The organism is Mesorhizobium sp. M0037, from assembly GCF_040323635.1.
GTDB lineage: Bacteria > Pseudomonadota > Alphaproteobacteria > Rhizobiales > Rhizobiaceae > Mesorhizobium.
In genome coordinates, this window is record NZ_JAMYVB010000023.1 from 1 (window position 1) to 54,113 (window position 54,113).

The window sequence follows — 54,113 nt, forward strand, 5'->3', positions numbered from 1 at the left end:
TTGGCGCTGCGGCGGACGCATAGGGGGAGAGAAGTGTCACCTATGTATCCGGTTCAAAGTGTTACCCATCTATCGGCTGGACACGTCGGCGTTCGCCTTCCACGTCTTGCCCCATCAACAGTCTGCCCGTGCCACACGACAGCCAGGCCTATTATCCATATCTCGGGCCAACGCTGCGGCGCACCGCGGGGGGGACTGGAATTGACGTCGACGCCGATTGCCGTAGCTGAAGCGAAGGCCTTGCCGATCGGCGCGTTGCTTGGCGCAATGGTGTCGATCCAGATCGGCGCCACCTTCGCCAAGGGCGTGTTTCCACTGATTGGCGCCAACGGCACCACGGCGCTGCGGCTGGTCGTGGGCGCGCTGATGCTGGCGGCGGTGCTGAGGCCGTGGCGGGTGCGGCCGTCGCGCGCCGTGCTGCCCTGGCTCATCGCCTATGGCGTCAACCTCGCGGCGCTGAACCTTTTGTTTTACGCAGCGCTCGCCAGAATTCCGCTCGGCGTCGCGGTGGCGCTCGAATTCTCCGGCCCGCTGCTCGTGGCGACGCTGTCGTCGCGGCGCGCCACCGACTTCGTCTGGGTGGTGCTGGCCGTTGCCGGCATATTGCTGTTGTCGCCCTTCATCCACTCCGGCAGTTCACTCGACCCGGTCGGCGTGATGCTGGCGCTGGCCGCCGGCGGCTGCTGGGCGCTCTACAACGTCTTTGCACAAAAGGCCGGCGCGGAGCTTGGCAGCCAGACCACGGCTTACGGGCTGGTCATTGCCGCTGCCGTCGGCCTGCCGTTCGGCCTCGCCGAGGCGGGTACCGGCCTGATCGCACCCGCGATCCTGGTCAGCGCGCTGCTGGTCGGGCTGTTCTCCAGCGCCTTGCCGTTCTGGCTGGAGATGGTGGCGCTGACCCGGATGCCGGCCAGGCTCTACGGCACGCTGACTTGTCTGGAGCCGGCGCTGGGCGCGCTGGCCGGCTTCCTGTTCCTGCACGAAATCCTGAGCCCGCTGCAATGCGCGGGCATCGCCGCCGTGGTCGTCGCCGCCTTCGGCGCGGCGCTGACGACGAAGCCGCCGGTACCGTCGCCGGAATAGTTGCCTGAAATGGATATGTGACGCCGATGCCGTGGTCCGCCGGTCCCGTGTCCGGTTGCTCAAGCGCCTGCAGCATCGATATATGGATCGATGTATGCGCAGGAGATCCAGATGAGCAGGGCCGACAGCATTGCTTGAGCCGTCCGTGATCAAGGCAATACTCCTTGTCGGGTTCGCTGCTGTCGTTGCGGCTCTCGCCTGGCGGCTGGCGCGGTCTCGTCGCAGAGCCCGGCTTCGTGAAGATCCGGCCAACGACTACGCCGTGCGCCGCGACTGGTCGGGCAACCACGGCAAGCTCAATCATTCGTCCTTTGTCTATTTCGATGCCGATCGCGACGGCCGCTACGGGCTCGGCGACCGCCCGATGGCCGGCATCATGGTCAGACTGCATGATGGCGACGGCCGCTTCGTCGCCGCGGCGCGGAGCAATCGCGGCGGCTTTGCCAATTTCCTGGCGTCGACGAAACGTCGCGCCGCGCCCATCCATGTGCCGGGCAGCTACCGCTTCACCGTGTCGGTTCCGCCCGGCTGGCGCGCGAGCAGCGCCAACGAGGTCCAGTCGCAGCACCTCCGGCCGCTGCCGGGCTCGCCCACCGGGCTGGCCTCGGAAGCAATGCTGCAGCCGGTCGGCCTGTTTGCGATACGCCGGCTCAGCGGCCGCGTAGCGGACGGTGCTTCGGCGAGCATCTCGGTGATGGCGAAAGGGCAAAAGGTGGCAGTGCATCCGCTAAGTGCTGGGGCTGGCTTCCGTCTCGATCTGCCCGATGACGCCGACGCGATCGAAGTCACCGGCGATGGCATGGAACGACGACTGGCCTTGTCCGCCTACCCGACCGAGCTCGGCCTGCTGTCGCCCGAGAACGCGGCTGTCGACAGCGCCGCGTCCTTGCAGGCCATCGGTTTCGACGATGTCACGACGCGCGGCCTGCGCAAGGTGCCGTCCGGTTATGCCGGGTTGACCTGGTTCAACCTGAACGCACTGGCGCGCGATCATACCGAAGGCAGCGAAGGCTACGTCAACGGCAATATCTCGGGAGACCATGTCTGCTATACGAGCAGCGGACACCCGGCCGAATTCTCGAGCGACAAACCGTTCGGGTTCCATTCCGTGATGCTGACAGCGGCATGGTTGAAGTCCGAAGGCGAAACCGCACTGGTCGAGAGCTGGCTTGGCGACCGGCTGATCGCCAGCGACACGATCGTCCTGTCGGCACTGGCGCCCGTCCACTATGCGCCGATGCTGGCGGCGGTGACGCGCGTGCGCCTCTCCACGAGCCACTATTGGCAGCTCGTGCTCGACGATCTGGTGGTTGTGCGCTGAACGGTCCCGCCGCCTGCGGGAGATCATGCTCCGGAAACGATCAAGCCGCCCGACTCTGCCAGGAGGATCTCGATCTACCGGGGAACGAGTTTAGCCCGGAATAGGAGCAGAAGCGCCGTTCGCGGTGATCTGCGAGAGCTTGCCCTTTTTTACCAGCACTGGCTTGGAATAGGTCTTCCTCATTTTCCACTCTCCACGTCGGGCACCCAAAGCCCTGTTCCCGGCCAGACGGCACGAGGCGTCGGATAATCGGCTGCTAGACGGCGACCGGCCCGGAGCCGTTACCATTGTCGGCTGTAACCTGCGAGAGCTTGCCCTTCTTGACCAGCGCCGGCTTCGAATAGGTCTTCTTCATGCCGCATCTCCAGTGTCAGGCGAGGCCGCCAGATCAGGCGACAGCCGACTCAACGACTTCACTCGATCGGGCCGGAACCCGCTCCATTGGCGAGCGCCGTAACCTGCGAAAGCTTGCCTTTTTTGACCAGAACAGGCTTCGAATAGGTTTTCTTCATAGTGAATCCTCCAACCTTACGCGATAATGCCAGACGGATCGGCACTGTCAACCTTCGCGGCGCCGTCGTCCCGTCCCGGGTTTTCTTGGTCCCGATGCACTAACTGCAAGTCCACCTTCATCGACAAAGCGTTGTTCTTGGGCGTGCATGGCGTGGCCGGGTTGCGGTGCGAAAAATGTCCGAAACTGCGGCGGGTCTGGCCTGGCTGGTCGGCCTGCTCAGGCAGACCGGAAATGCAGCGCTATCTTCGGGTGCCGCGTAAGCATTGGCCTGGCCGTCGCGGCGGTCCTCAAAGCTCCTTTTCCGCCAGTTCGCGGAAGGCATCGGGAACCGAGCGCCGGGCTTCCAGCGCCACGGCGCCATAGCCGACAGCCTCTCTGCCAAAGCGCTGGCGGATCTTGTCGATGGCGCGGTCGGCGCCAAAGCGCGCTAGGCCTTGCCTGCTGCCGGGCCGCTGCTTTTCATCGGCAAGCCCGAGCGGCAGCTCCAGCTGCAGCTCGGCACTTTCTTCCATCTGCGACACCGAGACCGCCAGCAGCGAGATGGTCTTCTCTCGAGGGTTGGCGGCCAGCACGCCGCGCACCAGCTCCTCGGCGATTTCGGCCAGCATCGCGGTTGCCGAAATCGGCTGATCGAGCGTCAGCGAGCGTGTGACCGCGCGCAGATCGGCGAAACGCACGCGCACCGTCACCGTGCGCCCGGGCCGTGATTTCGCCCTGAGCCGGCTGGCGACCCGGTCTGCCAGATGCAGCAGGACGGGTCCGAAGATACGCGCCTCGGCCGGCCGTCTGCCAAGCGCCGACTGCGCGCCGGCGGAATGCGACCGCCTGTGGGTTTCGAGCTTTCGCGGGTCGCGGTTCCATGCCAGCGACGCCAGCTTTTCGCCGGCGGCGGGCCCGAGCAATCTTCGCAGCGCCCCACCATGCGTCTTTGCCAACTGGCCGATGGTCTCGATGCCGATCTCGGCCAGCCGCGCTCTGGTCGCCGGGCCGACGCCCCACATCAGCCCGACCGGCAGATCATGCAGGAAGGCAAGTTCGGTGTCCGGATCGACCACCACCAGCCCGTCGGGCTTGGCCACCTGCGAGGCGATCTTGGCCAGATGCTTGGTGCGCGCCACGCCGATCGAGATCGGCAGGCCGAGCTCTGCCCGGACGCGCTGACGCACCGTGGCGGCGATCTCGGCCGGCGGCCCGAACAGATGCGTGCAGCCGGCGACGTCGGCAAAGGCTTCATCGATGGAAATCCGCTCGACCAGCGGCGTGAAATCGTCGAGCACCTTGATGGCGGCGTCGCCCAGCCGCTGATAGTCGGCGAAATGGCCGCCGACGAAGATCAGTCCGGGGCAAAGCTCGCGCGCGCGTCGTCCGGGCATGCCGCCGCGCACGCCGAAAGCCCTGGCTTCGTAGGAAGCGGCAAGCACGACGCCGCCGCCGACGGCGATCGGCTTGCCCCTGAGCGCCGGGTCGAGCAGCTGCTCGACCGAGGCGTAGAAGGCGTCGAGATCCGCATGCAGGATGGTGGGCTCCATCCCGACCGTTCCCTTTGCGGCGTTGCAGCATTAGCCGCGTCTGTTGTGAGAGGCGTTTTTGCCGAACAAATAGAGAACAAACAGGGCCTATTGTCAAGCGAAGCGGTTGTCGCCGGCCGGCCCGTTCCAGGTCGGGCTGTCGAGTGCTCCGCCTGGGCATCGGACCTGCGGAACATTGCCTCTCGCCTCGGCGTTCATATCCGCGACGGGACGCTGTTTTTTTGGAGGCCGGTATGGGCCAGTTCGAGATGATCGACCTCGTCAGCGTCATTGACGCCTGCACGAGCGATCGCGTTGCCGGGCACTGCGTGTCAATGGCCAGGGCGGTGGAGGAGTTGCGAGTGCTGACCGGTGATTTCGTATCGCCGGACGAGACGGTGGCCAACGCGCTGTCGGCAGTGGCGCTGGGGCGCGGCTGCGCGGTGGTGTTCGACGAGCGAGCGGGCGCCGACATCTTGCTGACGCCGTAGCGCGGCGGCGCCGGGTTGTGGCAGCCAGAAAAGTCGAACAGCGTGCAAAAAGCTGTGCAGGCATGGCCCCATAACCGGGGCGTGGAAAAGTTCTGCGCGTGGGTGTATTCTCCAGGTCGCAAGCGGTCGCAGACCGCATAGGGGGAGAAATGACATGCCGAGGGTTTCAGAACTCTTTTTCAAAACTGCCATCTTGTTCCTGATGTTGGGGATTGCGGCCGGCCTGCAGATGGCGATCTCTGGTGACCACGCCGCTTTTCCGGCGCACGCGCATATCAATCTGCTCGGTTGGGTGACGAGCGCCATCTTCGGCGGCTACTACGCGCTCAATCCGCAAAAGGCGGCGCGTCGCATCGCCATGATCCACTACGGGCTCTACACACTCGGCCTGGTGATCATGCTGCCGGCGCTGTATGTGATGCTGCAGGGAAACCCGGCGCTTGAACCGATCGTCGCCGGCGGCTCGGTCATTATCGCCGCTGCCGTTCTGGTTTTTGCTTTCGTGGTGTTTTCGCCCGAAACGGCGCGCTCGGTGTCCGGCGTGGTTCCGGCCTCTCGCTGACTGTTCGCGCGCGGCGATCAAAGTCCGACCCGCATTCGCGACCCGCGACACGGGTTGGCCAGGCCGATGGCCGCAGCCGCTGGCTGCGGTGTCTATCGCCGCGTCGGCGCTTAACATACCCGAGTCCCACCACGTATTATTTCGTGACTATTTGGCGCCGGAACCTTCCCAGATATCGCGCGTTGCGGCGACTGTATTCGCGCTGCCTTATATATAGGCAGACTTGAGTACGTCCACAGCATGGGTTGGGGGAGGAGCAGGCCACCATGTCGAACAGAGAAATCGGAACGTCGGCCTCACTGGGCCGACGCATCGCCGATCTGAAAGCCAGGATGCGAGACGCCAGCGTTACTGAACACGAGATGCAGACCTTCCAGAAGGTCGCGGCCATCATGGGGGGTGTCGAAGGCTCCCTACGCCTCGACGCCGACGACCTGATCGCGGCGTCCTTCGTCACCGAGGCGCTCGGCGATCCCGGGTCGAACTGAAGGTCAGAGCCCGTCGGCACTCAAGTGCCGGCGGGCGATGGCCCGGTTCGCAGCGTTGCGATGCTGGAGCGTGTCTGCGCCGCCCGCGGCGGGGATATCTTGCGCACTTTGAAGATTTCAGGCGAGCGGCCTCGACGGCGCTTGAGATATTGGGCTTCGCGTTCGTGCTTCTCGGCTGCCTCGCGGCTGTCGAACGTGCCGAGATTGCGTCGCCGCCGGCCCTTGACCACAAGGGCTAAATTTAACCAAACCGCCAAGGCGCCTTAAACGAAGGATCAGACCAGCCGGATCCTTCGAAATATCAATCGCGATGCTCCGGCATCGCCTTCAGCTCATCCTTGGTCCAACTGGTGACGGCGTGGACGTCCCGGGAAACCTCTCGAAAGTCCGCGGTCGCTGCCCTTACACCTCGTCGAACGGGCCGCCGCGCCTCGCCAGGTCGTGACCAATGGCGGCTTCCTCGGCGTCGTCGGGCAAGGCATCGTCACTGTCCTGGTAGGGGTTGTCGTCATCCTCCTCGGGCAGTTCGCCTTCCTTCTCGACTCCGGTGGTGTCCGGCAGGCTTTCCTCATCTGCTCCGTCGGGCAGGACCGTTGCGCCACGCAGCGCATCCCAATCCTGCCGGCGCGGCGTCGGCGCCTCCACCTCGTCATTGGCGATCGTGTCGCGGGCATCGTTTTTGCTCGGTGGCGCCTCGACCTCGTCATTGGGTTTTCTGTTTCGTTCTTCCATGATTGCCTCCTCTGGGCGGCTTTGCGTCGAGAAGGTGGAACTCACTTCCGGCTGTCAGGTTCCGGCAACCACTCCATCTCCGTGGAACCAATTGCCGCCAGTCTGCTTTGCCAAGGACTAGTCTGTTTTGCCAAGGAGATGAATCCAGAGGAGCTGGACCATGAAGACTTTCCCCCTCATCCCATGCGTGCTGCTCTTGGCGCTGGCCGACCCGGCGGCTGCGCAGGACAATGGCGACCGGAACGGCCCTGCCGCGCCTTGCCAGGCGCAGCCTCAGGACGATGCTCGGGAGCCGCCGGTCGCCAATGGCGGTGGCGAATCGACCAGCACGCTCGGTCCCTGCGGCGGCGTGCTGCAGCCGCCGCCCAGTGGTGACCAGGGTATGACGCAGCCGCCGCCGGACCAGGGCAAGACGCCGGTGATCAAGCCTGGCGAGGTGCCTGCGCAGCCGCCGAAGCAATGACCTTTGCTTGAAACTTCACGGCGTGGCACGAAGGCGGTAGGTTCCGGTCTTGGCCGGGCGACGCGGTCACCGGATCAATGCCGGCGCCGGCCGCGATCGCCACCGGAATTTGGAGCCGTGCATCGTCCACGTCGAAGGTCTCCTGAGGGATTGTGCTTCAATGCGAATCTTGCGGGTGCGGGTTCTGCTGGCATGACCGGGAAGCCGATCAATTTAGTCTCCGCTTGCGGAACAAGACCGTACCGGCTGCGTTTGCCTCCAGGAGCCCGCCACCTCGATCTGCGCTGTTTTCGCCTCATGCGGGAACACGGCGGAGCTCGCCAACAACGACAGGAGACGAAGATGAAAACCATCCTTATTCCCGCCGTCGCCGGGCTCGCCATGATCGCTGGTATCGGCATTGCCGCCGCCGACGAGGTCATCGTCACGCAGCCGGCACAGCAGCAGGTGATCATCACCCCGGAACAGCGCACGGTCGTGCACCAGTACGTAAAGAAACATCCGCTTGCCTCGGTCAATCTGCTCGGCGTCGAATTGAATGTCGGCACTGCCTTGCCTGACACTGTCGAGCTGCAGGAGGTTCCCGACGTTCAGTACAGATACGCCGTCGTCGACAACCATACCGTGTTGGTCGACCCCAGCACGCGCAGGATTGTCGAGGTGGTCGAGTAACGCTCGACAACCTAACCATTCATCGGTGATACGGCCCTGTCGTTCTTCCCAAAAGGGCGGCAGGGCCGAATGAACATGATGAAAGGAGAATTGCCATGTTGCCGCATGTCGAGACCCCGAACTCCGCCAATGTTGCGGCGTGTTGCGACAAGTTGCTGGCCGAGCGCAACACGGCGCTGTTATCGATGAAGGAAGCGATCGCGCTCCTGCGGGAGCGCACCGGCACCGATCGTTCGGATGCCGACCTCGCGGGGCTGATCGTCAAGAAAGCGGCGCTGCTCGGCGTTGCGGTGATTTCCGACCCGCGCTGAGATGTCTCGTCACTCAAGACGCCGGCCGAATTTTCGGCTAATGTTTTCGTGGAATCTGGACCAACCGACCGGACCCAACCACGGAGGCTTAAGTGACGGACGACAAACAGGACCGCATTCGCCAGCGCGCGCACGAGATTTGGGAAAAGGCCGGCCGGCCTGAAGGCGCGCATCAGGAACACTGGGAGCAGGCCACGGCTGAAGTCGATGGCGCGGTCGCCAAGCCAAAAAAGGCGGCGAAGAAAGCTGACGCCAAGCCCGCCAAGGCAGCCGCCAAGTCAAAGGCAGCGAAGCCTGCCGCCGCAAAGTCCGGCAAAGCCAAATCGAAATAAGGCCAAGTTGAAACAAGGCCAGTCGAAATAAAGCAAGGCCGGAATTAGCTGGCCGGGCCATCCTTGGCGCCCGCCGTTCAGGCGCGCCCGAGCCTCTCAACCTGACGAATTGCGCCTGCGACGGGCAGCGCAATTCCTTGTGTTTGGCGACAGGCGCCCTCATGCCTCCCAGGCATAACTCGACAGCGCAAAGCGAATCCCGGCAGCTGTCATGGCCAGTTCGCATTCGGTGATCTGGCGCAGGTGGCGCAGATAGCGCGCTACAGTCTGTGGCAGCCAGCCGGCGCAGGCCTCGACATAGGCGCGGCTGTGAACAAGGGTGCCGGTCGACAGCCTCTTGTCCTTCTCGGCAACGACTTTCAGATATTGGCGGATGAAGCGGATGTCGTCGGCGATGTCCTGGCTGGCCATTCGCCAGGCCCCGGCGAGGCGTTCGCACTGATCGAATGACAAGGGCAACAAAGGGGGCGGCAATAAAGGCGGCGGCAACAAGGGCGGCGGCAATGACGGGGGTGACAGCAAAGGACGAGAGAGATCGGCGAAGGCAACATGGTTCGCTGTGCTCAAGGACATTCCTCTCTGCGAAAAGAGATATCGTACTTTATGTACGAACGAGCGTCAAGCCAATTTCGTACAGTTGGGACGATGACAATGAATATAGCAGCGGTCGCTTCAGCTAATCACGCATCGTGAATCCTTCAGGACTCGCACCAATTTCGCGGAGGGATTTTCCCAGGATGGTGTTGACTGTTTCCCTCGTGTCGGCGTCGAACAGGTTCAGGCCGCGCCGGATCGTCTCGCGCCAGTTTTCGCCCTTGTCCCACGCGTCCATGAAGGCGAAGGCAAGGTCGTCCTGGCGACGCGTGGCTTCGAGCGCTTGGGTCAGCAGGCGCGCTTGATGGAGATCCTTCTCCCGCTTGGCCCCAGCGCTCGGCCCGAGTCGCGAGGCGACGATCAGCTTGTGGATGGCGTAGCGCTGGGGCGAGGGGACCAGCACAGGCAAGCCCTAGCGACGCAGCAGCACAGTTCGGATGGGGTCGCGGATAAGGAAATGCAGAAACCGTAAGGGCTGCGCGGAGGCTCTGCCGTTTTCTTGTAATTACGTTTATCAGCTTGAATTTCAACGCAGTTATAAGAAATTCGTGGAAATCTCATAACGCAACGAACTGACGAGTCGCTCTGAACGCCCGGGCGCCCGGCCCGTCTGGCCCAAAACACTTTGCCGCAGTGCCTTCAACAAACGGCTTCCCCAATGTCGCGAACAATGCTTTAACCCGCTCATCCACAGGGGTGCTCCGTATGGTCGGGGCTGAGATGAGGGCGGCAAGCCTTCGGACCCTAAAGCTGATCTGGATAATACCAGCGGAGCGAGGCGGGCGATGTTTTCAGGCGCACAGATTTCCCTTTATCCCATGACCGACGATTTCGTCGGCGTCATCCTTGGCGCGCTCGGCGCGCTCGATCCGTGGCGCGACCGGCTGCGGATCGAAACCGACGACATCTCGACGCTTATGGTCGGGCCGCCCGAGGTGCTGTTTCCCGCCATGCGCGACCTGTTCGTCGCGGCGGCCAGAAGCGGCAAGCACTGCGTGCTTTCGGCAGCGGTCTCGCGCGGCTGTCCGGGCGAGCCCGACGATCCGATCTGCCGCTCCGACGAGACCGGCGGCCCCGCCATTCCGCTGGACGAGCGCAAGATCGCCGCGATCCGCGCTGTCCAGGCCACGCCGTCGACCGGCCAGCCGGTGGCGGCGCAGTTCTCGCTCTATGTGATGGGCACAGGCGACCATATGGACGAGATCTATGGCTGCATCGATTTCCTGAAACAGTCCGGCGTCTTTGAACGCTCAAAGAACTTCTGCACCAAACTGCGCGGCGATGCCGGTGCGGTGTTTGCCACGCTCAACGAGGCCTTCTGCCGCTTCGGCCCCGGCGCCGGCCACGTCACCCTCGACATCACGATTTCGGCGAACAGCCCGAGCGGGGTCTGAGCCGCGGCTCAAGCGTCGTTCCTCGAGGATGTTGCCGTGGCTGGTTTATCTGACCCATTGCGTGGAGGAGATGCCTCTGACCCCTCAGCACAAAGAGGAGGGGAGCCATTGGCGATTGGCGAAGACCGCGATGCCCACGAATCTCCCCCCTTGAGCGGGAGATGGCCGGCAGGCCAGAGCGGGTCCCACCGCGTGGAGCGCCGACGCCCTTTTTGCATCGGCAAGGCGTGGGCGCCCTATGCGAGACGACCCCCTCTGTCGCCTTCGGCGACATCTCTCCCTCGAGGGGGGAGATTAGCCGCAGCCATCGCCAAGACCATCCCTGCCGCCATCGCCTTCGCCTTGCTCCTCGCGGCCTGGGAACTCTACGCCCGCTATGGCGGCGCTGCCCCCATCATGCTGCCGCCGCCGTCGCGCGTGCTGCAGCAGGCCTGGGAGCATCGCGCCGCACTCGCCGACAACACCATGCCCACCGTCCGCGCCACATCAGCCGGCTTCGCCTGCTCGTTGGTCGCTGCCTTCGTGCTTTCGGCGCTGGTCGATTTCTTGGCCCCGCTGCGCCGCGCGCTGTTTCCGCTGCTGATCGTCAGCCAGACCTTGCCGCTGGTCGCGATCGCGCCGCTCATCGTGCTGTGGTTCGGCTTCGGGCTGATGCCAAAAATCCTGCTTGTGGCGCTCGTCACCTTCTTCCCGATGATGGTCGCGCTGGTCGAAGGTTTTGCTGCGACCAGCAAGGAGATTTCGCAGATGCTCGCCGCCATGGGGGCAGGGCGCTGGCGTATCTTCTGGCTGGCGCGCCTGCCTTCGGCGCTGCCCTATTTCTTCGCCGGGCTGCGCATCTCCGTCACCTACGCCGTGGTCGGCGCGATCTTCGCCGAATATGCGGGGGCGGCGAAGGGGCTGGGCATCTACATGCTCAATGCCAAGAACAACTTTCGGCCCGATCTGGTGCTCGCTGCCGTCGCCGTCAGCGCCGCGCTCACGCTGATCCTGTTCGGCATTGTCGTGCTCGTCCAGCGTTTCGCCATGCCTTGGGAGAATGCAGGGAGCGAAAGCCGCGACGGCAAGGTTGAAGCTGCAGAAGAGAACCGTCAATGACGCGGCTCGAACTCCGGGACATCAGGAAGAACTTCGGCGCGCTTGAGGTGCTCGCCGGCATTTCGCTTCATGTCGCGGCCGGCGAGTTCGTCTCCATCCTCGGCCCTTCCGGCGCCGGCAAGTCGACGCTGTTCCAGTTGCTGACCGGCGCGCTGAAAGGTGAGGGCGACATGCGCTTCGACGGCGCGCCATTGCAGGGCAGCCCCTTCGCCTTCATGCCGCAGCGCGACGCGCTGATGCCGTGGCGGCGCGTCATCGACAATGTGACGCTGGGGCTGGAAGTTCAGGGTCTTGGCCGCAAGGCGGCACGCGAGCACGTCGCGCCGCTGTTTGCCGAGTTCGGCCTTGCCGGCTTTGAGCGCGCCTGGCCGGCGGAACTTTCCGGCGGCATGCGCCAGCGCGCGGCGCTTTTGCGCACCGTGGTGCAGCAGCGCGACATGCTGCTGCTCGACGAGCCCTTTGGCGCGCTGGATGCACTGACCCGCGCGGGTGTGCAGCGCTGGCTGGAAGGCATGTGGCAGCGCCACCGCTGGACCGCGCTGCTGATCACCCATGACGTGCGCGAAGCCGTCTACCTCTCGGATCGAATCTATCTGATGTCGGCGCGGCCGGCCCGCATCATCGGCGAGATTGCCGTGCCGCTGCCGCGCCCGCGCACCACCGGCGGCGATGCCGCGCGCCAGGCCGCCGCGCTCGAAGCCGACATCCTCGACACGCTGCTCAATCCCGGGACTGACCGGGGCTTGTTTCCGCAGACCGCTCAAAGGAGTTTTTCATGACCGAATTCACACGCCGGCAGGCTTTGCTGCTGACGCTGGCCGCCGGATTGCCGCTGGCCTCTCGCGCTCATGCGGCTACGCAAAAAATCACCGTCGCGCTCGACTGGACGGTCAACACCAACCATGTCGGCCTGTTCGTTGCCCGCGACAAAGGGTTTTACGGCGAGGCTGGGCTCGATGTTGAGATCCTGCCCTATGGCGATACCGGCGCCGGCACGCTGGTCGCCAACCGCATCGCCGATTTCGGCATTGCCGGCGTCGGCCTGTTTACCCAGCGGGCTGCCGGCGCCGATCTTAAGGCGGTCTACGCCGTGGTCCAGCAGGAGACCGGCCGGTTGGTCTTCAACGCGGATCGCGGCGAGATCAAGAGTCCCAGGAATCTCGACGGTCTGACCTATGGCGGCTTCGGCAGCGCCTGGGAAAACACGCTGATCTCGACCATCATCCGCCACGATGGCGGCAAGGGCGTTTTCGAGACGGTGACATTAGGCACCTCGGCCTATGAGGCGCTGGCCAACGGCTCGGTCGACTTCACGCTGGAGGTCTCGACCTGGGAAGGCGTCGATGCGGAGCTGAAAGGCGTCAGGCAGCGCGGCTTCCGCTACGCCGACTACGGCGTGCCCGACGAGCACACCACCTTGATCGCCTCCAGCAATGCATATCTCCAGGCAAACCCGAAGGCCGCATCGGCCTTCGTCGAAGCAACGCGGCGCGGCTACCAGTTTGCCTGCGATCACCCGCAGGAGGCTGGCGACCTGCTGATCGCGTCCAACAAGGACGCGCTGACCGACCCGGCGCTGATCCACGCTTCGCTGAAGATGCTCGTCGACGGGCACTTCTTGCGCAGCCAGGACGGCGTCATCGGCACCATCGCCAGGGCCAAGATCGAGGCGATCGGAACCTACCTCTTCAGGGCCGGCATATTGCTCGATGGCGATGGCAAGGTTCTGAAGGAGAAGCCGGATTTCGGGGGGTATTTTACGAACGAGTTTTTGGGCGCGTAATCTCCCCCCTCGAGGGGGAGATGTCGCCGAAGGCGACAGAGGGGGTCGGTACGTCCTGACGCGACTTCCTATCGCGGACAGAGGACGTCAGCGCCTTACGCGCGGCGACCCCCTCTGGCCTGCCGGCCATCTCCCCTTCGAGGGGGGAGATTGCGCCTCACCGCCTTCTCCCTCACATATCGATCATCGAGCGCTTCACCCGGCCGATGATGGTGATGGCGCCTTCCAGCGCCGGCGGCGGGATGTCCATGTAGGAGGCCGGCTGGAAGGGCGGGTTCTCGTTGGGGCGGTAACGCTTGTAGGTGGCCTGGCCGGATTCGTCCGAAATGACGTAGCAGCCATTGGTCACCAGCCGCTTGTCCCTGAGGTTGACGAAGATGATCGAATCCGGTGGCGAGATCTTGTTCATCGACGGGCCGTCGACGCGCAGAGCAATCCATTGGCCCTGCTCCAGATCGGTGGTGGGGATGGTCGGATAGTCGCTGAGATTGACCACCATGTCCTGGCTGCCGAGTTCGCCGGCGCTGATCCATGAGACGATGGGCACATCGACGGTGGCCAGCGACGGCATCGGGATCTGCCGGCCCGACTCGTCAAAGCCGAAATGGCCCCCCGCAAGGCTGCCGCCGTCACCGTTGAACAAGAGCCAGCCGGGATCGACGCCGAACAGGCGGCCGTATTTCTCCGCCGCCTTGCGCGACAGCGGCCGGTTACCATTCTCGTGACTGATCAGCGTGTTCTTGTTGATGTCGCGCAATGCCCGCGCCGCGTCGCTCGGCGAGGCATAACCCGCCTCCGCCCGCGCCTGCTGCAATCTGTGCCTCGGTTCCTGCATCGTACAAATTGCCTGAAATTTATCGTCCAATATGTACGATTTCGCTTGCGTACGTTTCGTACATATCGTACGCTTAGCGCATGATCGAACAAACCGCAAGCGTTTCCGCAGACATCGTCAGCTTTCTCCCATCGTCCGGGCTGTCCTCCTCCCCGGTCCGGACGCAAACCGGGGCTCTTGCCCCGGATCCGGTCGAACCGTCGTCCCCCCGATCGACCGGAACGGCCGGAGCCGCTCCTCTCCCGGCTCCGGCCACCTCTTCAGCCCATGGCGCCGCCGGTGCGCCAAGGGCTGTCTCCGGCGGGCAGGGTATTTCCTGCATCCGCACGGAAGATGGCACCGTCATCCTGTTCGACCGGCTGACGGGCAGGGCGGTTTCCGCCCTCACCAAAGCGGCCGCCGAAGCCGCCTTGCGGCATCTCGCCGGCTCGCTGCCGGCCGCCAGTATCGGCTGACCGCACCGACCATCCGCTCTGATTTTTTCCCGTGGGCCCTCGGGGCCGGCGCTCGGCCTTTGCGCGCGCAATCAATGGATACCGACATGACTGCCTATACCGACACCGAATTGCAGGAGATCGCCGTCTGGCTGAGGGATGGCCTGTCGGCCACAGGGATCGCCGTCCGCTTCACGGCGCTGCGCGGCAGTCCGGTCTCGCGCAATGCCATCATCGGCATCGTCCACCGCAACAGCGCGTTGAAGACCATCGGCTTCGCCAACCCCAGAGGCGGCAGGTCCGGCGGCCGACCGAGGAAGAATGCGACGGGGAAGACTGCGGCAAACGAGAATACCGCCAAGAGGAATCCGCCGGCGCAGCCAAGCAAGCTCGTAAGGGAAGTAGGAGTTTCGAAGCAGGCCGCGCCGGTCAAACCGGCCGCCAAACCGAGCCGTCAGCCATCGGCCAGGCCTCTGTTGCCAGCCCGTCCGGCGCCCTCGATCCCGGGCGAAGGACGGCTGGTGGTGGACGGCGAAATCTACCGCTTCAATGTGCCGGCGCCGCGCCCTGCCTCGCTCGGGCGTCAGCCGCATGTCGCCGCCATGCGCTTCATCGACTGCCTGTTCGACCGCTGCCGCGCGCCGCTCGACCTGACGCTGGAGGAAGACCCCGACAACGATGCTCCCGGCAGTCGGCCGGGGCTCGAGATGCTGTGCTGCGGCCTGCGCACAAGGGCGCTGAAAAGCTACTGCGAATATCATCAGACGCGTTTCCACCGACCTGTGGCGGAGGTGGTGTGAGCGGCTGGGCTCCGTTCCTCGCCTCCGGACGACCCCACCAATGATCGAAAGCCGGCGGGACAGCGCCCCCCTCTGTCCTGGCGGACATCTCCCCCACGCGGGGGGAAATTGGCAGCTCGCTCGCACTGCCTTCCAACGGCGGTGGTGATTGGCGAAAGCCGACGCGACATCCGATCTCCCCCCTCGTGGGGGAGATGCCCGGCAGGGCAGAGGGGGGCGCGAAGGAACGCCAACCTCCCGGCTCAACAACCCAATCCCACAAGGATCCCCCGATGAGCAAAAAAACCGCGCAGAAAGCCAAACCGCCGAAAGTGCCTGCGGGCGAAGCCGAGCAGGTGCGCATCCGCCGCGAGATCGGCCATGATTTCGCGCTGAAGGACGATCGCTTCGGCCGCAAGCGGTTGAGCGTCGGCACCGAAGAGGCGCGGCGCGTCTACGAGGTCTCCAATGACGGCTACACCGCGACCGGCGGCATCGTGCGGGTGCGCAATGTCGATCCGCTGGTCGGCATCACCTCGCTGACCCGCCAGCAGCGTGAGGCCGGCCAGCGGTTTCGCGACGATTTCGAGCGCGCCTCGCGTGACGGGCTGCGGCCGATGCCGTGGGAAGAGCGCATTGACGGCGGCCGCATCAATGGCGGCATCCCCGACCGCGTGCTCAACGCCGGCCGCGCCCACACCCATGCCATCGCCGCCATGGCCCACTGGGAAGTGGCGGAGGTGGTTCGCAAAATCTGCCTCGAAGGCCAGTCGGTGAAGGCGCTCGCCGAACGCACCGGCGAGGGACGAGATGTGGTGGTGAAGCTGTTGAAGGTCGGGCTCGACCTTTTGGCCGTGGGTTACGGGATGATGCTGATGCGGAAGCCGCGATAAGGCCGGCAGCCGCGCAGGAAGCGGCCGGCCGGCAGATGCCGGCCGACCGGTTTCACCCTATCGGATCACCGTTCGCAAACGCGAATTTCCTCGACGATCCTGTGATGATGGCGCCAATGCTTGACCAACTCTATACGGCAATGGCGATGGTGCCTGTGATACCTGTGGTACCTGAAGCCGTTATCGTAGGCATCATACTGGTAGTAGGGGCGAGGAGCGTAGCGATCGTAATAGTCGCCATAGCTGTCATTGTAGTCATCGTCATAGTAGCCGTTGCCGATGCCGATCACGACGCGCCCGCCGGCATTCGCCGGGGCGATCATCGCCGCCGCCGCAGTGATAGCGATAGCCGAAGCAAGCAGGAGCTTTCTCATAGCTGCCTCCTATTCAAGGTTGCGCTAATATAACTCGCTGGGCACGACCTCGTTCCATAATTTTGCAAGATGCGAACGACCCCTGCGCCGTGCATTGCGAGGAAGTTCAGCGTCACCTCCTGTCAGCATCGTCCCCCGATTTTTGAACCCTTCGCCGCCCCAGCCATTAATCCGGCATGAATCGGCAAGGGAAGGACGAGACCATGCATGTCATTCTTGGAGGTACCGGCCATGTCGGCTCGGCGGCGGCAATGGCGCTGTTGCGGCAGGGCGAGGATGTCACGGTGGTGACGCGCGACGAGTCGAAGGCCGCATGGTTGGTTGAACAGGGCGCGGAGGCCGCGGTTGCCGATGTGCTCGATGTCGAGGCGCTGCGTGAAGTCTTGCGGCGCGGCAAGCGGGCGTTTCTGCTCAACCCGCCGGCCGATCCATCGACCGACACCGACGCCGAGGAGCGCAAGACGGTTGGCGCCATTGCGGCGGCGCTGGAGGGCTCCGGCCTCGAAAAGCTGGTGGCGGAATCGACCTACGGCGCGCAGGCCGGCGAGGGTGTCGGCGATCTCACCGTCCTTTACGGCCTCGAGCAGAAGCTGAAGGCCCAGGCCATTCCGGCAAGCGTCAACCGCGCCGCCTATTACATGAGCAACTGGGATCAGGCCCTGGAGACGGCGCGGCGCGACGGCGTCATCACCTCCTTCTTCCCGGCGGATTTCGAGCTGCCGATGGTGGCGCCGCAGGATCTCGGCGAGGCCGCGGCGAGACGTCTGCTGGAGCCGACGGACAAGACCGGCACGCACTATATCGAGGGCCCTCGGCGCTACTCAGCCGCCGATGTCGCCGCAGCCTTCAGTGCGGCGTTGCGCAAAAACGTGCGCGTGGTCACGGTGCCGCGCGAGCGCTGGACAGAAACCTACGAAAAACTCGGCTTCTCCAAAGCGGCGGCCGAGTCCTACACCCGCATGACCGGGGCCACGCTGGACAAGCCGGCGGAGCCGGAAAACCCGGAGCGCGGCACGACCAGCCTGGAAAGCTATATTGCTGCGCTCGTCGAGGGGCGGCCGGAAGACCTGTTGAAGGGTGCCGCGTAAAGTGAAGGGTTGCTGTTGAGAAACAGGCGCTTCGACGACCTACGTGGCCCGCTATTACTATTGCCTGACCGTTCGGCAGTTGCCCGCCGGCGGCGTGGTCTTGCAGATATCGATGGAGGTGCGCGTGTCGCCGTGACCGGTTTCGGTTATCAGATTCAGGTCCAAAAGTTCGTATGTCACGAGGTATCGTATGCTGTCGTCGGGTATTTTTTGCATGGCCGATACGATCCACGAACCTGCTTTCATCTCGGTGAAATAGCTGTCGACCTTGCGTTCATACCATTTGGGTATCGGAACGAGGACGATGGTCTTCTTGCCGTGGATTTTCTTGGCGGCCGGCAGCATGATCCGGTGAATGCCGACAAAGGCGCGGCTGTCTGCCAGGCGCCGTACGCCGCCCGCAAGAACCATCGTACAAGCTGACGAACAGACTGCGCCGACGGGGTTGGCGACGCCGAAGCGGAGGTCGCCCGGCCCGCAGGCTTTCGTGTCTGGCGCGCATTCGGAGAACTCCGTCTTGCCAACCATCGTGTCGAGCCCGCTGGCGCGGATCATATGGCCAAGCGCCATCGCCGCATCGGTCTCGCCGCCCGGGGAATTCAACGCCAAAGGCAATTTGCGGGGGCCGAGTTTTTTCAGCAAAGCCTTCAGCAAAGCTGGCGTGCCGGCCACGATGTGACCTTCCGCCGAAATCCATTCCGGGCATGTCGGCTCGCATCCTGGCGTGCTGTTGCGTACAACGACGAAGTGCATCGGCGGTGTATATGCCAGTATGACAGGCTCAGGCGTCGTTTGGGCGATCGCGCCGCCAATCGCCAGCAGCACGAAAACCAACGTCCATGCGAATGTCTTCATGCCGAGCCTCGCCTGGCAGAGCATCACTTGAGAAATGGGTCTTTGCAAGCATTATCAAAACAGCCGAGCACGTGTTTCTATGGGCCGCGCACTATCTCTGCATGATGGACAGGCCGCTACTGGCGGCCCCTGTCTGAACCGTCGTCGCTTTCCGCCGCCTTCTCCCACCCGAACACACTGCGCCCTCCCAGCAGATGCGACTGGTCGAACTCGCCGGCGACGATCTCCTTAAGGCTCGGCCCGGTGACGTAGCGCTCCAGCCGGCGCGCCTCGCCATCCAGGCGCTTCAGCGCGCCAAGCTCTTCCTCGCGGCCGAGCTTGGCCTTGCCGACGGCCGATTTCAGCACCGCGATCGTCTCGTCATAGACTTTCAGCGGCACCGGGAAGGGATGGCGGTCCTTGCCGCCATGGGCAAGCGAAAAGCGCGCCGGGTCGGAGAACCGGCAAGGCGCGCCATGCACCACTTCCGCCACCATGGCCAGCGCCCGCACTGTGCGCGCGCCGACGCCGGGCACCAGCAGCAGTTCGGGAAAATTGGCCGGCCCGCTTTCGATGGCCGCCGAGATGTTGCCGTGCAGCCGGTGCATGACGATGTCGCTCTCGCGCACGTCGTGATGCGCCGGCATCACCAGATTGGGCAGCATCGGCTGCGCCGCCGGTTTCGCAGGCGCTGCTTTCGGCGGCGGCTCCAGCACGGCAAGCTCGTCGAGGATCCGTTCCGGGCTCATGGTCTTCAACAGGTCGATCTGGCCGCTACGTGACGGCGCGGCGCGATGGTCGGTCAGGTTGACGATCTCGCCCTGCCGCTCGCCCTCGATCGCCGCATGCGGCTGGTCGACGAAACTGGTCAGCCCTTCCGACAGCCAGTGGTAGCGGCGCGCCTGCCTGCTGTCGCCGTTCATGCCTTGCTGCACCACCACCCAGCGGCTGTCGTCGGTGACGATGAAGCCGTGCAGATAGAGGTCGAAACCGTCCTGCACGGCGGCACTGTCGACCTTGGCGACCAGGCGGCTGGCGGTCGCAAGGGCCGCGCCATCGATGCCGACGCGCTCGCCGATCGCCGCCAGCTCCTGCGGCGTCTTGCGTGAATGCGCGCCGCGCCCGCCGCAGACATGGATGCCGAGCTCGCGCGACATCGGATTGAGCCCGCGCTTCAGCGCGCCGACGACCGAAGTGGTGATGCCCGAGGAGTGCCAGTCCATGCCCATGACGGCGCCGAAAGACTGGAACCAGAACGGATGCGCCAGCCGCCGCAACAGCTCGTCGCGGCCATAATGATGGATGATCGCCTCGCACAGCACCGCGCCCAGCCGCGTCATGCGGTCACCCAGCCATTTCGGAACCCGCCCGCCATGCAGCGGCAAGTCCGCACTGCCGCTTCGCTGCGTCAAGTGAATGCTCCGTGGCTAAGGCGCACCGGCGGTGCGCCTGTGATCTAGATGGCATTTGGGGGGCGATTTGCAAGCGGGGTGGGGGCGGCGACTATCGTCGCCCTACGCTCTTCTTGGCGTCTCGCCGAAAGATGCAGTTACGCCGCCTGTCGCACCTGGCAATAAGGTCGGCTCCCTGCTTGTAGGCGAGACAGGTCTCGAATAGAGCTTACCCCCGACGGCAACTATTAAAATCAAAAACGATGTCGCAATTCTGGTGGGTAAATCACAGTCAGACCGCCCGCCAAGAGATCGACGGGCAATATCTCTGGTCGCCCAAAACTCAGAAGAATGGGGCACGCAGCGAGTTCTACAAAAATATGCGTCGGGCGACACCTGGTGACCTCGTGTTGTCTTTTTTCGGTCAAGCCGTGCGCTATATTGGTCGGGTAGCGGAGTTTGCATTCACAGCACCGAAACCACCGGAGTTCAAGAACACTGGAGCCAATTGGAACGAGGAAGGTTGGCTTCTCCCGGTGTATTGGGCGCCGCTCCTGCCGACGGTGCGCCCGTCGGACATAATTGGCGAATTGGGTCCGCTTCTGCCTGCCCGATACTCGCCCATCGACCCAAACTCCGGATCAGGCCGTCAAAACGCCTATCTCGCGAGCGTATCGCAAGAGGTGTTTCACACAATTGTCGCGGGTACAGCTTTCGACCGCGAAGCTTTGAGGCGTGGTGGCGCAAACAGTCTCACTTTCGAAGTCGTCAATGAAATTTTAGAGGACGTCGTTGAGCGCCGTATCCGAGACGACCTCCAACTCGAGGACACTGTAAAGACGAGCGTCATTCAAGCTCGTCGCGGCCAAGGTAAATTTCGTTCCAATGTCGAAGCCATGGAGCGCTCGTGCCGACTCACAGGGGTCACCAATCCCTCGTTGCTGATTGCAAGCCACATCAAACCTTGGCGCCTATGCGCTTCCGCGCAGGAGCGCTTGGACGGCATGAACGGGCTGCTCCTCACGCCTGATGCCGACCACCTCTTTGACCGTGGCTTCATCAGTTTTGAAGATAGCGGGCAGGTCCTCATATCCCAGCGCGTCGACAAGACTGATTTGCGGCGGCTCGGATTCGAGCAATTGGTGATGCAGAGTTTCGGCTTTGCCGAAGCCCCCGCCGTCTGGCGCACTAGCACCTTCACCCCGCCGCAGCAGGCTTACCTCGCTCACCATCGAGAGGATGTGTTTGTGGCATAGCTCGCATCAACTGAGCGTCAGCCGTCAGGTCCCCCTACCTCGCCGCCCCTAAAACACCGCCTTCTCCAAGAGCGGCTCCAGTGATTCAGCAAATGGCGTCGCCAGGTGGTGCCGGTCGCGGAAGGCGAGTTGGCCGTTGATGAACACGTGGCAGGTTTGGGCGTCGCAGAACTGGCTGGTCAGGTCGACATAGGTGGCGCCGGGCACGCTGCGCACGACGTCGCGCTCGGCCGCGGCGATGTCGTCGTTCGCCGCCGCGTCCCTCGGCGTGTCGCAGACTTCAGGCACCTGCCCGCGCCACAGCGCCCGCGCCACGCATTTGTCGGCATAGCTTCCATTGTAGGGAACGTCCCGGATTACCGCGACCTTGATCCCGGCCCCGCTGAATGCCGCCAGCGTCCAGCGCAGGCCGGCCTTCCACTCCTCGTTCCAATCGGCGTGCTTCAGTTCCTCGGGCGATTCCTTCATCACATTGCCGATCGAAAATTCCGAGATCACCACCATGTGCGGGTGCAACGCGATAATGTCCTTGACCGATTGCTCCCGCCACTGGTTGCATTCGGTGTAGTCGCGCTTCAGCCGCCAGTTCCAGGTCGTCACCCGCGAGGCACGGCAGGACGATTTGAGATAGGTGACGAGGCGATAGTTGTTCTTGGCCGCCGCCTCGATCAGCGGCGTCGACCAGTGGTCGGCATGCGAATCGCCGAAAAGCGCAATCGAGCGCCCGGCGTCCTTGTTGCCGAACACGCAGGCCTTCGGCGGCACTGTCTCGAAGGAGAGAATACAGCCGGCCGCGCGCGCCGTGGAAGGCTGCGCGGCGCTGGCGGCAATGCTGCGCTGCGCAGGATCGAGATCGTGGACGGCGAGCCTGGCATTGGCATAAGCGGCGACGACGCCGGTACCGGTCAGGAGGACGGCCGGCACCAGCGCCCGCGCCGCACTGGCCATCAGCCAGCCATTGCGGCGGATCGGGTTTTCGATGACATGATAGGTGAACCCCGACAGCGCCAGCGTCAGCGCAAAGCAGCCGAGCCGCTGCAGCGGCGAAAGTTCCGGCGTCAGCATCGTGGCATACACGATCACCGGCCAGTGCCAGAGATAGAGCGAGTAGGAGAGTTTGCCGACCCATTGCAGCGGCGCCAGCGCCAGTGCCTTGATGGGGCTTTTCTTGGCGCTCTCCTGCTGCGCGTGCGCCGCTCCTGCCAGCAGCAACAGCACGGTGCCGGCCACCGGCACCAGGGCGAGGAAACCCGGGAAGGGCGTTTCGTCGCTGAAGGAAAGATAGGCGCCGGCAATCAGCGCCAGGCCGAGCCACGCCAGCGGCGTGGCGAGCCGCGGGCGGTTTTGCCAGACTTGTTGCGGCACCATGCTGGCCAGCCCGCCGGCGGCGAACTCCCAGGCGCGTAGCGGCGAGAAATAGAAGGCCCAGGGCTGCGAGACCGTGGTGAGCCACGCGCAGACGGCGAACGAGACGAGGCCGGCAATGCCGATCACCAGGATCGCGCCGCGCTTGCCGGGGCGCAGCCATGCCGCGAGCACAAGCAGCGCCGGCCAGGCGACATAGAACTGCTCCTCCACCGACAGCGACCAGAAATGGACAAACGGGTTGCTGGCCGCATCGGCGGCGAAATAATCGAACGACCAGCGGATCAGCCACAGATTGATCATGTAGGCCGAGGCGAACATGGCGCCTTTGGAATAGAGCGATTGTTCCTCCGGCGACAGGATGAAGGCGCCGGCCACCAGTGTGGCGAGGATGACGAACAGCGACGCCGGCAACAGCCGCCGAGCGCGCCTGGCATAGAAGCGCCACAGGTTGAGCTGCCCGGTCTCGGTGATTTCGGCAAGCAGGTGTTTTGTGATCAGATAGCCCGAGATGACGAAGAAGATGTCGACGCCGGTGAAGCCGCCGGGCAGGCCGGTGAAGCCGAAATGAAAGGCGATCACGCCTGCCACCGCCAAGGCACGCAGTCCTTCGATATCGGGCCGGAACGATGCTGACACGATTTGCCACCTCGTGCTGGTGCATGACCCCGCCTCGGCGAGTAACGATCGCGCCGGGATCATACGTGCGGCAGCTTTGCGCCCAACGGGACACGGCGCTGCAACCGTTGACAGTCGGACCAAGACTCCGCCCTATGGGTCGATATCGCAATGCAACAAATCTAACGCAGTGCAACATTGGGGGAGATTAGCGCGCGCCGTTCGCCAATCTCCGACGCCACACGTCGGCCCTTGCGTTGCCCCCGTCACACGCATCGGCTATCCAACCGGCAGCCATGCAATTCAAACGGAGCCTCCCATGACCAATACCACCATTCTCAAATTCGGCGCTGTCGAGCATGCCGAGGGCGGCGACTTGCCGGGCTGGATCGTTGTCGCGGGCCGGCCGACCATGCAGACCGCCGTGCAGCACACCACCGCCGACGGCAAGGTGCTGTCGGGCACCTGGCGGGCCTCGCCCGGCACTTATCACGCCACCTACACCGACTATGAGTTCGTGCACATGATCGCCGGCCGCATCATCATCACGCCCGATGGCGGCACGCCTGTCGAGGTCGGTCCGGGCGATGCGTTCGTGGTCGAAGCCGATTTCAAGGGCACCTGGCAGATCCTCGAGCCGGTAACCAAGCACTTCGTCGTCAAGCTTGCTTGATCGACGTCGTCAGGCTTGCTTGATCGACGTCGCCAGGGTCGCCTGATCGGCTCGTCGTCAGGCTTGCTTGATCGCGTCGTCAGGAGTGTCTGATCGGCGCCGATACACGTCGGCCGGCGCGGTTCATCGCCAGCGTCCCCCTCGCCCAGTAGGGGAGGGGGACGTAGCGAAGCGAATATCGGTTAAGAGGGCGTCACCTCGTTCGCTTCGAACCGATGCGGATCGAAAAGCTGAGACGATGGCGTTCTGCGGAGCCTGGTCGAGATAACGCAGGCCAGGACTGCTGCCGGGTCGCCGGCGCGTCAGCCAAGAGCGAGCGGCGCACTTCGAGAGTGCATGCCGCCCGTCCGGCGCCGGGCCGTCAATGCTGTTGTTACGAAACCCCCCAGCCCCGTCTCAACCGCCACGGCCATGGCGTGACCCATGGCTTGCTATACGCATGCAGCACCGCGGTCTGTCAACGCCGCCCGCAATGGCCGCGGGAGGTTGCTTTTGCGCCTCCCGGCCAGCTTTCCAGCCGGCCTCGCGCAAGCCATTCGCCGCCGCAAAATGCGCTTGAAATGGCGGTTTTCCGGGTTTTCCGGCCGCTCCGGAGCGGACCTTTGGCGCGACAGAGGTCGCGATCTAGGCGATTGAACGAATTTGCCTTTCCCGGCTGAAACGTTTCAGGAGCCGGATTGTAGACCTGACTTTTTTTGGGTGTATTTCCCTAACGTCAGTTTTGCACCCCAGCCGACCCGATCGACCTGCCGGAGGGGAAGCCTCAGGGGCCGGCGTCGGCGCTCTGAGTCTCTCGGACCGACGGGCGCCGGACCATGCCGCTGACGACATAGGCCGCCGCGCCCAGCGCCGTGATCCAGAAGCTCGTCGGCCAGTCGGTCAGGAAGGCTAGCGTCAGGCTGATCCAGGCGATGATCACGGCAAGCGCGATGGTCGCCAGCACGCCGGCTCCGACGCCGCTGGTAAGCCTGAGCGCGGTGGCTGCAGGCGCCACCATCAGCGCGAAGACGAGCAGCACGCCGACGATCTGCACCGCCTCGGACGTGGCGACGGCGACCAGCACCATGAACAGGGTCGAGACAAGAGTGAGCGGCACGCCGCGCGCTTCGGCGAGTTCCGGCTGCAGGCTGGCGAACAGCAGCGGCCGCGCTATCAGCAAAAGCGCGACAAGGATCGCCACCGCCAGCACCGCAAGCACGATCACGGTGCGCGGGCTGATGCCCAGCACATTGCCGAACAGCACGTTGGTCGCCTGCGAGGCGAAGGCGGTGTAGAAATGCAGAAACAGCAAGCCCAGGCCGAGCGACAGCGTCAAGACGATGCCGATGGCGACGTCGCGATGCGCGCGCTCGCCAAGCAGGCCGATGCCGATGCCGGCGGCGACGGTAAACACCGTGAGGCCGAGAAACGGCGACAGCCCGATCAGGCCGGCGCCCGTGGCGCCGGGAAAGCCGACATGGGAGAGCGCATGGCCGGCGAAGGTCTGGCCCCGGAGCACGAGGAAATAGCCGACCGCGCCCGAAACGATGCCGACGATGGTGCAGGCATAGAAGGCGTTGCGCATGAATTCATAGTCAAAGATCGTGGACATGCGCCCCGCTCTCCAGTTCGACATCGTCGGCCATGACGAAGATGCGGCCGGCAACCCGCACCACATTGATATGCGTGCCATAGAGTTTCGACAGCACCGGACCGCTGATGACCTCGTCGACGGAACCGATCGCCGCCTTGCGGTTGCCGAGATAGAGCACGCGGTCGACGGCGCGCAGCAGCGGGTTGATCTCGTGCGAGCAGAACAGCACGGCAATGCCGAGCCGCTCGCCGATGTCGTGCACCAGGTCGATGATCGCGCGCTGATGGCCCGCATCGAGGCTGATCAGCGGCTCGTCGAGCAAAAGCAGTTGCGGATTGCCGATCAACGATTGCGCGATCAGGATGCGCTGGCGCTCGCCACCGGAAAGCTCGCCCAAGGGACGGCGCGCGAGGCTGCCGGCGCCCACCTCTTCAAGTGCCTTCCACGCCGCCTCCTTCTCGGCAGCCGATGCGACGGGCCAGCCCCAGCGATGCCCGCCGGCGGCACTCAGCACGAAGTCGAGGCCGCTGACGCCGACATCGCCAAGCGCGCGCCGCGCCTGCGGCATATAGCCGATGTCGGCGTTGCCGCGCGTCGGCGATTTGCCAAGCACCGAAATGGCGCCGCCCGCCGGTTTGATCAGGCCGAGAATGGCGCGCAGCATCGTCGTCTTGCCGGCGCCATTGGCGCCGAGCAGGCCGACAAAGGCGCCTTGCGGTAGAGAAAAGGAGACGTCGGATAAAACCCGGCGTCCCCCATAGGTCAGCGTGACCTTGTCGAATTCGATTGCGTTCATTTAGTCACGTTCATTGGTGGTTCATTGTGTGCGGGCGGCAAGCGCCTTCTGGACCGCGTCGATCTGGCCGCCGAACCAGGTCTGGATAGTCTGGCCCGCCGGTTCCGTCTCGGTGACGCCGATGACAGTGACCTTATTCTGCCTGGCGATGTCGAGCAGCCTTGTCGTTGCCTCGTCGGTCACCTGCGAATTGTAGAACAGGATCTTGGCCGAGCCGTCCTTCAGGCTGTTTTCGAACGCCGCCACCTGCGTGGCGCTCGGCTCCGCATCGTTCATCAAGGCCACCTGGAAATCGTAGTTCAGCATTTTCAGGCCGAGCGCTTCCGCCATGTAGCCGAAGACCGGCTCGGTAGCCGTCACCTCGGTGCCGGCATAGGTGTTCTTGACGTCGGCGATTTCCTTGTCAATGACCTCGAGCGAGGTCTGGAATGCCTTCAGGTTCGCCTCATAATGCACCGCATTGGCCGGATCGCGCTTGGCAAGATCGGCGCTCAGCGCCCTGGCGATGGCCGGCAGCGTCGCCGGGTCGTACCACAGATGCGGATTGTCGCCCGACTTCTTGCCGATCAGGTCGGCGGCGACGATGGTCGTGCGATCCTTGGCTGTCGAGGCGGACAGCAGCTTGTCCATCCACGGATCGTAATCGGCGCCGTTATAGATGACGATCTTTGCATCGGCGATGGTGCGCGCCGTCGACGGGCTGGTCTCGAACAGATGCGGATCGTCGTCGGGATTGGCCAGGATGCTGGTGACGGTGACGTTGCTGCCGCCGATCTGGCGGGCAAGGTCGCCATAGAAATTCTCGGCCGCCACGATGGTCAGCTTGTCTTCGGCGCCGACAGCCGTGCCGGTCAAAAGCGGCACCGCGACGAGCAGCGCGGCGAGAAAGGGAATGCGACGCATCCGTGGTCTCCTTGCAGTCTGAAAGGTATGTCGCCGGAGAGGCGGGCTGTGTAACTGTATAACAGTAACAATATAACGTTTGCGTCGAAAATACGGCTGATGTCAATGGGCTTTTCGAGCCGCGCAGTTTTTCACGCGCACAAAAGCGTGAGCGGCCTGCGCCGTTCAGGCGGAGCCACTCATGCCTGTCGGCTATATGCGAAAGGGCAGGCGATCGCCGGCACCGCGAGGCCGCCGCGAGCACACCGGTCGTGGCGGTATCCTGATGAATTCGCGGCGGGTAAGTTCCTTGCTTGTTGCCGTCAGTTTTGCGGACGCCTTCCCTCCCACGCGTCCTGCAACAGGGCGCGGATTGCGGCGCGGTCGAAAGGCCGCGGATTCCAGTATGGGTTCCTGGTCGCAATCTCGGCGGCGCGGTCGAGATCGGCCTGCTTGAGGCCGAGTTCTTTCAATGTAAGGGGCGCGCCGACCGCCTTGGCGAAATCGTGGAGACCGCTACCGGCGCTGCCGTCAAACAAGTCGGCGACCGGCTTCAACAAGTCGGGCACCGCGACGGCGTTGAAACCGATCGTGTGCGGCAACATCACCGCATGCGTCTCGGCATGCGGCATGTCGAAAGAGCCGCCGAGCGTGTGACAGATCTTGTGATGCAGCGCCATGCCGACGGCGCCGAGCACCGTACCGCACAGCCAGGCGCCGTAAAGCGCATCGCCGCGTGCATCGATATTTCCAGGCTCCTTGGTCAACACCGGCAGCGCCGCCGTCATGGCGCGCAATCCTTCTTTCGCCATCAGGGTGGAAATCGGATGGCGATCCTGCGCGTAAAGCGCTTCGGCCGCGTGCGCCATGGCGTTGAGTCCTGACGCGACGCTCATCGCTATCGGCAGGCCGACGGTCAGCTCTGGATCGTAGATCACCACTTCCGGCAGGATCCTTGCGTCACGCATTGTGGTTTTTTCGCCGTTCTCGGTCTGACCGAGGATCGGCGTCACCTCCGAGCCGGCATAGGTGGTCGGGATGACGATCTGCGGCAGGTCGGTGCGCCAGGCGATCGCCTTGCCGAGACCGGTGGTCGAGCCGCCGCCAAGCGCGACAACGCAGTCAGCGTTGACCTCGGTCGCCTTGGCCATTGCCGTTTGGGTTACCTCGACCGGCGTGTGCATGGCGGCGCCCGAAAAGGTGCCGGCCGCCAGCGCGCCGAGGGATTTGGCAAGCGCCTCGCCGTCGGCAGCCCGATGCGGCGTCGACAGCACCAGCGCGCGATTGCAGCCGAGTTTTTCGATCCAGGTGCCCACCTCGGACGACGCGCCATTGCCGAAGACAATATGCGCAGGGCTGCCGGAGTAGGTGAACGTCCTTGTCATGCCGATCCGCTCCCTTTGCATATTATCACTGTGACGGAGCCGAAATCGAGCGACCAGCTCTCGCCGCCGGCGACATCGTTTGCGTCGTCACCGTCTCGCAAGCGGGGCCTGATCTCTCCCGCGTACTCGCAAACGTATCGCCTTGACCACAAAAACGTCAAAAAAGTATCAGTGAGGTGGACACACCGTGGTGGCGGCTGCATGAATTGCCGCCTAAGCTTCGATCACTGCAGAGAGCGGCAAACGCGGCCTGCGGGAGATGGCACTGCAACTGGTCGCATGACCGGACCGGCGCCGGGAGGAACTGACATGAATCCGGACTTGGAAGTCGTCCAGATCAGACGCGGCGAGTCGTTCAAGGCCTGGGCCCACGGCTACCCCTTCCACACGGTGCGCTGGCACTTCCACCCCGAATACGAAATCCATCACGTCGTCGCCACCACGGGCCATTATTTCGTCGGTGACTTCATCGGCGAGTTCGAGCCCGGCAATCTCGTGCTCACCGGCCCGAACCTGCCGCACAACTGGGTCAGCGACGTGCCGGCAGGCGCCAGCGTGCCGCTGCGCGGCCGCGTCGTGCAATTCTCGCAAGAGTTCATCGCCGACGCCACCGCCGCCTTGCCGGAACTTGCCGGTTGTGAAAACATTCTCGAGCTCAGCCGCCGCGGCGCGCTGTTCTCCACCGCTACCGCCAAGCTCACCGCACCTGTGCTGGCCGAACTGGTCGAAGCGCAAGGCGTTCGCCGCATCGCGCTGTTCATGGAGCTCATCGACATTCTGAGCCGCGCCGCCGATGTGCGGACGCTGACCAGCGCCAGCTATCTGCCGGATCCCTCAGGCTTCATGTCGGCCGGCGTCAACAAGGCGCTTGCCTATATCAACGCCAACCTGACCGAGCCGTTCAGCGAAAGCGATCTGGCGGCGATCGCCGGCCGCAGCCCGAGCGCGTTTTCGCGCAGCTTCCGCCGCCATACCGGCATGGCGCTGGTGCAGTATGTCAACCGGCTGCGCATCAACCTTGCCTGCCAGTTACTGATGAGCGAGGCCGACATGCCGATCACCGAGATCTGCTATGCCGCCGGCTACAACAACATCTCGAATTTCAACCGCCAGTTCCTGACCCAGAAAGGCATGTCGCCTTCGCGCTTCAGGGCCCTGCTGGCGGAAAACATCAGCGCGGAGATTGCCGCCTAACAGGGAGGACCGGGAGGAGCCTAGACGTTTACTGAGGTAAGAACGCGGGGTGCGTTGGAGGCGCCCCGTGCTGGAGATCGCTTGTCCCGAAATCCAGAGATATCAAGAGGATGCGCAGCACGGATCAAGTGCTCCGTTGTTCCTCGCAACAGCCCGACTGCAGTCAAGGCCCGGCGCCATGTGGTGTCCAGGGCTTCATGAAACCATTCCTTGAAACGGAGCTATCAAAATGACCAGATTTGCCTGGAAATCGACGGGAGCCATCGCGCTCACAGTTTCCCTTCTTGGCGGCACCGCTGCCTTTGCCGCCCCGGTTACCGACGCCACGGTCGCCTTCTTGATGCCCGACCAGGCCTCGACGCGCTACGAGCAGCACGACTATCCCGGCTTCGTCGCCGAGATGAAAAAACTCTGCCCCGGCTGCAAGGTGATCTACCAGAACGCCGATGCCGACGCCTCGCGCCAGCAGCAGCAGTTCAACTCGGTGATCTCGCAAGGCGCCAAGGCGATCGTGCTCGACCCTGTCGACTCGACTGCCGCCGCCTCGCTGGTCAAGCTGGCGCAGAGCCAGGGCGTCAAGGTCATCGCGTATGATCGCCCGATCCCGACCGCACCTGCCGACTTCTACGTCTCGTTCAACAATGAAGGCATCGGCAAGGCCATTGCCGACTCGCTCGTCGAACACCTCAAGGCGCTGAAGGTCGACCCCGCCAGCGGCGGCCTGCTGCAGATCAACGGCTCGCCGACCGACGCGGCCGCCGGGCTGATCAAGAAGGGCATCCATTCCAGCCTCGACAACAGCGGCTACAAGATCCTTGCCGAATACGACACGCCGGAATGGGCGCCGCCGAAGGCGCAGCAATGGGCAAGTGGCCAGATCACCCGCTTCTCCACGCAGATCGTCGGCGTCGTTGCGGCCAATGACGGCACCGGTGGTGGCGCCATCGCCGCTTTCAAGGCCGCCGGTGTCGATCCGGTGCCGCCGGTGACCGGCAATGACGCGACGATCGCCGCACTGCAGCTCATCATCGCCGGCGACCAGTACAACACCATCTCCAAGCCGAGCGAGATCGTTGCGGCGGCTGCCGCCAACGTCGCCGTCCAGCTTCTGTCGGGCGAGACGCCGAAGGCCGAAATGGCCCTCTACGACACCCCATCGCAGCTGTTCACGCCGGCGGTGGTGACGCAGGAAAACCTCAAGGCCGAGATCATCGACAAGAAGATCAACACCGCCGAAGAGCTCTGCGTCGACCGCTATGCCGAAGGCTGCAAGAAGCTCGGCATCACAAAGTGACAATGCAGGTCGCCCAAAATCGCGCAGCGGTTTTGGGATAACGACATGCATAAAAGGATGACCTAGAATCCTGATCCTGCTTTCCGGCCGCCCTTGCGGCGGCCGGAAGTTCGCAGTCATTCTTGACCGCCCATCCGGAAAGGTTTGCCACCATGTCTGACATCTCTGACGGACCGGTTTCGGCAGGCGAGCTGGTGCTCAGCCTGCGCGGCATCTCGAAGAATTTCGGCGCCGTTTCGGCGCTCACCGATATCGATCTCGATGTCCATGCCGGCGAGGTGGTGGCGCTGGTCGGCGACAATGGCGCCGGCAAGTCGACGCTGGTCAAGATCCTAGCCGGCGTCCACCAGCCGAGCTCGGGGACCATCAATTTCCGCGGCAGGCAGGTGACCATGCCTGACCCGAGTGCCGCGCTGACGCTCGGCATCGCCACCGTTTTCCAGGATCTGGCGTTGTGCGAAAACCTCGACGTCGTCGCCAACATCTTTCTCGGCAAGGAGATCAACCCGCTGCGGCTGGACGAGGTTGCGATGGAAATTCGCGCCTGGACGCTGCTCAACGAATTGTCGGCGCGTATTCCAAGCGTCCGCGAGGCGGTCGCCTCGCTGTCCGGCGGCCAGCGCCAGACGGTGGCGATCGCCCGCTCGCTGCTGCTCGACCCCAAGGTCATCCTCCTCGACGAGCCGACCGCCGCGCTTGGCGTCGCCCAGACGGCGGAAGTGCTGAACCTCATCGACCGGGTGCGCGAGCGTGGGCTCGGCGTGCTGATGATCAGTCACAATATGGAGGACGTGCGCGCCGTCGCCGATCGCATCGTGGTGCTCAGGCTCGGCCGCAACAACGGCGTCTTCGAACCCGACGCCTCGAACCAGGAACTGGTCAGCGCCATCACCGGCGCCGCCAACAATGCAGTGTCGCGCCGCGCCGAACGGCGCAAGGCCGCCGAACAAGCGGACAACCAGGAGCAGCGGCCATGAGCGCGGAGCCCAAGCAGGACACCTCCTCGTCGACGGCGCTCGACCGCAGCGACGTGCGCGTCAAGCACCAGGCCGGCGTCGGTGGCGCCATCAGCGCCTTCTTCGACCGCGTCCGCTCCGGCGACCTCGGCTCGCTGCCGGTGATTGTCGGACTGGTCATCATCTGGAGCGTGTTCACTGCCCTCAATCCGGTCTTCGTCTCGTCGAGCAATCTGGTCAATCTCCTGTTCGACTGCTCGACCGTCGGCGTCATCGCGCTCGGCATCGTCTGTGTGCTGATGGTCGGTGAGATCGACCTGTCGGTCGGCTCGATCAGCGGCTTTGCCTCGGCCATGGTAGGCACGCTGTGGGTCAACCAGGGCTGGCCGGTGGCGCTCGCCATCCTCGCCGCGATTGCCGTCGGCGGTTTCATCGGCGCGCTCTATGCCTTGCTGTTCAACCGGCTCGGCATGCCAAGCTTCGTCTCGACGCTCGCCGGCCTGCTCGCCGTGCTCGGCCTGCAACTGTATATTCTGGGCTCCACCGGCTCGATCAATCTGCCCTATGGGTCGAACCTGGTGAATTTCGGCCAGTTGCTGGTCATGCCGGACTGGCTGTCCTATGCACTGGCGGCATTGCCCGGCATCGTCATGCTGATCAGCGGCCTGCGCACCGTCAGCCGCCGCCGGGCCGTCAATTTGTCGGCGCCGTCTGTCGGCGGCCTCATCGTGCGCGTCGCCGCCCTGACCATCCTGCTCGAACTGATCGTCGGCTATCTCAACCAGGCGCGCGGCATACCGTGGATGTTCGGCCTGTTCGTCGGCCTGGTGGTGGCGATGAACTATGCGCTGACCCGCACCCAATGGGGCCGCTCGATGACCGCCGTCGGCGGCAACCGCGAAGCGGCGCGCCGCGCCGGCATCAAGGTGCGCTCGATCTACCTCAGCGCCTTCGTCATGTGCTCGATGTTTGCCGCCCTCGGCGGCGTGCTGTCGGCAGCGCGGCTGGCCTCCGCCAGCCAGCAGGCCGGCACCGGCGACGTCAACCTCAACGCCATTGCGGCGGCGGTCATAGGCGGCACCAGCCTGTTTGGCGGCCGTGGCAGCGCCTATTCCGCGCTGCTCGGCATCATCGTCATCCAGTCGATCGCCAGCGGGCTGACCTTGCTCGATCTGTCATCGTCGCTTCGCTACATGATCACCGGCGCCGTTCTGGCAATTGCGGTCATCGTCGACTCCCTGGCACGCCGCTCGCGGGTTTCCCACGGCCGAGCCTGAACCAACAGAGAATACGAGGATAGAAGAATGGCTCAGGATTTGAGTGGAAAAGTCGCGGCGATCACCGGCGCCGCGTCGGGCATAGGCCTGGAATGCGCGAGAGCGCTGATTGCCGCCGGCGTCCGCGTTGTGCTCGTCGATCGCGCCGAAGACGCGCTGAAAAGCGTCTGCACCGAACTCGGTCCCAACGCGATCCCGCTGGTGATTGATCTGATGAAGCCGGCCAGCGTCGCGACGATGATGCCGCAAATCCTGGACAAGGCCGGCCAGCTCGATATCTTCCACGCCAATGCCGGCGCCTATGTCGGCGGCCCGGTGCTCGAAGGCGACCCGGATGCCTGGGACCGCATGCTGAACCTCAACATCAATGCGGTCTTTCGTTCCATCCACGCCGTGCTGCCGCATATGGTCGAACGAAAGACCGGCGACATCATTGTCACGTCCTCGATCGCCGGACTGGTGCCCGTGGTCTGGGAGCCGATCTACACAGCGTCGAAACACGCGGTGCAGGCCTTCGTCCATACGGTGCGCCGCCAGGTCGCCCCGCATGGCCTGCGCGTCGGCGCGGTGCAGCCAGGGCCGGTGGTGACAGCGCTGATCAGCGATTGGCCGAAGGACAAGCTCGAGGATGAACTGGCCAAGGGCGGCCTGATACAACCGGTCGAGGTCGCCGAAGCCGTGCTGTTCATGCTGACGCGGCCGAGAAATGTCACCATTCGGGATCTGGTGATCCTGCCGCAGAGCAATGATTTATGAGGCAGTAGGCATTAGGCAGTAGGGAATGGGGAGAGGCTCTTGCAACTGACCGTTCACTGCTGACCATCTCTCCTACTGCCTACTGCCTACTGCCTACTGCCTACTGCCTAACTTCTGAGGTTCCCCATGTCCCACTTCCTCGGCATCGACGTCGGCACTGGCAGTGCCAGGGCGGGGGTGTTCGACAGCAAGGGCACCATGCTTGCCTCGGCGAAGCGCGACATCGCTCTGTTCATCGAGCCCGGCGAAATCGCCGAACAGTCGAGCGAGGACATCTGGCGCGCGGTTTGCGCCAGCGTGCGCGAGGCGGTGACGGAGTCGGGGCTTGCCGGGCGCGACATTGCCGGCATTGGCTTCGACGCCACCTGTTCGCTGGTCGTGGTCGGCCAGGATGGCGCGCCGTTGCCGGCCGGCAGTTCCGGCGACAGCCAGCGCAACATCATCGTCTGGATGGATCACCGCGCGCTCGACCAGGCGCAGCGCATCAATGCCGGCAAGCACGCCGTGCTCGACTATGTCGGCGGCACCATCTCGCCGGAAATGGAAACGCCGAAGCTGCTGTGGCTGCGCGAGAACCTGCCCGCCACCTTCGATGCGGCCGAGCATTTCTTCGACCTGACGGACTATCTGACCTGGCGCTCAACCGGCAGCCTGGCGCGCTCGATCTGCACGCTGACCTGCAAATGGACCTATCTCGGTCATGAGCGGCGCTGGGACGATGCCTATTTCCGCGCCATCGGCCTCGGCGCGCTCGCCGATGAAGGCTTTGCCCGCATCGGCACCGAAATCGTCGAGGGTGGCACGGCACTTGCCCAAGGCCTCACTGAGGCCGCCGCGGCCGATCTCGGCCTGCTGCCGGGAACGCCGGTTGCGGCCGGCCTGATCGATGCCCATGCCGGCGGCGTCGGCACGGTTGGCGGGCAGGGCTCGGTCGGCACCTTGCAGTCGCGCATGGCCTATGTGTTCGGCACTTCGGCCTGCACCATGGCCAGCACCAGCGAGCCGGCCTTCGTGCCCGGCGTCTGGGGTCCGTATTTTTCCTCGATGGTGCCGGGGCTTTGGCTCAATGAAGGCGGGCAATCGGCGGCGGGTGCTGCAATCGACCACCTCGTCGCTTTCCATCCGGCCACGGCTGAGGCATCCGCAAAAGCCAAGGCGGAAGGTCTCGGCCTGACCGCTTGGCTTGGTCAGCAGGCGGCGAAACAGTCCGCCGACCTGTCCGCAGTAGCGCACCTAGCCGATGGACTGCATGTCGTGCCGGAATTCCTCGGCAACCGCTCGCCCTTCGCCGATCCTGAGTCCAAGGCCCTGATCGCCGGGCTTGGCATGGACACGTCCCTCGACAGCCTGGTCGCGCTCTATGTCGCCGGCCTGCTGGGCATCGGCTACGGCGTTCGCCAGATCCTGGCGGCGATGGCCAAAAAAGGCATTGCCATCGACACTATCGTCGTCAGCGGCGGTGCGGCGCAAAGCGAGCTGGTACGTCAGCTTTTGGCCGACACCACAGGCCTGACCGTCGCCGGTTCGACCTCGCCCGAACCGGTGCTGCTCGGCTCGTCCATATTGGCGGCGGTGGCGGCGCAAAAATATCCCGATGTGATCGCGGCGATGACCGGCATGTCGCGCATCGGCGACATCTATCGCCCGGCCGGCGGCGATCTGGTGCCTTGGCACGACAAGCGCTTCGCCGCCTTCGAACTGTTGCAGCAGGCGGGCCGCGCGATCCGCGATTGAGCGGCTTCGCTCACGTCCAGAAATAGCGGACGATGTGGAAGAACACCGGCGCGGCGAAGACCAAGCTGTCGGCGCGGTCCATCATGCCGCCATGGCCTTCGATGAGGTGGCCCCAGTCCTTGACCCCCTGGTCGCGCTTGATCGCCGACGCCACCAGCCCGCCGAGGAACCCCATCAGGCAGGCGATGAAGGCGACGCCTGCCGCCGCGAGCGGCGAGAACGGCGTCAGGAACGACAAGAGCGCGCCGAGCAGGCTCGATGACACCAGCCCGCCGATCAGCCCTTCCCAAGTCTTTGATGGCGAAACGGACGGCGACAAAAGATGCCGGCCGAACAGCTTGCCGAAAATGTATTGCAGCACGTCGCTGCCTTGCACGGTGATGATCAGGAAGGCGATGAGCAGGAGGTTGCGGCCCTCGAAACCGGGCACGTTGAGGGTCAGCAGCGCCGGCACATGGCTGACGCAGTAGACCGAGATCATGACCGCCCATTGCTGCGCCGACACCCGCTCGAGGAAGCGCTCGGTGTCGCCGTTGAGCGCAGTGATCGCCGGCATCAAGAGGAAGCAGTAGACGGGGATGAAAATGGTGAAGAGCCCGTACCAGGCGGTCCACACCAGCCAGTACTGGAAGGGAATGATGATGCCGAACATGCCGAGCAGCACCCAGTGGTCGCTGCGCCGGCTGTGCGTCAGCGTCACGAACTCGCGCAGCGCGGCAAACGAGATCAGCGCAAACAGGATGGTCATGCCGGTGCGGCCGAAGAAGAAGGCGACGGTGATCGCCAGCACCATCACCCACCAGGCGTTGATGCGCTGGTTCAAGTTGACGAGCGTCGAGGGCAGCGGCTTCGGCGCCCGCCATGAGAGGATACCGGCAACGATGCTCGCCATGGTCAGCACGCAGATCAGGCCGGCCAGCAGGATGACGGTTTCATGCATTGGCGGCAGTGTCATACGAAGTCTCTTTGCCTGGTCATGCTAGTGGTCCCGATCGGGACGCGGGTTGAGCGACAGCAGCGCCTGGCGCGCGCGCTCGAGGAAGGTGCGGCGTTCTTCGCCGGGCGCGATCGCCACCGGCGGACCGAAGACGACGCGGCACAGAAGCGGCACCGGCAGGAACTGGCCCTTGGGCAGCACGCGCGACATGTTCTCGATCCAGCACGGGATGAGTTCGACATCGGGCCGCGCCATCGACAGATTGTAGAGGCCGGAGCGGAACGGCAGCAGATCCGCCTCCGTCGTGTTGCGAGTGCCTTCGGGAAACAGGATCAGCGAGTGGCCGTCGTCGAGCACCGACAGCATGATCGAGATCGGGTGTTGCGTTTCGTCGGTCCACTGCCGGTGGATGAGCACGGACGACAGCATGTCCTGCGCGATGAAGCGGCGCAGCCGCGACTTGCCCCAATATTCGGCCGCCGCGATCGCATGGGTGCGGGCGCGCACCTTCTCACTCAGACAGGCCGACAGCAGGATGAAATCACCATGGCTGGCATGGTTGGCGAAGTAGATGCGCTGCCGCTCCGACGGCTGGCTGCCGTTCCAGATTGGCCTGACGCCGGTTACCACCCAGGCCGCCGCCGACAGGCCGACCGACGTCACCGTCTGCAGCAAGGTGAAGGTGTTGGCGCGCAGGTGAAGTTTTGTCATGGCTCAAACAAATGCTGCGAAAAGGGATGCCGCAGCAAACATGGCGAGCGCCATGCGCTGCCTTGTCAGCAGGCGGCGCGTGCCTGCAATGCGACGGTCAAGCGAGCGGCCGCCGGCAGCGGTGGGCTTCAGGCGCATGCGCGCCAGCACATCGTCGACCGCGGCACCGCCGGCGGCCTCGCTGGCGTGGCTTGCCATCAGCCGGAACAGCAGCGCATCGAACAAAAGCAAGGCCGAAAGAGCCAGCGTGGCCACGGCGCCCGCCGCCGCGACCAGCCAGGCCGCCGCGGACAGCGCTGTCGTCTGCGGTCCGGCCACCAGGCCGATGACCGGCGCTGCCATCACAGCCGCGACCACCAGCAGGATCGGCCACACCGCCTGCACCATCAGCCCGGCGGCGAATATTTCGGCCTTCTCGGGAAAATTCTCGCCACTCATGCCGGCCAACTCATGTCGGTTCTTCCAGCCTCGGTTCTTCCAGCCCGATCTGAAGGTGCACGGGCCTGCCCGACGCGGCGAGTTTCTTGCGCGCCTGTGCAGCTGTGTACGAGCGCCCCGTCACAACCAGCCAGTCGGCGACGATGGCCGCACTGCGCTGGAAGCCGAGCGCGCAGCAGACCAGGACGGTGCCGCGCCGGCGCGCCAGCTCGATTGCCGCCACCGCTCGCTCCAGCCTGTCGTGAGGCGGCGCCACGAGATCGAGCATCGCGTAGCTGATCCAGCGGCAGGTCACGCCACCGGGCCGTTCCAACTCGCCGGCAAGGTCGATCACCGTGCCGAAACGGTTGGCCTCCACTGCGCTCGGAAACCGGCCGAAGAAAACGCCGTCGGTGATTTGCGCTTGTGGCGCCAACTGGCGGGTCCATATCGACACATTGACCCGGGCGCCGAGCCGGTAGGGCAGGAGCAGGATGCGGCTGGCCAGCGAGACGCTGCCATCGGCCGCCTTCTGGAACACTTTGGCGCCGGCCCCGGCATAGGCGAAGGCGACGATGGCCAGCGCCAATGCCGGCCACAACAGGATGAGAAAATCGGCGAAGACAAACGCGCCGCCGGCAGCGCCGGCCAAGGCAAAGGCGGCGCCCAGCGCGTAGTACCCCGCCAGCCGCCGCGCCTTGGGGTCGGCAGTCAGCCGAAAACCCCAGAATGGCAGCTCGCCCTTGGACGGAAGCAGCCACAGCGCAAATAGGCCGAGCAGGGCGCCGGTCGGAATGTCGATGAAATGATGCTGCCAGGTCGTCAGCACCGAGGCGCCGATGAGAAAACACCAGACGTGCCAGACCGGGCGGAGAATGCCGCCGAGACGGTGACGTGCCAGAACGTGACGCCAATGGTCCCAGATGATCACCAGCAGCGCGATGTGCAGGGATGGCGCCTGGTTGAACGGCTTGTCGAAACCACCGAGCACCGCAAACAGAAAACCCGGCAGGCCGGTGGTTTCCGGCCGCACGAAGGTCGCCGTCAGCGGGAACGCGATGAAGCAGGCGACGGCAATGATCTGCGCCGAGAGATAACGGCCGGCGAGCCGGTCGACACCGCGCCTGGTCGTGTTGAGCAGCAACGATAGGCCGTAGAACAGATTGATCGACCAATAGGGCACGATCGTACAGGCGACGAACGGAACCGCGTGCTCCCAAGCGTAGACGATGCTGCCGACATGGTCGCGCCGCGATGCCAGCCAGTTGGCAAAGCCATAGGTCGAATAGAAGAATGGCGCCAGCAGCGCCAGCCAAAGGGCGGCCCTCAGCACGATACCCAAATTGTGTTCCCGAGCCGGGGCAAGGTCAGTCGCAGGTGCGGCCATGGTCTCAGACGCGCCGTGCGACCGAAACGGTGAAGATGCCCCATTGGTCGATGCGCTGGTCGATCTTCTCGAAACCGGCAGCCGTCACCAACTGGTCCATTTCGCCCTGCGTGCGCCGCCGCATCACCCAGGCCTGGCCGCCGCGATGCGAGGTCAGGCTGCGCGCGATCATCTCCAGTTGCGGATGCCACGGCTGGTTGGTGTAGACGAGCAGGCTGCCGGACTGCATGGCGCTGGCCAGCCCGCCGAGCGAACGGGAAATCAGCGCATTGTCGGCGAACAGTTCGTAGAGCCCGGAGACGATGGCGAGGTCCGGCGCCGGGGTCAACCCAGCCAGCATGTCGGCATCGAATGCGTCGGCCTGGTGGAGGCTGACGCTGGTAGGCAGACGCCGGTCGGCGATCAGCTTCGAACCCAGTCCGACATTGAGCTCGGAATAATCCTGCAGCCGCACGCTTGCTGGCGGTTCAGTGCATTTGGCAACGGCATCGAGCACATAGCGGCCGTGACCGGCGGCGATGTCGAGCATGTGGACGGGACGGCCGGCTGCCTTCAGGCTGGCGGCGGCGTTGCCGATCAGCTCTTCCAGATGCAGCTTGCGCTGGCGGATGCCGCGCCAGCCGATGGCGTCGAGGAAGGTGCGGTCGATCATGCGGCCGATGAAGCCGGTGCCGCGCGCGTCGTTCTCGTAGACATAGTCGAGCGTCGAGCCGGAATCGAAGCCGGTGGCCATGCCGATCTTCATGCCCGAAGACAGCCAGGCGCCCATGCGGATCGAGGCGCGACTCATCGCCCAGAAAATACCGTTGGGCGACAGCAGCGTCAGCGGCGAGGCCAGCCTCTCGGCCTCGTCGCGGGTGTAGCCGGCGCGGTCGGCCTGAAGCAAGTCGATGGTTTTCTCCGGCGTGGCAAATTGCTTTTCGAGGAATGGCCGGATCAGGTCCAGCGCCTGCTTGCGATCGCGCTCGCCCAGCGTGTCGTGGAAGAAGCCGGGCAGCACATGCCGCTCCTTGGCGCTGCTGCCGAGATTGACGAAGAACTCGTGCTGCGGTCCATGCCGCACCACCCAATCGCTGCCGGAGATCAAGAGCTGCGTCGGCACGGTGATGGCGCGCGCGTCCGAGACGATGCGGGCAGCGTGGTCGTAAAGCTCGACCAGGATGTTGGAGGCGATCGGTCGCGTGATCAGCGGATCGGCGTCGAAGGAAGCGATGCGCTCGGCATCATGCGTGAGGAACTTCGCCTTGACGTAGGAATTGACGAAGAAGCGGCCCTTGAGCTTCTGCCACAGCGCAATGCCCTCTTTGGCGACGGGCACGTAGAGCTTGACCGAAAAGGCCGGTGAAGCCACCACCAGCGCGCGGATGTCGGGCGCATAGTCATGCACCCAGGCAGCGGCCAGCACGGCGCCGAAGGACTGCGCGATCAGCGCGATGTCGCGCTGGCCAAAACCATCCCGGCCGATCTCGCGCACCAAGCAGTCGATGTCGCGCACCAGGGCGGCAAAGGATGGCGCATAGCCGCGCTCGCCGGCCGAGCGGCCATTGCCGCGCGCGTCCCAGGCGTAGAAGGCATGGTCGGGCATGGCGAGTTCGTCGACCAGATGCGCCATGCGGCCGCCATGCTCGTGGCCGCGATGGAACAGAAGGATCGCACCCTTTGGCGTCGACCCGGCGGCCGGCCAGTAGCGGTAGAAGATCTCGGTGCCGTCATGGCTCTTGAACGTGCGCTCCTGCGCGATGCGCTCGAGGCTTGCCGGTGCTCCGGCTGCAATGGTCTGGTGGATCATGGTTTCCCTCTGGCGGTCGGGTGCCTGACGCTTTGGCATCATGCGCCGCCCGCTCTAAGGCCGCCGCGTATCCGGTTGATGGCGGTTACGACTGACAGTGTAGCCATGACCGGAAACACAAATGGCACAATCGCTTGGAACCACAGGCCGCAGGCGATGAGGAAGGCGATGACGCCGAGCACCAGGGCTCGGTCGCTCTTGCCGAACGGCCCGGCATAGTTGCGCCCGCTGCCTGCGGCAACGCCAAGCACGCCGGCGAACTCGACCAGCATGGCGGTAATAGCGAAGGCGACGACACCCCAGGCCGGGAACAAGGTGGCAAAGGCCAGGATCAGCGCCAGGTCCGAGACGACGTCGCAGAGTTCGTTGAGATACATGCCGAGTTTTGATGCTTGTCGATGTTCCCTGGCCAGCATCCCATCAACGGCGTTGAGCGCCATGCGCACGAACAGCACCACCGGCATCAACAGGAACACCAGGAGATGGAAGGCAAAGGCAGTGACCACCAGGCCTGTGGCGATGGACAGTGCTGCGGCGAGAAGCGTGATCTGGTTGGCGGTGACGCCGGCATCGGCCAGCCGGTCGGCCAGCGGCCGCAGCCTGGCCTGAAAGGCCGGTTTCAGTTGATAAAGCGTTGGCATGTGCGATCCCCCCAACCGCGGCTCATGACAGTGTCGGCGAGATTGGTCAATCGGCAGGCAGGGCGCAAGGGCTCGCACCAGCATCCGCACCGTTGCGGGACTCGAAACTCCCGGCATGGATGCAGAGGCGCAGCCGAAGATCCCGGCCAAGCAGGATGCTGCGCGCTACAAACCGCCTTCGCAAATGAGAACTTTACAAATATTCGTATTTATGTGAAGTAAATCACTGAAAGGTCGATCATGACAAACAGTCGCTTCGCCACCCGCCTGAATTCCTTCGCCTCGCGGCCGCAAGCCGAATGGCCTGATCTCACCGGCAAGCCGTCCATGCTGCAGATGGCCACTCGCGCGGCCAAGGTCGACGGGTTGACCGATCTTGATCTTAATTTCCCCGACCATGTCAGTGAAAAGCCGGCTGAAATCGCCCGAAAGCTCGGCGGCCTCGGGCTTTCCATCAATGGCTTTGCCATGCGTTACTACTCCAATCCGGCCTTCAAGCTCGGCGCCTTCACCAATCCGGACCCGGCGGTGCGCCGCGAAGCCATCGACCTGACCAAGGCCGGTATCGATGCGGTGCGCGCGGCCGGCGCCAGTCTGATGACCCTGTGGCTTGGCCAGGATGGCTTCGACTACGCCTTCCAGGCTGACTATGCGACGCTCTGGCAGCACGAAATCGATGGGGTTCGTGAAGTTGCCGCGCATGACCCTGGCTGCCAGATCAGCCTGGAGTACAAGCCTAACGAACCGCGCTCCTACTCGCTGATGCCGGATGCCGCGACCACCTTGCTGGCGATCCGCGAGGTCGGCCTACCCAATCTGGGCGTCACGCTTGATTTCGGCCATGTGCTCTATGCCGACGAACAGCCGGCCTTCGCCGCGGCGCTGATCGCTCGCCACAGCAAGCTGCTCGGCGTCCATCTCAACGATGGCTATGCCAAGCGCGACGACGGCCTGATGGTCGGCGCGGTGCACACGCTGCAGACCATCGAACTGCTGCGCCAGATCCGCCGCGACGGCTATGCCGGCGCCATCTACTTCGACACCTTCCCCGACATGACCGGGCTCGATCCGGTGCGCGAATGCGAAGTCAACATCGCCACCGTCAAGCGCCTGCTGTGCGTTGTCGACCGGCTGGAGAAGGATAACCGCCTGTCCGCCGCCATGGACAGCCAGGACGCCGTGACGTCGCAGGCTATCGTCCAGGAAGCCATGCTCGGGCCGGAGACGAGGGGACGTGGATGACGTTGAGCAATCTCGATCTGAAAGCCGTGGGGCCGCGCATCCGCATGATGATGCCGCATCTCACCCCGCTTGAGGCCAAGGTGGTGGAAACCGTCTTCGGCCGGCGCGGTTTCGACCAGACCATTCCGCTCAAGCAGATCGCCGAGGAGGCCGGCGTGTCCGAGGCGATGGTGGTCAAGATCGCCAAGAAACTCGGCTTCTCCGGCTACCGCGACTTCCGCACCGCCGTCTATGAATACAGCCGCCTCCCGACCGCCGAGATGCACCAGGAACTGTCGGTCGACGACAGCTCGGCCGAGATCGTGCAGAAAGTGTTCCGCACCTCGATCCAGGCGCTGGAGGAGACGCTCGCGATCCTCGACATGGACGATTTCGACCGTGCTGCCGATCTGCTCTACCGCGCCAGGAACCGCGATTTTTATGGCGTCGGCGGCTCCGCCCAGATTGCTCGCGACGTCTCGCACAAATTCCTGCGCATCGGCATCCGCGCATCGGTCTATGACGACTCGCACATGATGCTGATGTCGGCCTCGCTCCTCTGCGCCGACGACATCGCCGTCGGCTTCTCGCATTCCGGCAACACGTCGGCCGTCATCGACGCCATCCATCTTGCCCGCAAGAGCGGCGCCCGCACGCTGGCCATCACCAACTACGACAACTCGCCGCTGGCCCGGATTGCCGACATCGTGCTGTGCTCGACCGCGCAAGGCTCGCCGCTGATGGGCGAAAACGCAGCGGCGCGCATCGCGCAACTCAACATCCTCGACGCTTTGTTCGTGGCGGTGGCGCAGCGCGACTACCAGGCGGCGGAGCGCAATCTCGGCCGCACCATGTCGGCGGTCACCTCGAAACGAAAAGACCGGGGCACATGACGGTTCCGCTGGTCACCGTCTTCGGCAGCCTGCACTACGACATCATGGTTGACGCGCCCGACCGTCCGCGCAAGGGCGAGACTGTGGCCGGCCATGCCTGGCAGCCGAAATGCGGCGGCAAGGGCGGCAACCAGGCGGTCTCGGCGGCACGCGCCGGCGGGCGTGCGGCGATGATCGGCGCCGTCGGCGACGACGATTTCGGCACGGCGCTGCTGGCCAATCTCGATCGCGCCGGCGTTGATCGCCGCTTCGTGCGCGTGGCGGCAGGCGCAGGCTCCGGCATGAGCGTGGCGATCTTCGACAGCGATGGCGACTATGGTGCGGTGATCGTCTCCGGCAGCAATCTCACCCTGGGCAGTGATGACATCGCGGCTGCGGGCGAGGTGGTGGTACAGACGGCAGTGCTGTTGCTGCAGAACGAAGTGCCCGATGCCGCCAACATCGCTGCCGCGCGCGCGGTGAGGGCATCCGGAGGCCGCGTCGTGCTCAACGCCGCACCGGCGCGAACACTGTCGGCCGAATTGACCGCGCTGATAGACATCGTCATCGTCAACGCCATCGAAGCGGAATTTTTGGCCGGCGTTCCGGTCGTCGATACGCTCGCCGGCGCAACCGAAGCCGCGCGGCGGCTGATCGATACCTACCCCTCGGCGATCGTCACCGCCGGCGGCGAAGGCGTCGCCTATTGCGACCGGATCGGCGCGGCCTTCGCGCTGGCGGCCATTCCGGTAAAAGTCGTCAGCACCCATGGCGCCGGCGACGAATTCGTCGGCGCCTTCGCGGCAGGCCTCGCGCGTGGCCATCCGGTGGAAGCGGCGATTGCCACCGCCAATGCCGCCGCCGCCTCGCTGGTGGCGACTCCGGAGGGAGAGCGCAGCTCGCGTTGAAAACTCAGGCCGCATGTTGCGCCTCCAAAACCCGTGCCCCCGTCGATGAGCGAAACGGCAAACCGGGCGCGGCGAGAACCTGCTTGGCTTTGCCCTGATGGAGGTGCGGGCCAAGCTGCGTGGTCGAAAGTAGGGAGCTTCAGTCCGCTTCGCCGGCCGAACCTTTGCCGCACTGCGCCAGCACCTTACCGATCGCAGCGCTCGAGCCCGTCAGCGGAAAGCTGTTCTCGCCATATTTGTCGGCCGTAACCGTGACGTCGCCCTTGCCGCGCAACAGGCCGAGCAGTGGATCGTCTTTGCTCAGCTCAGCCGTGAAGTAATTATACATGGCCTCGAGGTCGAGCTTTTTGGTCACGCTCTTGTCACCGCCCTTGAAGGTGAAGGAAGCGCTGATGCCGGGCTCCAGCTGCTGGCCGGCCCCACCCAGATCGTAGCTCAGCACCGGCTTGTCGAAACAGACGAGCATCAGATGCGCATCGGCCTTCGGTCCGCCGCACACCGAAGCCGTCAGCACGCTGCCGCCTTCGTCTTCTTCCATCTTGGCGCTCCAGTTGCAGGACGCGGCAAAAGCCGGCTGCGCGGCTTGCAGCGCGGCCAGAACGGAACTTGCCATGATGAACTTCGCCAATGCACTTTGCATGATCCCCTCCCAAGCTACATTCAACGAGATCATACAGGACAAAGGGCCTGGTGACAGCGGCATGCCGTCTTAGCCCCCGGCGCGCCCCATTGATCAAGCCTTTGAGACCGGCCTCGACGTCCAGGGCGGCTCCGGCGCGAAGCGCTTACCGATCCAGTCGGCGAAGGCGCGTGTCTTGGCGGCTTGTCCCCTGGCCGAGGGCATGACGACATAGACAGCGCCTTCGTCGGCCAGCGTCCAGTCCTCCAGCAACGGCACCAGCCGTCCGTCGGCGAGTTCGCGCCCGACCAGCCAATCGGTGCTCATCATCAGGCCGAGGCCTTGCACCGCGGCTTCGACCAGCACTTCGGCATCGTCGCAAACCATCGGCCCCGAGACTTCGACGTTAACGCGGCGGCCCGAACTGTCGGTCATCTCCCAGGTGGGAAAGGTCTGGAAGCCGGAGAAGCCGAGGCAGGCGTGTTCGGTCAGCGCTTCCGGCGCTTCCGGCGCGCCCCTGCGGGCGAGGTAGGAGGGAGCAGCGCACAGCAACCGCCGCCGTGTCGCGATCTTGCGCGCCACCAGGCGCGAGTCCTCCAGCGCGCCGAGACGGACGGCGACATCGAAGTTCTCTGCAACGAGATCGACGAACCGGTTGGAGAACTCGGCCTCGATGCGGACATCCGGGAACGTCGCTAGAAAGTGCGGCAACAGGGGCCCGATCCACATACGCCCAAAGGTTCCCGGCAGCGCCAGCCGCAGCAAGCCCCGCGGAGCCCCGCTGGCATGCGCGGAAGCAGCAGCCTCAGCTTCGTCTACCGAGGCCAGGATGGCGCGGACACGCACCAGGAACTCCGCTCCGGCCTCCGTCAACGACACGCTTCGGGTGGTCCGGTGCAGCAGCCGCACGCCGAGCCGCTCCTCCAGCGATTGCAGGCGGCGTGACAGAACCGTCGAGTCGCGCCCGACGCGCAACGCCGCCTTGGTGAAGGAGCGCGCTTCCGTGATGGCCGCAAAGGCGGCCATTTCGGCAAGGCTGGCGGGGTCGTGTGATTGCTGCATAAAGCACAGGATTCAAATGTAAAAATTCCGGATTATCTGCTTGTAGCGCAGCAGATAGCTTCACTCAATCCTGACGATCGACCCCTTAAACAGGAATGCGTGAGCCATGAAAGCCATCGAACTGACCGCCGCCAAGCTGGACGCCTTTCGCGCCACCACCATTGCCACGCCTGAACCGCAGCGCGGCGAAGTGCTGATCTGCCAGCGCGCCGCGAGCCTGAATTTCGTCGATGTGGCGGTGGCCAGCGGCAATTATCGCGTGCCCGGCTTTCCGCTCATTCCCGTCGCCGACGGCGCCGGCGAGATCGTCGCGCTGGGGGAGGGCGTTACGGATTTCGCCGTCGGCGATCGCGTCGTTGCCCATGCCAAGCCGCGCTGGATCGGCGGTCCGCCCCGGCCTAACGAGATGACGCAGATGCGCGGAATTTCGCTGCCGGGGTCGCTCGCCGAATATGTCGCGCTGCCGGCCAACTCGCTCGTGCTGGTACCGGCTCGTCTCTCTTTCGAGGCGGCGTCGACCCTGCCGATCGCCGCGACCACCGCCTGGAACGCCGTCCGCGCCGCCGATGTCGGGCCGGGCTCGGTCGTCGTGCTGCTCGGCACCGGCGGCGTCTCCATCTTCACCCTTCAGCTGGCGAAAGCCGCCGGCGCAACCGTCATCATCACTTCTTCGTCGGACGAGAAGCTGGAGCGGGCGAAGGCACTCGGCGCCGATCATCTCATCAACTACCGCGCGACGCCCGACTGGGACGGCAAGGTGCTGGAACTGACCGGCGGCCTCGGCGCCGACCTCGTCGTCGAGACCGCCGGCACCGCCACCTTCGCCCGCGCCGTCAACGCCACCGCGCCTGGCGGCACGCTGTTCACCATCGGTTTCGTCACCGGCGCCGAGGCCACGGTCGACCTGCTGCCGATCATCATCAAGGCGCTGAAGGTGGTCGGCAACAACACCGGGTCGGTATCTGACCTTCGCGCCGCCGTCCGCGCCATCGCCGCCGCCCGCATCGACCCGGTCGTCGACAAGGTGTTCAGCCAGGAGCAGGCGGCCGAAGCCTACGCGCACATGTCGGCAGGCGGGCAGCATTTCGGCAAGCTTGCGTTCAAGCTCGACTGGTAACCGAGGCGCGCGAGCTGCCAATCTCCCCCCTTGAGGGGGAGATGCCCGGCAGGGCAGAGGGGGTCGGTCCGACCGGGCTCGACCTACGGCGGCGGAAGGAGGTTGGCGCTCTACGAGAGGCGACCCCCTCTGTCGCCTTCGGCGACATCTCCCCCTCGAGGGGGGAGATTACGCACGCCGCTTCCTAGATCAACTTCTCCAGCGTGATCGGCAAGTCCCGCACTCTTTTTCCCGTCGCATGGAACACCGCATTGGCGATCGCCGGCGCTACGCCGACGATGGCCAGTTCGCCGACACCCTTGCCGCCGAGCACCGAAGAGTGCAGGTCGGGAATGCCGACCGAGATGACCTCGATATCGGGGATGTCGGCATTGGTCGGCACCAGATAGTCGCCGAGATTGTTGTTGACGATGCGGCCATGCCTGCGGTCGACAATGCCTTCTTCGAGCAGCGCCTGGCCGATGCCCATGATGATGCCGCCCTTCCACTGGCTCTCCGCGAGTTTCGGGTTGTAGAGCCGGCCGGAATCCAGCGCCGACACCACGCGCGACACGCGCACCGTGCCGAAATCCTCGTCGACGCGCACCTCGATGAAATGCGCGCACTAGGAGTGGCGCGAATAGTCGCCCTCGGTGTGCGGCAGCGCCGCCGCGATGGTGGTGTAGTTCTTGTAGCGATCCTCGGCGGTCGAGTTCGCCGGCATGGTGTCGCCGGTGGCCTCGATGCGGTCGCGGCCGACGCTGGCCAGCAGGTCGGCGATCGAGACATCGGGACCATCGCCGCGCGGCGACCTGATGCGGCCATTGGCGACGACCAAAGTGTTCGCCTGGAGCGCGTGGAAGGGCGAGCGCGGATCGCTGATCGCCAGCCCGACAAGCTGGTCGAGCGCCGATGTCGCCGCCTTGTAGACCGCGCCCGTCATCACGCCGGCCAGCCGCGACCCGCCGGCCACGCCGGCGCGGGGATACCGGGAATCGCCGAGCTTCACGACGACATGGTCGGCCGCCACGCCTACCGTTTCGGCCGCCGTCTGCGCCAGGATCGTGTACGTGCCTTGGCCCATGTCGATCGAGGAGCTTTCGACCTCGACCGAGCCGTTGGCAAGGATACGCACGATGGCCTCGCCGTAAGCGCGCCGTACCGGATAGGTGCCGGCGGCGACGCCCCAGCCGATCAACTGGTTGCCGTCGCGCATCGAACGCGGTTTGGGCGTGCGCTGGGCCCAGCCGAAGCGTTCGGCGCCAGCCGCGAAAGCCTCGCGCAACTGCCGCGTCGACCAAGCCTTTTTTGCGTGCGGATCCTGCTCGGCGTAATTCCTCAGCCGGATCTCCAGCGGATCGATGCCGACCTCGTAGGCGAGCTCGTCAATGGCGCTTTCGATGCCGAAGGCGCTAGGGTTTTCGCCCGGCGCGCGCATGGCGCCAGGCATCACCGAATTCACCCGCACGACATTCTGCTTCGAGGAGAAGTTGGGCGTCGCATACATGATCGAGGTGACGACGCCCAACGGCTCGACCCACATGCCGTCTATGGATGTTTCATTGACGCCGCGATGCACGATCGACTGGATCTTTCCGTCACGGTCGGCGCCGATCGCCACCGTCTGGCGCGTCGCGGCGCGCCCGCCATAACCGGTAAAAGTCTGCGGCCGCGTCATCACCACCCTCACGGGCCGTCCCAGCATCTTGGCCGCGGCAGCCGCCACCGCGCCGTGGCCGAGCGCCAGCGCCTTGGAGCCGAAGCCGCCACCGATATAGGGCGAGATCAGCCGTACATTTTCGAACGGCACGCCGAACCATTCGGCATAGGTGCGGGCCATGCCGTCGAGCCACTGGCTCGGCTCCCACACGGTCAGCCGGTCGCCCTCCCAGCGGGCGATGAGGCCATGCGACTCCATCGGCGCCTGGTATTCGCGTGGCGTGTTATAGGCGCCGCAGACGCGCACCGGGGCAGCGGCGAAAGCGGCCTGCGCGTCGCCCCATTCCTTGGTCATGGCGGCGATCGGAATGCCGTCGCCCGCCTTGGCGTCGCTGAGGTCGACGATGGCCGGCGTCTCGTCATAGCTGACCTTGACCAGGGCTGCGGCCGCAACGGCCTGCTCGAAAGTCTCCGCGATGACCGCGGCGACATGCTGGCCCGAAAAGGTGATATCGCGCGCCAGCGGGCAGTAGGGCTTGTCCGGCGGCGGTGTGCCGAACCAGTCCGATGCAGTCTTCAGCGGCATGATGGTGTCCGGCGTCAGCACCTTGAGCACACCAGGTGCCGCCTCGGCGGCTGACGTGTCGATCGAGCGCACCTTGCCTGATGCGATCGTGCTTTCGACCAGAACGCCGTAGGTTAGCCCGTCGAGCTGCTGCTCGACGGCGTATTTTGCCGCACCGGTAATCTTGGCCGGGCCGTCGACGCGCGACAGCCGCCCGCCAACCTGATCGGCAGTGCCGTCCGAAGCGTCGCCGTGCCGTGTTCTTGGGTCGTGAATGGTCATGCCATGGCTCCCGTCTTGAGGATGGCGCGGGCGACGACGCGCGGCGCCAGTTCGATCTTGTAGTGGTTGGCGCCATGGTCGACGGCGCCTTCCACGGCGAGCAAGCTGGCGGCCCGCACCCTGTCTTCGCTGAGCACCTTGCCCTTCAGCGCCGCTTCCACGGCGTGCGCCCGCCACGGCTTCGTCGCGACGCCGCCCAGCGCGACGCGCAGGTCGCGAATGGTGCGGCAATCGGCTTCGAAGTCGATGCCGACCGCGGCGCTTGCAGCCGCGAACTCATAGGACTGCCGGTCGCGAACCTTGAGATAGGTCGAACGCCGGGCCGTGCCGGAAGCCGGTATGCTGATGGCGGTGATCATCTCGCCCGGTTGGATGGCATGTTCCCTGTCGGGCGTGGCGCCGGGCAGGAGAAAGAAGTCGTCGACGGCAACCTGGCGTTCGCCAAGATGAACCACGGCGTCGAAGGCGACCAGCGCGGTGGCGAGATCGCCGGGATACATGGCGATGCAGGCGTCGCTGGTGCCGAGCACGGCATGGCCGCGGGTGACGCCGCCGATTGCCGAGCAGCCGCTGCCGGCCGAGCGCTTGTTGCAGGCGGAAAAATTCGCGGGATCGCGGAAATAGGGGCAGCGCGTACGCTGCATGAGATTGCCGCCGATGGTCGCCATGTTGCGGAGCTGCGCGGAGGCCGCCTGCCACAGCGACTCCGAGACGGCGGGGAAGCGGCTTTTGATGTCGGCATGATCGGCAACGTGGCTCATCTTGGTCAGTGCACCGATCATGGCGCCGCTGCCGTCAACCTTGATTGCGTCGAGCCCCTTGAGATGGGTGATGTCGACCAGACTGTCGGGTTCGGCAACGCCGCATTTGGCGAGATCGACCAGCGTCGTGCCACCGGCAAGCAGCATGGCCCCAGGCAGGGCGGCTGCCTGTCGTGCCGCATCGATGCTATCGGCGCGAACGTAGGAAAAATCCCTCATGACGCGACCTCCAGTGCCGCCTGGCGCACGGCGGCGACGATGTGCGGATAAGCGCCGCAGCGGCAGAGATTGCCTGCCATGTATTCGCGGATTTCGTCATCCGAGCCGGCATGGCCCTCGCGGATGCAGGCCACCGCCGACATGATCTGTCCGGGCGTGCAGTAACCGCACTGGAAAGCATCCTGGTCGAGGAAAGCAGCCTGAACCGCGTTAAGCGTGCCGTCGTCGCCGGCCAATCCTTCAATGGTGGTGATCTCGCGGCCTTCGGCTTGTGCTGCAAGCGTCAGGCAGGCCAGCACGCGGTGTCCCTCGACATGCACCGTGCAGGCGCCGCACTGGCCCTGGTCGCAACCCTTCTTGGTGCCGGTCAGGTTAAGACGGTCGCGTAAGGCGTCGAGCAAAGTGACGCGCGGCTCGACCTGCAGTTCGTGACTGTGTCCGTTGATGGTGAGACGGATTGGGATAGTGGTGGATTTGGTTTGGTCGATCATGAGGCGTCTGGCTCCAGTTGCTTGACGCTTGGGATTGATGGGGCTCGAGTGGGAGAGGACAAGGGAAGAGGCGACGGTGCGCCTAATCTCCCCCCTTGTGGGGGAGATGCCCGGCAGGGCAGAGGGGGGCGCGAAGGAATGCGACGTTCCCGATTTACATGCGTCGAAATAGACCTTTTCCAAGCGGGTGTTGGTCAGGCCCTGATAGGCTGGCGGGACAGCGCCCCCCTCTGTCCTGCCGGACATCTCCCCCACGAGGGGGGAGATTGGCAGCTCTGCCGCCCCGACTCTCCAGCGGACAGGGGATGCTTCAGTCTTCACAATCTCAACACGTGACATACCGGCTCCCCTGATTATATGATAAGGCTGCTCCACTAAAACGGAGGCGCCTCCGTTTATCCAGTTGGGGCTTACTCCTTTGGGTTCAAGCCCCCATATGTCGACAGTGGAGAAAAAATTGACCGAGCAGTCGCAAGCAATTGCCGACGAGAAGCGCGAAGCCGCAGCGCCAAGGCCGCTGCGCGCCGATGCGCAGCGCAACCGCGACCGGCTGGTCGAGGTTGCGGCAGCGGCCTTTGCCGAGCACGGTGTCGATGCCTCGCTGGAGGAGATCGCGCGCCAGGCCGGCGTCGGCATCGGCACGCTCTACCGGCATTTCCCAACCCGCGAGCATCTGGTCGAAGTGGTCTACCGGCGTGAAGTCGAGGCGCTCTGTGCGGCGGCCGATGACCTCGCCAGCCACCATTCGGCCGACATGGCGCTGGAACAGTGGATGCAGCGCTTCGTCGACTACATCGCCACCAAGCGCGGCCTGGCGGCCAGCCTGCGCATCCTGTTCAACACCAATTCCGCCGTGTTCTCCGACATGTCGGGCCGGGTGTCGCTGGCCTTGCGGCAACTGGTCGAGGCGGCGGTGGCGGAAGGCTCGATCCGCAGCGACGTCGACGCCTCCGATGTGCTGCACGCACTCGGCGGCATCTACTCGGCCCCCGACACCAAGGACTGGCGCGACCGCTCGCGCCGGCTGGTCAAGCTGCTGATGGACGGGTTGAGGTTCGGAGCTGGCAAGCGAAGTGACGGGTAGTCACCCCATTTCAGGAAACCAGTTTTTCGCTCGGCGCCATCCTCATCCCCAACCGCCGCCGCCGCTGCTTCCGCCGTTGCCTCCGCCGCTACCGCCGAGAGCGGGAATGACGGGCGGCTTTTGCGGGATCTCTTCCGCCGGCTTGATGACTTTGCCGGTGGCCGCCTTCTTGAATCTGACCACCTTTGGCTGGGGTGCTGCGCGAGCCACCTTGCGATGTTTCACCGGCGGTGCCGGCTCAAACATCGGCGACACCGAGGTGCAGCCCATGAGCCCGGCCAGAACGCCGGATAGAATTATCCCGATGAATGCCTGCCCGAATGTCTGCTTGAATGCCTTGCCCACCATGGCCTCCTTATTGTTCAGAACAAATCCCGACGCGGATTGGCTTCTTCCCAGACCCCCCGGGCCGTATTGACCAGTTGCGTGTCCAGCGAACCGGACGGGGGGATCTTCGACTTGAGCTCTCGACGCAGGGCGTCCAAAGCTGCCGTTTTCGGCTTGGTGCCGAACTGCGCCAGGCCCTTTTTGGCGTCCGGCAGCTCCTTGCGCAGATCGAGCGCGACGGCGAATGCCAGGAAGCGCACCGCGACAGCCTGATCGGCCTTGTCGCCTTTCTCCATTTCGAGCGCCGCGCGATCATAGGCGCTCGACGGATCGCCGCGCGTGGTCGCCAGTTCGAACAGCCTTTGCGCTTCCGCCGGGTCCTGGCGCACACCGGCGCCATCCCTGTACATGCGGGCGAGGCTGCCCGGCGCGTAGGGCTGGCCAAGATCGGTGGCCTGCTGGAACAGCGCCTGCGCCGTCTTCGGATCCTTGTCGATGCCTTGGCCGGCCAGGTAATTGCGGCCGAGCAGGTTCATCGAATACATGTCCTGGCGCTGCACCCCCGCTTGCAGGAAGGCGACGGCGCGGGCCGGATCGGCAGGCACGCCGTTGCGGCCCTCGGTGAAGATGGCGGCAAGATCGTTCATGGCATAGCTGTGCCCCATGGCCGCCGCCTTGAGCAGCAGGTCGAGGCCCTTGGCCGTATCGCGGTTGACGCCATAGCCATTGAACAGCGCGCGTCCCCACGAGGTCATGCCGTAAGGATCGCCCTTGTCTGCGGCAGCCTTGTAGAGAGCGTTGGCCTGGGTGCGGTCGATGGCCGTCCCGGTTCCGGTTGCGTTGAGATAGCCGAGTTCGAAGACGGCGCGCACATGGCCTTTCTTGGCGGCATGCTCGATGGCTGCCCTGGCCTCGCCGACCCTGCCGGCCGCAAGCAGCGCGCGGCCGAGCTCGTAGTGGAAGCGGGCGACGTCGGGATAGGTTTTCACGGCCGCCTCGCAGGCTGCCACCGCACCGGCGCCGATCTCGTTCGGCAGCAGGCCGGGCACCACACCTTGCAGGTCGAGAGGCTCGCCGGCGGCGGTGTCGCAAGCATCGACCGTCGGCGACAGCTTCATCGTCGCCGGCTTGGCGGAGCTTCTGTCGGCACGGATTTCGAAGCCGACCTCGACCGGCGCGCCGGCGCCGATCTGCGGCTCGTAACGGAGATGGTCGACTTCACCGGCCAGAAGGCTGGATTGCGGCGACAAGGTTCGATCAGGCAATGACAGCGTTCCCGTTGCCGGATACCCAGAGACCTTCAGGCTGACCGCCGGATCGTCGGTCGGGAAA

The 54,113-nt window shown here is 64.6% G+C and carries 58 protein-coding genes, 2 pseudogenes and 1 riboswitch (1 of these 61 running past the window's edge); of the genes and pseudogenes, 30 read left to right on the forward strand and 30 right to left on the reverse strand.

Going from position 1 to position 54,113, the window contains the following annotated elements; translation table 11 throughout:
- Positions 1-201: 201 nt before the first annotated feature.
- Positions 202-1,083 carry an EamA family transporter gene (locus NKJ78_RS26770; protein ID WP_352562735.1) on the forward strand — a complete coding sequence of 294 codons (882 nt, stop codon included), beginning with the start codon at positions 202-204 and terminating at the stop codon, positions 1,081-1,083.
- A 145-nt stretch (positions 1,084-1,228) separates the two neighbouring features.
- Entirely contained in the window at positions 1,229-2,404 is a 1,176-nt protein-coding gene (locus NKJ78_RS26775; RefSeq protein WP_352460523.1) for a hypothetical protein, read from the forward strand.
- A 90-nt stretch (positions 2,405-2,494) separates the two neighbouring features.
- Here NKJ78_RS26775 and NKJ78_RS26780 read toward each other — a convergent pair whose 3' ends face one another.
- The 4 genes from NKJ78_RS26780 to dinB form a co-directional block, all read right to left on the reverse strand.
- Entirely contained in the window at positions 2,495-2,587 is a 93-nt protein-coding gene (locus tag NKJ78_RS26780; protein ID WP_023689018.1) for a hypothetical protein, read from the reverse strand.
- Positions 2,588-2,660: 73 nt separating this feature from the next.
- Complete coding sequence (locus NKJ78_RS26785) at positions 2,661-2,759, reverse strand: hypothetical protein (protein ID WP_023740117.1); 99 nt, start codon at positions 2,757-2,759, stop codon at positions 2,661-2,663.
- A gap of 58 nt (positions 2,760-2,817) precedes the next feature.
- On the reverse strand, positions 2,818-2,916 hold the full coding sequence (locus NKJ78_RS26790) for a hypothetical protein (protein WP_023670351.1): 99 nt from the start codon (positions 2,914-2,916) through the stop codon (positions 2,818-2,820).
- Positions 2,917-3,205: 289 nt separating this feature from the next.
- Positions 3,206-4,447, reverse strand: coding sequence for a DNA polymerase IV (gene dinB / locus NKJ78_RS26795; RefSeq protein WP_023740116.1), 1,242 nt, complete (start codon positions 4,445-4,447; stop codon positions 3,206-3,208).
- A 233-nt stretch (positions 4,448-4,680) separates the two neighbouring features.
- Between dinB and NKJ78_RS26800 the strand changes: the two genes are divergently transcribed.
- The 3 genes from NKJ78_RS26800 (at position 4,681) to NKJ78_RS26810 (ending at position 5,967) form a co-directional block, all read left to right on the forward strand.
- Complete coding sequence (locus NKJ78_RS26800; protein ID WP_023670353.1) at positions 4,681-4,917, forward strand: hypothetical protein; 237 nt, start codon at positions 4,681-4,683, stop codon at positions 4,915-4,917.
- Positions 4,918-5,071: 154 nt separating this feature from the next.
- On the forward strand, positions 5,072-5,479 hold the full coding sequence (locus tag NKJ78_RS26805) for a heme-copper oxidase family protein (protein WP_023749548.1): 408 nt from the start codon (positions 5,072-5,074) through the stop codon (positions 5,477-5,479).
- Between the two features lie 266 nt (positions 5,480-5,745).
- Complete coding sequence (locus NKJ78_RS26810; protein WP_023670355.1) at positions 5,746-5,967, forward strand: hypothetical protein; 222 nt, start codon at positions 5,746-5,748, stop codon at positions 5,965-5,967.
- 301 nt (positions 5,968-6,268) lie between these two features.
- Here the strand turns inward: NKJ78_RS26810 and NKJ78_RS30840 are convergent.
- Together NKJ78_RS30840 and NKJ78_RS26820 are read right to left on the reverse strand one after the other, a co-directional pair.
- Positions 6,269-6,403, reverse strand: a pseudogene (locus NKJ78_RS30840) (PRC-barrel domain containing protein); the annotation flags it as partial.
- Positions 6,370-6,699, reverse strand: coding sequence for a hypothetical protein (locus NKJ78_RS26820; protein WP_023740113.1), 330 nt, complete (start codon positions 6,697-6,699; stop codon positions 6,370-6,372). The gene NKJ78_RS26820 and the pseudogene NKJ78_RS30840, both read right to left, overlap by 34 nt.
- Positions 6,700-6,859: 160 nt before the next feature.
- Between NKJ78_RS26820 and NKJ78_RS26825 the strand changes: the two genes are divergently transcribed.
- The 4 genes from NKJ78_RS26825 (at position 6,860) to NKJ78_RS26840 (ending at position 8,477) form a co-directional block, all read left to right on the forward strand.
- Positions 6,860-7,162 (forward strand): hypothetical protein, encoded by a 303-nt coding sequence (locus NKJ78_RS26825; protein WP_023740112.1) that lies wholly within the window; start codon positions 6,860-6,862, stop codon positions 7,160-7,162.
- A gap of 342 nt (positions 7,163-7,504) precedes the next feature.
- Positions 7,505-7,834 (forward strand): DUF1236 domain-containing protein, encoded by a 330-nt coding sequence (locus NKJ78_RS26830; protein WP_023670359.1) that lies wholly within the window; start codon positions 7,505-7,507, stop codon positions 7,832-7,834.
- Positions 7,835-7,929: 95 nt separating this feature from the next.
- Entirely contained in the window at positions 7,930-8,145 is a 216-nt protein-coding gene (locus NKJ78_RS26835; protein ID WP_023670360.1) for a hypothetical protein, read from the forward strand.
- Positions 8,146-8,237: 92 nt separating this feature from the next.
- The gene (locus tag NKJ78_RS26840) at positions 8,238-8,477 is read left to right on the forward strand and encodes a DUF2934 domain-containing protein (protein WP_023740111.1); all 240 of its coding nucleotides are present in this window, start codon (positions 8,238-8,240) and stop codon (positions 8,475-8,477) included.
- Positions 8,478-8,636: 159 nt separating this feature from the next.
- Here NKJ78_RS26840 and NKJ78_RS26845 read toward each other — a convergent pair whose 3' ends face one another.
- Together NKJ78_RS26845 and NKJ78_RS26850 are read right to left on the reverse strand one after the other, a co-directional pair.
- Positions 8,637-8,888, reverse strand: coding sequence for a hypothetical protein (locus NKJ78_RS26845; protein ID WP_352460522.1), 252 nt, complete (start codon positions 8,886-8,888; stop codon positions 8,637-8,639).
- Positions 8,889-9,153: 265 nt separating this feature from the next.
- Entirely contained in the window at positions 9,154-9,474 is a 321-nt protein-coding gene (locus NKJ78_RS26850; RefSeq protein WP_023740109.1) for a GSU2403 family nucleotidyltransferase fold protein, read from the reverse strand.
- A gap of 279 nt (positions 9,475-9,753) precedes the next feature.
- Positions 9,754-9,866, forward strand: a riboswitch (TPP riboswitch).
- Here NKJ78_RS26850 and NKJ78_RS26855 point away from each other — a divergent pair.
- The 4 genes from NKJ78_RS26855 to NKJ78_RS26870 all read left to right on the forward strand — a co-directional run bounded on the left by NKJ78_RS26855 (position 9,857) and on the right by NKJ78_RS26870 (position 13,346).
- Entirely contained in the window at positions 9,857-10,465 is a 609-nt protein-coding gene (locus tag NKJ78_RS26855) for a YkoF family thiamine/hydroxymethylpyrimidine-binding protein (RefSeq protein ID WP_023730345.1), read from the forward strand. Its footprint overlaps the riboswitch before it by 10 nt.
- 255 nt (positions 10,466-10,720) lie before the next feature.
- The gene (locus NKJ78_RS26860; RefSeq protein ID WP_031253609.1) at positions 10,721-11,563 is read left to right on the forward strand and encodes an ABC transporter permease; all 843 of its coding nucleotides are present in this window, start codon (positions 10,721-10,723) and stop codon (positions 11,561-11,563) included.
- Complete coding sequence (locus NKJ78_RS26865) at positions 11,560-12,342, forward strand: ABC transporter ATP-binding protein (RefSeq protein ID WP_352460521.1); 783 nt, start codon at positions 11,560-11,562, stop codon at positions 12,340-12,342. The genes NKJ78_RS26860 and NKJ78_RS26865 overlap by 4 nt, the downstream gene beginning before the upstream one ends.
- Positions 12,339-13,346: an ABC transporter substrate-binding protein gene (locus NKJ78_RS26870; protein WP_352460520.1), complete on the forward strand. Its 1,008-nt coding sequence runs from the start codon at positions 12,339-12,341 to the stop codon at positions 13,344-13,346. Before NKJ78_RS26865 ends, NKJ78_RS26870 begins: the two co-directional genes overlap by 4 nt.
- A gap of 172 nt (positions 13,347-13,518) precedes the next feature.
- Here NKJ78_RS26870 and NKJ78_RS26875 read toward each other — a convergent pair whose 3' ends face one another.
- Entirely contained in the window at positions 13,519-14,181 is a 663-nt protein-coding gene (locus NKJ78_RS26875; protein ID WP_023672482.1) for a LexA family transcriptional regulator, read from the reverse strand.
- Between the two features lie 80 nt (positions 14,182-14,261).
- Between NKJ78_RS26875 and NKJ78_RS26880 the strand changes: the two genes are divergently transcribed.
- From NKJ78_RS26880 to NKJ78_RS26890, 3 genes are all read left to right on the forward strand, one after another.
- The gene (locus NKJ78_RS26880) at positions 14,262-14,636 is read left to right on the forward strand and encodes a hypothetical protein (protein ID WP_023693857.1); all 375 of its coding nucleotides are present in this window, start codon (positions 14,262-14,264) and stop codon (positions 14,634-14,636) included.
- Between the two features lie 86 nt (positions 14,637-14,722).
- Entirely contained in the window at positions 14,723-15,415 is a 693-nt protein-coding gene (locus NKJ78_RS26885; RefSeq protein WP_023693856.1) for a GcrA cell cycle regulator, read from the forward strand.
- A gap of 272 nt (positions 15,416-15,687) precedes the next feature.
- Positions 15,688-16,287 (forward strand): DUF6456 domain-containing protein, encoded by a 600-nt coding sequence (locus NKJ78_RS26890; protein WP_023693855.1) that lies wholly within the window; start codon positions 15,688-15,690, stop codon positions 16,285-16,287.
- A gap of 65 nt (positions 16,288-16,352) precedes the next feature.
- On the opposite strand, the gene NKJ78_RS26895 is transcribed toward NKJ78_RS26890, so the two are convergent.
- A complete protein-coding gene (locus tag NKJ78_RS26895) occupies positions 16,353-16,661 on the reverse strand; it encodes a hypothetical protein (RefSeq protein ID WP_023693854.1) in 309 nt (102 codons plus the stop codon).
- 203 nt (positions 16,662-16,864) lie between these two features.
- Here NKJ78_RS26895 and NKJ78_RS26900 point away from each other — a divergent pair, with 203 nt between their 5' ends.
- Positions 16,865-17,749 carry an NmrA family NAD(P)-binding protein gene (locus NKJ78_RS26900; RefSeq protein ID WP_023805600.1) on the forward strand — a complete coding sequence of 295 codons (885 nt, stop codon included), beginning with the start codon at positions 16,865-16,867 and terminating at the stop codon, positions 17,747-17,749.
- 57 nt (positions 17,750-17,806) lie between these two features.
- Here NKJ78_RS26900 and NKJ78_RS26905 read toward each other — a convergent pair whose 3' ends face one another.
- Together NKJ78_RS26905 and NKJ78_RS26910 are read right to left on the reverse strand one after the other, a co-directional pair.
- Positions 17,807-18,574, reverse strand: a complete 768-nt coding sequence (locus NKJ78_RS26905) for a COG3904 family protein (protein ID WP_352460519.1) — start codon at positions 18,572-18,574, stop codon at positions 17,807-17,809.
- A 146-nt stretch (positions 18,575-18,720) separates the two neighbouring features.
- Positions 18,721-19,995: a DUF763 domain-containing protein gene (locus NKJ78_RS26910; RefSeq protein ID WP_352460518.1), complete on the reverse strand. Its 1,275-nt coding sequence runs from the start codon at positions 19,993-19,995 to the stop codon at positions 18,721-18,723.
- Positions 19,996-20,237: 242 nt separating this feature from the next.
- On the opposite strand from NKJ78_RS26910, the gene NKJ78_RS26915 reads away from it, so the two are divergent.
- Positions 20,238-21,230: an HNH endonuclease gene (locus NKJ78_RS26915; RefSeq protein ID WP_023805596.1), complete on the forward strand. Its 993-nt coding sequence runs from the start codon at positions 20,238-20,240 to the stop codon at positions 21,228-21,230.
- Between the two features lie 48 nt (positions 21,231-21,278).
- On the opposite strand, the gene NKJ78_RS26920 is transcribed toward NKJ78_RS26915, so the two are convergent.
- Positions 21,279-23,234, reverse strand: coding sequence for an acyltransferase family protein (locus NKJ78_RS26920; protein WP_352460517.1), 1,956 nt, complete (start codon positions 23,232-23,234; stop codon positions 21,279-21,281).
- A 298-nt stretch (positions 23,235-23,532) separates the two neighbouring features.
- On the opposite strand from NKJ78_RS26920, the gene NKJ78_RS26925 reads away from it, so the two are divergent.
- Positions 23,533-23,886 carry a cupin domain-containing protein gene (locus NKJ78_RS26925; RefSeq protein ID WP_352460516.1) on the forward strand — a complete coding sequence of 118 codons (354 nt, stop codon included), beginning with the start codon at positions 23,533-23,535 and terminating at the stop codon, positions 23,884-23,886.
- A 763-nt stretch (positions 23,887-24,649) separates the two neighbouring features.
- Here the strand turns inward: NKJ78_RS26925 and NKJ78_RS26930 are convergent.
- The 4 genes from NKJ78_RS26930 to NKJ78_RS26945 all read right to left on the reverse strand — a co-directional run bounded on the left by NKJ78_RS26930 (position 24,650) and on the right by NKJ78_RS26945 (position 28,522).
- Positions 24,650-25,477: a metal ABC transporter permease gene (locus NKJ78_RS26930; protein ID WP_352460515.1), complete on the reverse strand. Its 828-nt coding sequence runs from the start codon at positions 25,475-25,477 to the stop codon at positions 24,650-24,652.
- A complete protein-coding gene (locus NKJ78_RS26935) occupies positions 25,461-26,255 on the reverse strand; it encodes a metal ABC transporter ATP-binding protein (RefSeq protein ID WP_023735454.1) in 795 nt (264 codons plus the stop codon). The genes NKJ78_RS26930 and NKJ78_RS26935 overlap by 17 nt, the downstream gene beginning before the upstream one ends.
- Before the next feature lie 21 nt (positions 26,256-26,276).
- Positions 26,277-27,158 carry a metal ABC transporter solute-binding protein, Zn/Mn family gene (locus tag NKJ78_RS26940; protein WP_352460514.1) on the reverse strand — a complete coding sequence of 294 codons (882 nt, stop codon included), beginning with the start codon at positions 27,156-27,158 and terminating at the stop codon, positions 26,277-26,279.
- A gap of 302 nt (positions 27,159-27,460) precedes the next feature.
- Complete coding sequence (locus NKJ78_RS26945) at positions 27,461-28,522, reverse strand: maleylacetate reductase (RefSeq protein ID WP_023695499.1); 1,062 nt, start codon at positions 28,520-28,522, stop codon at positions 27,461-27,463.
- Between the two features lie 309 nt (positions 28,523-28,831).
- On the opposite strand from NKJ78_RS26945, the gene NKJ78_RS26950 reads away from it, so the two are divergent.
- The 6 genes from NKJ78_RS26950 to NKJ78_RS26975 all read left to right on the forward strand — a co-directional run bounded on the left by NKJ78_RS26950 (position 28,832) and on the right by NKJ78_RS26975 (position 35,733).
- On the forward strand, positions 28,832-29,716 hold the full coding sequence (locus tag NKJ78_RS26950; RefSeq protein WP_352460513.1) for an AraC family transcriptional regulator: 885 nt from the start codon (positions 28,832-28,834) through the stop codon (positions 29,714-29,716).
- A gap of 229 nt (positions 29,717-29,945) precedes the next feature.
- Positions 29,946-31,010, forward strand: coding sequence for an ABC transporter substrate-binding protein (locus tag NKJ78_RS26955; protein ID WP_352562736.1), 1,065 nt, complete (start codon positions 29,946-29,948; stop codon positions 31,008-31,010).
- A 152-nt stretch (positions 31,011-31,162) separates the two neighbouring features.
- Positions 31,163-31,987, forward strand: a complete 825-nt coding sequence (locus NKJ78_RS26960) for an ATP-binding cassette domain-containing protein (RefSeq protein ID WP_352460511.1) — start codon at positions 31,163-31,165, stop codon at positions 31,985-31,987.
- Complete coding sequence (locus NKJ78_RS26965) at positions 31,984-33,243, forward strand: sugar ABC transporter permease (RefSeq protein WP_023672500.1); 1,260 nt, start codon at positions 31,984-31,986, stop codon at positions 33,241-33,243. The genes NKJ78_RS26960 and NKJ78_RS26965 overlap by 4 nt, the downstream gene beginning before the upstream one ends.
- Positions 33,244-33,270: 27 nt before the next feature.
- A complete protein-coding gene (locus NKJ78_RS26970; protein ID WP_023688988.1) occupies positions 33,271-33,999 on the forward strand; it encodes an SDR family oxidoreductase in 729 nt (242 codons plus the stop codon).
- Positions 34,000-34,125: 126 nt separating this feature from the next.
- The gene (locus tag NKJ78_RS26975) at positions 34,126-35,733 is read left to right on the forward strand and encodes an FGGY-family carbohydrate kinase (RefSeq protein WP_352460510.1); all 1,608 of its coding nucleotides are present in this window, start codon (positions 34,126-34,128) and stop codon (positions 35,731-35,733) included.
- A 10-nt stretch (positions 35,734-35,743) separates the two neighbouring features.
- Here NKJ78_RS26975 and NKJ78_RS26980 read toward each other — a convergent pair whose 3' ends face one another.
- The 6 genes from NKJ78_RS26980 to NKJ78_RS27005 are packed head-to-tail and all read right to left on the reverse strand — an operon-like array spanning position 35,744 to position 41,615.
- The gene (locus NKJ78_RS26980; RefSeq protein WP_352460524.1) at positions 35,744-36,673 is read right to left on the reverse strand and encodes a phosphatidate cytidylyltransferase; all 930 of its coding nucleotides are present in this window, start codon (positions 36,671-36,673) and stop codon (positions 35,744-35,746) included.
- Between the two features lie 39 nt (positions 36,674-36,712).
- The gene (locus NKJ78_RS26985; protein ID WP_352460509.1) at positions 36,713-37,381 is read right to left on the reverse strand and encodes a lysophospholipid acyltransferase family protein; all 669 of its coding nucleotides are present in this window, start codon (positions 37,379-37,381) and stop codon (positions 36,713-36,715) included.
- 3 nt (positions 37,382-37,384) lie between these two features.
- On the reverse strand, positions 37,385-37,819 hold the full coding sequence (locus NKJ78_RS26990; protein WP_352460508.1) for a hypothetical protein: 435 nt from the start codon (positions 37,817-37,819) through the stop codon (positions 37,385-37,387).
- Between the two features lie 10 nt (positions 37,820-37,829).
- Positions 37,830-39,185 carry a phosphatase PAP2/dual specificity phosphatase family protein gene (locus NKJ78_RS26995; protein ID WP_352460507.1) on the reverse strand — a complete coding sequence of 452 codons (1,356 nt, stop codon included), beginning with the start codon at positions 39,183-39,185 and terminating at the stop codon, positions 37,830-37,832.
- Between the two features lie 4 nt (positions 39,186-39,189).
- The gene (locus tag NKJ78_RS27000; RefSeq protein WP_031253605.1) at positions 39,190-40,971 is read right to left on the reverse strand and encodes a bifunctional alpha/beta hydrolase/class I SAM-dependent methyltransferase; all 1,782 of its coding nucleotides are present in this window, start codon (positions 40,969-40,971) and stop codon (positions 39,190-39,192) included.
- A gap of 41 nt (positions 40,972-41,012) precedes the next feature.
- On the reverse strand, positions 41,013-41,615 hold the full coding sequence (locus NKJ78_RS27005; RefSeq protein WP_023740086.1) for a CDP-alcohol phosphatidyltransferase family protein: 603 nt from the start codon (positions 41,613-41,615) through the stop codon (positions 41,013-41,015).
- A gap of 240 nt (positions 41,616-41,855) precedes the next feature.
- Here NKJ78_RS27005 and NKJ78_RS27010 point away from each other — a divergent pair, with 240 nt between their 5' ends.
- Genes NKJ78_RS27010 through NKJ78_RS27020 form a run of 3 tightly spaced genes read left to right on the forward strand, consistent with a single transcriptional unit; the run spans position 41,856 to position 44,616 of the window.
- Positions 41,856-42,857: a TIM barrel protein gene (locus NKJ78_RS27010; RefSeq protein WP_352562737.1), complete on the forward strand. Its 1,002-nt coding sequence runs from the start codon at positions 41,856-41,858 to the stop codon at positions 42,855-42,857.
- Entirely contained in the window at positions 42,854-43,729 is an 876-nt protein-coding gene (locus tag NKJ78_RS27015) for a MurR/RpiR family transcriptional regulator (protein WP_023740085.1), read from the forward strand. Before NKJ78_RS27010 ends, NKJ78_RS27015 begins: the two co-directional genes overlap by 4 nt.
- Positions 43,726-44,616, forward strand: a complete 891-nt coding sequence (locus NKJ78_RS27020; protein ID WP_023740084.1) for a PfkB family carbohydrate kinase — start codon at positions 43,726-43,728, stop codon at positions 44,614-44,616. Before NKJ78_RS27015 ends, NKJ78_RS27020 begins: the two co-directional genes overlap by 4 nt.
- Before the next feature lie 139 nt (positions 44,617-44,755).
- On the opposite strand, the gene NKJ78_RS27025 is transcribed toward NKJ78_RS27020, so the two are convergent.
- Together NKJ78_RS27025 and NKJ78_RS27030 are read right to left on the reverse strand one after the other, a co-directional pair.
- Entirely contained in the window at positions 44,756-45,256 is a 501-nt protein-coding gene (locus NKJ78_RS27025) for a hypothetical protein (protein ID WP_023740083.1), read from the reverse strand.
- A gap of 93 nt (positions 45,257-45,349) precedes the next feature.
- Positions 45,350-46,297 (reverse strand): LysR family transcriptional regulator, encoded by a 948-nt coding sequence (locus NKJ78_RS27030; protein WP_023740082.1) that lies wholly within the window; start codon positions 46,295-46,297, stop codon positions 45,350-45,352.
- A gap of 106 nt (positions 46,298-46,403) precedes the next feature.
- Between NKJ78_RS27030 and NKJ78_RS27035 the strand changes: the two genes are divergently transcribed.
- On the forward strand, positions 46,404-47,414 hold the full coding sequence (locus tag NKJ78_RS27035; RefSeq protein WP_023740081.1) for a zinc-dependent alcohol dehydrogenase family protein: 1,011 nt from the start codon (positions 46,404-46,406) through the stop codon (positions 47,412-47,414).
- A gap of 184 nt (positions 47,415-47,598) precedes the next feature.
- Here NKJ78_RS27035 and NKJ78_RS27040 read toward each other — a convergent pair.
- From NKJ78_RS27040 to NKJ78_RS27050, 3 genes and pseudogenes are all read right to left on the reverse strand, one after another.
- Positions 47,599-49,899, reverse strand: a pseudogene (locus tag NKJ78_RS27040) (xanthine dehydrogenase family protein molybdopterin-binding subunit).
- Entirely contained in the window at positions 49,896-50,879 is a 984-nt protein-coding gene (locus NKJ78_RS27045) for an FAD binding domain-containing protein (RefSeq protein WP_023749542.1), read from the reverse strand. The pseudogene NKJ78_RS27040 and the gene NKJ78_RS27045 overlap by 4 nt, the downstream one beginning before the upstream one ends.
- Positions 50,876-51,370, reverse strand: a complete 495-nt coding sequence (locus NKJ78_RS27050; RefSeq protein WP_352460504.1) for a (2Fe-2S)-binding protein — start codon at positions 51,368-51,370, stop codon at positions 50,876-50,878. The genes NKJ78_RS27045 and NKJ78_RS27050 overlap by 4 nt, the downstream gene beginning before the upstream one ends.
- Positions 51,371-51,806: 436 nt before the next feature.
- Here NKJ78_RS27050 and NKJ78_RS27055 point away from each other — a divergent pair, with 436 nt between their 5' ends.
- Entirely contained in the window at positions 51,807-52,454 is a 648-nt protein-coding gene (locus NKJ78_RS27055; RefSeq protein ID WP_352460503.1) for a TetR/AcrR family transcriptional regulator, read from the forward strand.
- Between the two features lie 42 nt (positions 52,455-52,496).
- Here the strand turns inward: NKJ78_RS27055 and NKJ78_RS27060 are convergent, their stop codons facing one another.
- A complete protein-coding gene (locus NKJ78_RS27060) occupies positions 52,497-52,802 on the reverse strand; it encodes a hypothetical protein (protein ID WP_352460502.1) in 306 nt (101 codons plus the stop codon).
- Positions 52,803-52,816: 14 nt separating this feature from the next.
- Positions 52,817-54,113: the 3' portion of a caspase family protein gene (locus tag NKJ78_RS27065; protein ID WP_352460501.1), read on the reverse strand. The gene runs 1,253 nt beyond the window's last position; 1,297 of the gene's 2,550 nt are visible here — the last part of the coding sequence; the start codon falls outside the window, past its right edge — the gene reads right to left on this strand; its stop codon occupies positions 52,817-52,819.

What these genes read in the sequence shown, in the direction of transcription:
- NKJ78_RS26790 (WP_023670351.1), bottom strand. Translation starts at nt 2,916, where the DNA reads ATGAAGAAAACCTATTCGAAGCCTGTTCTGGTCAAAAAAGGCAAGCTT.
- NKJ78_RS26800 (WP_023670353.1), top strand. Translation starts at nt 4,681, where the DNA reads ATGGGCCAGTTCGAGATGATCGACCTCGTCAGCGTCATTGACGCCTGC.
- NKJ78_RS27050 (WP_352460504.1), bottom strand. Translation starts at nt 51,370, where the DNA reads ATGATCGACCAAACCAAATCCACCACTATCCCAATCCGTCTCACCATC.
- NKJ78_RS26875 (WP_023672482.1), bottom strand. Translation starts at nt 14,181, where the DNA reads ATGCAGGAACCGAGGCACAGATTGCAGCAGGCGCGGGCGGAGGCGGGT.
- NKJ78_RS26890 (WP_023693855.1), top strand. Translation starts at nt 15,688, where the DNA reads ATGAGCAAAAAAACCGCGCAGAAAGCCAAACCGCCGAAAGTGCCTGCG.
- NKJ78_RS26965 (WP_023672500.1), top strand. Translation starts at nt 31,984, where the DNA reads ATGAGCGCGGAGCCCAAGCAGGACACCTCCTCGTCGACGGCGCTCGAC.
- NKJ78_RS26970 (WP_023688988.1), top strand. Translation starts at nt 33,271, where the DNA reads ATGGCTCAGGATTTGAGTGGAAAAGTCGCGGCGATCACCGGCGCCGCG.
- NKJ78_RS26955 (WP_352562736.1), top strand. Translation starts at nt 29,946, where the DNA reads ATGACCAGATTTGCCTGGAAATCGACGGGAGCCATCGCGCTCACAGTT.
- NKJ78_RS26855 (WP_023730345.1), top strand. Translation starts at nt 9,857, where the DNA reads ATGTTTTCAGGCGCACAGATTTCCCTTTATCCCATGACCGACGATTTC.
- NKJ78_RS27010 (WP_352562737.1), top strand. Translation starts at nt 41,856, where the DNA reads ATGACAAACAGTCGCTTCGCCACCCGCCTGAATTCCTTCGCCTCGCGG.
- NKJ78_RS26835 (WP_023670360.1), top strand. Translation starts at nt 7,930, where the DNA reads ATGTTGCCGCATGTCGAGACCCCGAACTCCGCCAATGTTGCGGCGTGT.
- NKJ78_RS26925 (WP_352460516.1), top strand. Translation starts at nt 23,533, where the DNA reads ATGACCAATACCACCATTCTCAAATTCGGCGCTGTCGAGCATGCCGAG.
- NKJ78_RS26810 (WP_023670355.1), top strand. Translation starts at nt 5,746, where the DNA reads ATGTCGAACAGAGAAATCGGAACGTCGGCCTCACTGGGCCGACGCATC.
- NKJ78_RS26940 (WP_352460514.1), bottom strand. Translation starts at nt 27,158, where the DNA reads ATGCGTCGCATTCCCTTTCTCGCCGCGCTGCTCGTCGCGGTGCCGCTT.
- NKJ78_RS27060 (WP_352460502.1), bottom strand. Translation starts at nt 52,802, where the DNA reads ATGGTGGGCAAGGCATTCAAGCAGACATTCGGGCAGGCATTCATCGGG.
- NKJ78_RS26785 (WP_023740117.1), bottom strand. Translation starts at nt 2,759, where the DNA reads ATGAAGAAGACCTATTCGAAGCCGGCGCTGGTCAAGAAGGGCAAGCTC.
- NKJ78_RS27030 (WP_023740082.1), bottom strand. Translation starts at nt 46,297, where the DNA reads ATGCAGCAATCACACGACCCCGCCAGCCTTGCCGAAATGGCCGCCTTT.
- NKJ78_RS26930 (WP_352460515.1), bottom strand. Translation starts at nt 25,477, where the DNA reads ATGTCCACGATCTTTGACTATGAATTCATGCGCAACGCCTTCTATGCC.
- NKJ78_RS26845 (WP_352460522.1), bottom strand. Translation starts at nt 8,888, where the DNA reads ATGGCCAGCCAGGACATCGCCGACGACATCCGCTTCATCCGCCAATAT.
- NKJ78_RS27015 (WP_023740085.1), top strand. Translation starts at nt 42,854, where the DNA reads ATGACGTTGAGCAATCTCGATCTGAAAGCCGTGGGGCCGCGCATCCGC.
- dinB (WP_023740116.1), bottom strand. Translation starts at nt 4,447, where the DNA reads ATGGAGCCCACCATCCTGCATGCGGATCTCGACGCCTTCTACGCCTCG.
- NKJ78_RS26985 (WP_352460509.1), bottom strand. Translation starts at nt 37,381, where the DNA reads ATGACAAAACTTCACCTGCGCGCCAACACCTTCACCTTGCTGCAGACG.
- NKJ78_RS27045 (WP_023749542.1), bottom strand. Translation starts at nt 50,879, where the DNA reads ATGAGGGATTTTTCCTACGTTCGCGCCGATAGCATCGATGCGGCACGA.
- NKJ78_RS26990 (WP_352460508.1), bottom strand. Translation starts at nt 37,819, where the DNA reads ATGAGTGGCGAGAATTTTCCCGAGAAGGCCGAAATATTCGCCGCCGGG.
- NKJ78_RS27055 (WP_352460503.1), top strand. Translation starts at nt 51,807, where the DNA reads ATGTCGACAGTGGAGAAAAAATTGACCGAGCAGTCGCAAGCAATTGCC.
- NKJ78_RS26780 (WP_023689018.1), bottom strand. Translation starts at nt 2,587, where the DNA reads ATGAGGAAGACCTATTCCAAGCCAGTGCTGGTAAAAAAGGGCAAGCTC.
- NKJ78_RS26820 (WP_023740113.1), bottom strand. Translation starts at nt 6,699, where the DNA reads ATGGAAGAACGAAACAGAAAACCCAATGACGAGGTCGAGGCGCCACCG.
- NKJ78_RS26945 (WP_023695499.1), bottom strand. Translation starts at nt 28,522, where the DNA reads ATGACAAGGACGTTCACCTACTCCGGCAGCCCTGCGCATATTGTCTTC.
- NKJ78_RS26960 (WP_352460511.1), top strand. Translation starts at nt 31,163, where the DNA reads ATGTCTGACATCTCTGACGGACCGGTTTCGGCAGGCGAGCTGGTGCTC.
- NKJ78_RS26950 (WP_352460513.1), top strand. Translation starts at nt 28,832, where the DNA reads ATGAATCCGGACTTGGAAGTCGTCCAGATCAGACGCGGCGAGTCGTTC.
- NKJ78_RS27005 (WP_023740086.1), bottom strand. Translation starts at nt 41,615, where the DNA reads ATGCCAACGCTTTATCAACTGAAACCGGCCTTTCAGGCCAGGCTGCGG.
- NKJ78_RS26900 (WP_023805600.1), top strand. Translation starts at nt 16,865, where the DNA reads ATGCATGTCATTCTTGGAGGTACCGGCCATGTCGGCTCGGCGGCGGCA.
- NKJ78_RS26865 (WP_352460521.1), top strand. Translation starts at nt 11,560, where the DNA reads ATGACGCGGCTCGAACTCCGGGACATCAGGAAGAACTTCGGCGCGCTT.
- NKJ78_RS26915 (WP_023805596.1), top strand. Translation starts at nt 20,238, where the DNA reads ATGTCGCAATTCTGGTGGGTAAATCACAGTCAGACCGCCCGCCAAGAG.
- NKJ78_RS26995 (WP_352460507.1), bottom strand. Translation starts at nt 39,185, where the DNA reads ATGGCCGCACCTGCGACTGACCTTGCCCCGGCTCGGGAACACAATTTG.
- NKJ78_RS26830 (WP_023670359.1), top strand. Translation starts at nt 7,505, where the DNA reads ATGAAAACCATCCTTATTCCCGCCGTCGCCGGGCTCGCCATGATCGCT.
- NKJ78_RS26825 (WP_023740112.1), top strand. Translation starts at nt 6,860, where the DNA reads ATGAAGACTTTCCCCCTCATCCCATGCGTGCTGCTCTTGGCGCTGGCC.
- NKJ78_RS26935 (WP_023735454.1), bottom strand. Translation starts at nt 26,255, where the DNA reads ATGAACGCAATCGAATTCGACAAGGTCACGCTGACCTATGGGGGACGC.
- NKJ78_RS26880 (WP_023693857.1), top strand. Translation starts at nt 14,262, where the DNA reads ATGATCGAACAAACCGCAAGCGTTTCCGCAGACATCGTCAGCTTTCTC.
- NKJ78_RS27025 (WP_023740083.1), bottom strand. Translation starts at nt 45,256, where the DNA reads ATGCAAAGTGCATTGGCGAAGTTCATCATGGCAAGTTCCGTTCTGGCC.
- NKJ78_RS26895 (WP_023693854.1), bottom strand. Translation starts at nt 16,661, where the DNA reads ATGAGAAAGCTCCTGCTTGCTTCGGCTATCGCTATCACTGCGGCGGCG.
- NKJ78_RS26885 (WP_023693856.1), top strand. Translation starts at nt 14,723, where the DNA reads ATGACTGCCTATACCGACACCGAATTGCAGGAGATCGCCGTCTGGCTG.
- NKJ78_RS26870 (WP_352460520.1), top strand. Translation starts at nt 12,339, where the DNA reads ATGACCGAATTCACACGCCGGCAGGCTTTGCTGCTGACGCTGGCCGCC.
- NKJ78_RS26975 (WP_352460510.1), top strand. Translation starts at nt 34,126, where the DNA reads ATGTCCCACTTCCTCGGCATCGACGTCGGCACTGGCAGTGCCAGGGCG.
- NKJ78_RS27020 (WP_023740084.1), top strand. Translation starts at nt 43,726, where the DNA reads ATGACGGTTCCGCTGGTCACCGTCTTCGGCAGCCTGCACTACGACATC.
- NKJ78_RS26980 (WP_352460524.1), bottom strand. Translation starts at nt 36,673, where the DNA reads ATGCATGAAACCGTCATCCTGCTGGCCGGCCTGATCTGCGTGCTGACC.
- NKJ78_RS27035 (WP_023740081.1), top strand. Translation starts at nt 46,404, where the DNA reads ATGAAAGCCATCGAACTGACCGCCGCCAAGCTGGACGCCTTTCGCGCC.
- NKJ78_RS26805 (WP_023749548.1), top strand. Translation starts at nt 5,072, where the DNA reads ATGCCGAGGGTTTCAGAACTCTTTTTCAAAACTGCCATCTTGTTCCTG.